The organism is Pseudonocardia acidicola, from assembly GCF_012911935.1.
Lineage (GTDB): Bacteria > Actinomycetota > Actinomycetes > Mycobacteriales > Pseudonocardiaceae > Pseudonocardia > Pseudonocardia acidicola.
In genome coordinates this window covers 1-57,139 of record NZ_JAAXLA010000035.1, presented here as the reverse complement: position 1 = coordinate 57,139, position 57,139 = coordinate 1, and the positions used below count along the sequence as shown (strand labels likewise).

Below are 57,139 nucleotides of genomic sequence, written 5' to 3'. Positions count from 1 at the left end.
CGGCCGCAGGAACGACAGGTACGGGTCGATGCGGCGCAGGATCGCGCGCCAGGTGTAGTAGTGCCGGAAGAAGGCGTGGAAACCGTGCTCGACGACCTGCTCGGTGCCGTCGGGGAGGGTGTGCGGCCAGGCCCCGAGCCGCCCGCCCAGGGTGGGCGCAGCCTCGAGCAGCGTCACCGCCACCCCGCGCTCGGCCAGCACCGCGGCCGCGCTCACGCCGGCCACCCCGGCGCCGACCACCACCGCCTCGGTGCCCGCCGGGGCCGCGTGCGGCAGGCCGGCGTCGGCGGCCACCAGCACCCGCGGGCGCATCCGCAGCGGCGCGGCCCGGCTGCTCAACTGGTGTCTCACGGGGTGAGCCTAAGTGGGTACACCGACAGCCCGCGCGGAATGCCCCGCGTGGCCGGCCGGTTGCCGTAGGGCGGCGCCGGCCGCAGCGCGCGACACGGAGGAGATCGACATGGTGGTGGACCTCGGCAGGTACGGGATCTGGCGGCACGCGAGCGCGCTCACCCCCGAGCTCGCGGTCGACGTCGAGAAGCTCGGCTACGGCGCGATCTGGATCGGCGGCTCGCCGCCCGGGGACCTCCGGCTGGCCGAGGACCTGCTCGAGGCGACCGACCGGATCGCGGTGGCCACCGGCATCATCAACATCTGGAGCGTTCCCGCCGCCGAGGCCGCCGCGTCCTACCGGCGGGTCGGCCAGGAGTACCCCGGGCGCTTCCTGCTCGGTATCGGGATCGGGCACCCGGAGTCGTCGGGGGAGAAGTACCGGCGCCCGTACGAGACGACCGTCGCCTACCTCGACGAGCTGGACGCGAACGGCGTGCCCGTCGAGGGCCGGGTTCTGGCCGCGCTGGGCCCGCGCATGCTGCGGCTGGCCGCCGCGCGCACCGCGGGCGCGCACCCGTACCTGACCACACCCCGGCACACCCGGGAGGCCCGGGAGATCCTCGGCACGGGCAAGCTGTTGGCCCCGGAGCAGAAGGTCGTGCTGAGCAGCGACCCGGACCGCGCGCGGTCGATCGCGCGCCCGGCCGTCGAGAACCCCTACCTGCACCTGGTGAACTACCGCCGGAACCTGCTGCGGTTGGGCTTCAGCGAGGCCGATCTGGACGCCGCGAGCGACGCGGTGATCGACGCGCTGGTGGCGCACGGCGAGCCCGCCACGGTGGCCGCCCGGATCAACGAGCACCTCGGGGCCGGCGCCGACCACGTCTGCGCGCAGGTGCTGGTCGAGGCCGGCGCCGACCCGCTGCCGGCCTACCGGGAACTGGCGAAGGCGCTCGGGCTGGGCTGAACCGGTCGCCGCCGGTGCGGGTCACTCCTCGTCGGCGGGGTACAGCTGGGGCCCGATGACCCCGCAGTGCGGGTACTCCTCCAGGTGCACCCGCTCGTGTTCGGCGGGGCGCGCCGCAGGCGCACCCCCCGCGGGGGCCTCCCCGAGCGGGCCGCGGATCAGCAGGAACGCCAGGATCGCGGCGAGCACCAGCAACCCCGCTCCGATCAGCATCGCGTTGCGGAACCCGGCGTCGAACGCCGCCGGGTCGGTGTAGTCGGCGTTGCCGATCCCGGCCAGCCCGGGGATGACGGCGATGGCCAGCAGCCCGGCGGCGCGGGCGACCGCGTTGTTCACCCCCGACGCGGCCCCGGCGTACCGGTCCGGCGCCGCATCGAGCACCGCGGCCGTGAGCGGGGCGACGGTGAGGGTCAACCCGGCCCCGAACACCAGCGCCGCGGGCAGCACGTCGGCGATCCAGGTCGCGCCCGGGCCGATCCGGCGCATCAGCAACAGCCCGCAGGCGCTGATCAGCGGCCCGAGCGTCAGGGGGAGCCGCGGGCCGATCCGCTGGGCCAGGGCCCCGGAGCGCGCGGAGAACAGCAGCATCATCGCCGTGACCGGCAGCAGCGCGGTGCCGGCGGCCAGCGGGCTGAACCCGGCCACGGTCTGCAGTTGCAGCACCAGCAGTACGAACACGACGCCGAGCGCGCCGTACATCAGCAGGGTGACCAGGTTGGCCGCCGTGAAGATCCGGCTGCGGAACAGCGTCGGCGGGACCAGCGGGTGCGGCGACCGGCGCTCGACGATCACGAAGCCGGTCAGCGCGACGATCCCGACCACGAGCGCGGCCACCAGCGCCGGGCTCGACCCGGTCGACGCGAGCCCGGTCAGGGACCAGGTCAGCGCGCCGAGGCCGATGACCGCGAGCACGGTGCCGGCGATGTCGAGGCCGGGTGCCGCGTGCGGGTCGCGGGTCTCCGGAACGTGCCGCAGCGCCACCACCACGACCACCGCGGCCAGCGGCAGGTTGATCAGGAAGACCGCGCGCCAGGTCCACTCCACGAGCCAGCCGCCGAGGAACGGCCCGATCGCGCCGGCGATCCCGCCCAGCCCGGACCAGGCGCCCACCGCGGCCGCCCGGTCCGGTCCGTGGAACGACGCCGAGATGATCGCCAGGCTGCCCGGGATGAGCAGCGCCCCGCCGACGCCCTGCAACGCCCGGGCGACGACGAGCACCTCGCTGCTCGGCGCGAGCCCGCAGACCAGCGAGGCGAGCGCGAACCACACCACGCCGATCAGGAACACCCGGCGGCGCCCGGAGCGGTCGCCCAGCGACCCGCCGAGCAGGATGAACGACGCCAGCGTGAGGGTGTACGCGTTCACCGTCCACTGCAGCTGGGTGAAGCTCGCGTGCAGATCGGCCCCGATCCGTCCCAGCGCCACGTTGACCACGGTCGCGTCGAGCAGCGCCATGCTCGACCCCAGGACGGTGGTCAGCAGCACCCATCGCCCGGCCGGGGTGCCCAGCCGCAGCTCTCCCGCCTCCGCCTCGGGCATGGACGTCTCCTCACCAGCGCGCCGGTGCGACCAGCCTAGGGCGGCACCGGCTGCCGGGTCCCCCGCAGCGCAGCGTCGAATCCGCGCCGACACCGCATCGGGCGGTGGGCATCAGGGTCGTCGGCTCCTCGTACTGTCACGCGCGTGCCGCATCCGGCGGCCCGGCGGAGGGAAACGGAATTGATCAACGTCTCGGCGAAGGACGACGTGGGCCTCATCGAGCTGGACCGCCCGGAACGGCGCAACGCCCTCGACGTCGCGCAGTGCCGCCGACTCGTCGACGCCATGGCGGACCTGCAGGCGCAGGGCGTCCGGGCCGTCGTGGTCACCGGTGCCGGCAGCAGCTTCTGCTCGGGCGCGGACTTCGGTGAGGTCTACACCGACGGGTTCCGCGACGCCCTCTACGCCGCGCTGCACGCGATCCACGACGCTGGGCTGCCGGTCGTCGCGGCGGTCAACGGGCCGGCCATCGGTGCGGGCACCCAGCTGGCCATCGCCTGCGACCTGCGGGTCGCCGCGCCGGGCGCCGTGTTCGGGGTGCCGACCGCGCGGATCGGGCTGGCCGTCGACCCGTGGACGGTGCGGCGGCTCGCGCAGCTGGGCGGCGGGGGCACCGCGCGGTCGCTGCTGCTGGCGTGCGACCAGATCGGCGCCGAGCTCGCGCACGCCCGTGGCCTGGCCGATCGGCTCGGCGACCGCGACGACGCCCTCGCGCTGGCCGCCGAGCTGGCCACGCTGGCCCCGCTGACGCTCGCCTACAACAAGCTGACGCTCGACCGGACCGAGCTGCCCGAGAACGACCCGGCGCTGCTGGCTGCGTTCGAGGGTTGCTGGAGCAGCGAGGACATCGAGGAGGGCCGGCGGGCCCGGGTGGAGAAGCGTTCGCCCCGGTTCAGCGGCCGCTGAGCATCGGCCGGCGCCGGCGTGCCATCGTCACGCTCCGCAGCGGAAGCGGCGCGGTGTCCGTGAGGGGGACCGCGTCGGGGATGACACGCCGGTCCGGTTGAACACGGCGTGACCGGTCCGTCACCTTTTCGACCCGTCGTCGTTGATCAGCCGAGAACTGCTGCGAAAGGACGGGGATGGGCGCACACAGGTGGCGGTCGGGCGGGCGCCGGTCGCTGGCCGGCCGGGTCGCGATCGTCGCGGGCCTTGCCGCCGTGGGCGGATCGGTGCTGGTCGGTATCGGTGTCGCCGACCCGGGTGGGCTGCTGCCGGGGCCCGCCGACGGTGGGCTGCCGGGCATCGAGGTCCTGGAGGCGCCCTCCCTGGTGGACCTGCCGGCCGTCGCCGACGCGGGTGCCCCGCACGCCGCGTTGCCGCTGGTCGGGACGCCACACGTCGCGCCGACGGCGCCGATCGGGGCACCCGCGGACGCCGACCGGCAGGCCGCGGCGGCCCCGGCTCCGGCGTCGGCCGCCGCGGAACCGCAGGCCCGCTCCGCGGTCCCCGTGCAGCGCTCCGGGCTGGTCGCGGGCACCCCGTGCACGCCGACGGCCCGCGCCTGCGTCGACGTGGTCGGGCGCTGGGCCTGGCTGCTCGACGGTGACAAGATCGTCCGCGGGCCGGTCCGGATCCAGACCGGCGACCGCGAGGACCCGACCCCGCGGGGCACGTTCTCGGTGCAGTGGAAGGCCGAGCAGTACACCAGCCGCGAGTACCTCACGCCGATGCCGTACTCGGTGTTCTTCGCCCCCGGTGGCATCGCCTTCCACCAAGGCCGGCAGGACACGCCCTCGGCCGGTTGCGTGAAGCTCGTCGAGCAGGACGCGAAGGCCTGGTTCAACTACCTCCAGGTCGGCGACGAGGTCCAGGTAAAGTAATTCGCTTCTACGCAGGGTAGAATGGTTCACGTGCCGAGCCTGGGTGAACTGGAGCGCGCCGTGATGGACGTGCTGTGGAGGGCGGACGGGGCGATGACCGCCCGCGAGGTGCAGGACGCCCTGGCCACCCGCGAACTCGCCACGACCACCGTGCTCACGGTCCTCGGCCGGCTCGAGCGCAAGAGCCTGGTCACCCGCACCCGCGACGGCCGGGCCCACCACTACCGCCCGGTCGCCAGCCGCGAGGACCACGTCGCGGAACTGATGCGCGACGCGCTGGACGACGCCCCCGACCGCGGTGCTGCGCTGGCCCGGTTCCTCGGTTCGATCGCGCCGGACGAGCGGGCCAGACTGCGCGACCTACTGGGCTGACCCCGGTTCCGGGTTCCCTACTGTGCCGGAAGCAATGGAGCTGACCGCGCTGGGCCTGATGGTGCTCGGGGCCGTGCTCGCCGGGCCGGCCAGCCGGGCCCTCGCAGGTGCCCGCTGGCCCGCCCGCGACCCCGTCGGCGCGTTGCTGGCCTGGCAGGCGATCGGCCTGGCCGGTGGGCTGTCCCTGGTCGGCGCCGGGGTCGTCTACGGGGTGGCGCCGCTCGGGGAGTCCCTGCCCGCGGCGCTGCACCGGTTGTTCGCCGAGCTCGGCTCCGGCCGGTTCCCGGCCGAGCTCGGTGCCGTGCACCTGATCGCGATCGCGGTCACCCTGGTGCTCGCCGCCCGGCTGCTCGGCGTGCTGGCCGCCACCACGCTGCGCACGCTGAAGGCCCGCCGCCGCCACCGGGACCTGCTCGATGTGCTCGCGACGCCGTGGCCGGCCGCGCCCGGCGCCCGGGTGCTCGACCACCCGGTGCCCGTCGCCTACTGCCTGCCCGGCCGCAGCTCGCGGCTGGTCGTCTCGGCCGGCGTGCTGGAGGTCCTCGAACCCGACGGCGTCCGCGCCGTGCTCGCCCACGAGCAGACCCACCTGCGGGAACGCCACGACCTGGTGGTGCTGCCGTTCGTGGCCTGGGGAGCGACCGCGCCGTTCGTGCGCGGCATGGTGTGCGCGCAGCTCGCGGTCGCGGCGCTGATCGAGATGCGCGCCGACGACGTGGCCGCGACGCGGGCATCGAGTGAGGAGCTCGCCGGCGCGCTGCGGGCGGTGGGCGGGTCGGCCCCGGCGGCGGCGCTGAGCTCGTTCACCGCCGCACTGGGCGCCCGCATCGAGCGCATCTCCGCGCCGCCGCCGCCGCTGCCGCAGCCGGTGCGGGCGCTGGTCCGGCTGGCCGCACTGGCCCTGGTCGCGATGCCGACCGCCGCGCTACTGCTGCCCTGACCGCGGTCGCGCCCGGCGGCACCGAGCCGGAGTCCCCCGGCCTACCGGCCCGCGCCGCGCCGACCGTCGGCGCAGGTCGGCGCAGGTCGGCGCCGCGCGCCGCGCCCATGTCCGGACGCGGGCGTAGCGTGTCGGTCGTGCCCGCCACACCTGCGAACGATCGTCCCCGAACGCTCGGCGCGCTGCGCGCGTCGGGCCACGAGCTCCGCGGAGTCAAGAACGAGATCCGCGACAACCTGATCGCCGCCCTGCGCGCCGGCCGCGACCCCTGGCCGGGCATCGTCGGTTTCGAGTCCACCGTGCTGCCCCAGCTCGAGCGCGCCCTCATCGCCGGTCACGACGTCGTGCTGCTCGGTGAGCGCGGCCAGGGCAAGACCCGGCTGCTCCGGTCGCTGGTCAACCTGCTCGACGAGTGGACCCCGGTGATCGAGGGCTCCGAGCTGAGCGAGCACCCCTACGAGCCGATCACCCCGCTCTCCCGGCGGCGCGCCGCCGAGCTGGGTGACGACCTGCCGGTGGCCTGGCGTCACCGCGACGAGCGCTACACCGAGAAGCTGGCCACCCCGGACACCGCGGTGGCCGACCTGATCGGCGACGTCGACCCGGTCAAGGTGGCCGAGGGCCGCAGCCTGGGCGACCCGGAGACCATCCACTACGGCCTGGTGCCCCGCGCGCACCGCGGCGTCGTGGCCATCAACGAGCTGCCCGACCTGGCCGAGCGGATCCAGGTCGCGCTGCTCAACGTGATGGAGGAGCGCGACATCCAGGTCCGCGGCTACACGCTGCGGCTCCCGCTGGACGTGCTGCTCGTCGCGAGCGCCAACCCGGAGGACTACACCAACCGCGGGCGGATCATCACCCCGCTCAAGGACCGCTTCGGCGCCGAGGTCCGCACGCACTACCCGCTCGAGCTGGCCGACGAGATCGCGCTGGTCGAGCAGGAGGCCGAGCTCGCCCGGATCGGCGCCGACGTGCCGCGCCACCTCATCGAGGTGATCGCCCGGTTCGCCCGGCACCTGCGCGACTCCAGCTCCATCGACCAGGGTTCGGGGGTGTCCGCCCGGTTCGCGGTGGCCGCAGCCGAGACCGTCGCCGCCGCCGCGCTGCGCCGGGCGGCGCTGACCGGCGAGGCCCACCCCACGGCTCGTCCGGTCGACCTGGAGTCGGTGCCGGCGGTGCTGCGCGGCAAGCTGGAGTTCGCCTCCGGTGAGGAGGGCCGCGAGGACGAGCTGCTGGAGCACCTGCTGCGCCGGGCCACCGCCGATACCGCCCGGTTCCGGCTGCGCGGGGTCGATCTCGCGCCGCTGGCCGACGCCGTCGCGGCGCACCCCGTGCGCACCGGCGAGCGGGTACCGGCGGCGGAGGTGGTGGCCGCGCTGCCCGCCGTCGACACCCTCACCGAGGTGGCTACCCGGCTCGACGCCGGTGGCACCGAGGACCCGGGCCCGATGGCCTCGGCCGCCGAGCTGGCGCTGGAGCTGCTGTTCCTGACCCGGCGGCTGGCCAAGGACGAGGCCGACGACGGCGACACGGTGCGCTATGGCTGATCCACGACGGCGCAGGCTGCGCTACTCCTATGGCGCTTACCACGACGGGCCCGACCCGCTCGCGCCGCCGTTCGACGTCCGCGCCGCGATGGACGAGATCGGCCGCGACGTCATGGAGGGCAGCTCGCCGCGGCAGGCGCTGCAAGAGCTGCTGCGCCGCGGGATGCGGGGGCGGCCCGGCCTGGACGACCTGACCCGCCAGGTGTGGCAGCGCCGGCGCGACCTGCAGCGCGACAACCGCCTGGACGGCACCTTGGCGCAGGTCAGGGAGCTGCTCGAGCGAGCCCTGGAGGCCGAGCGCGACACCCTCGGCCGTCAGGACACCGACGACGCGCGGTTCCGGGAGATGCAGCTCGACGCGCTGCCGTCGGACCCGGGTGGCGCCGTGCGCGAGCTCGACTCCTACGACTGGCAGAGCTCGGACGCCCGCGAGGCCTATGAGGAGATCCGCGACCTGCTCGGCCGGGAGATGCTCGACCAGCGCTTCGCCGGCATGAAGCAGGCGCTGGAGAACGCCACCCCGGAGGACGTCGAGGCGATCCGCGAGATGCTCGACGACCTCAACGAGCTGCTCGCCGCGCACGCGCAGGGCCAGGACACGTCCGAGCAGTTCCGCGAGTTCATGGACGAGCACGGGCAGTACTTCCCGGAGAACCCGCAGAGCACCGAGGAGCTGATCGACCTGCTCGCCGCCCGGGCCGCGGCCGCGCAGCGGATGCTCAACTCGATGAGCGCCGAGCAGCGCGCGGAGCTCGCCGAGCTCGCCCAGCAGGCGTTCGGCGACCCGCGGCTCGCGCAGTCGCTGGCCCAGCTCGACGCCCAGCTGCAGGGCCTGCGCCCGGGTGAGGACTGGCAGGGCTCGGGCCGGTTCCGCGGGGACAACCCGATGGGCATGGGCGAGGCCACCCGGGCCATGGAGGAGCTGGGGCGGCTCGACGCGCTGGCCGAGCAGCTCGCGCAGAGCTACCCCGGCGCCCGCCTCGAGGACATCGATCTCGAGGCGCTCGACGCCAGCCTCGGCGAGCAGGCCCGGGTCGACGCCCAGGCGCTGGCCGACCTGGAACGCGAGCTGCAGCGCCAGGGCCTGTTCGAGCGCGCGGCGGACGGGTCGCTGCGGCTGTCGCCGAAGGCGCTGCGCCGGCTCGGCGAGTCGGCGCTGCGCGATGTCGTCGACCGGATCGGCGGGCGGCGCGGGGAGCGGGAGACCCGGCGCTCCGGCGCAGCGGGGGAGGCGACCGGGGCGACCCGGCCGTGGGCGTTCGGCGACACCGAGGCCTGGAACGTGCCCCGGACCCTGCTCAACGCCCAGCTGCGCAAGGCCGGCGGGGATCCGCGGGACCTCGACGTCACCGACGTGGAGATCGTGGAGACCGAGCAGCGGAGCCGGGCCGCGGTGGCGCTGCTGGTCGACACGTCGTGGTCGATGGTGGCGGAGGGGCGCTGGGTGCCGATGAAGCGCACGGCGCTGGCGCTGCATCAGCTGATCTCCACCCGGTTCCGCGGCGACGACCTGCAGTTGATCACCTTCGGCCGGCACGCCCGGACCGTCGAGCTCGGCCAGCTCGTCGGCCTGGAGGGTGCCTACGCGCAGGGCACCAACCTGCACCACGCGCTGCTGTTGGCCGGCCGGCACCTGCGCCGGCATCCCGACGCGATGCCGGTGGTCCTCGTCGTCACCGACGGCGAGCCGACCGCGCACCTGGAACCCGACGGCGAGGCGTACTTCGACTACCCGCCGAGCCCGCACACGCTGCGGGCGACGATCGGGGAGGTCGACAAGCTGACCGGGATGCAGGCGGCGTTCACGTTCTTCGTCCTCGGCGACGACCCGCGGCTGGCCGCGTTCATGGACGACGTGGCCCGCCGCTGCGGTGGGCGGGTCGTGGCCCCGACGCTCGACGGGCTCGGCGCCGAGGTGGTGGCCGACTACCTGCGCACCCGCCGCTGACCCGCCCCCGCAGCCGCGGCGCGGCGCGGGCGGGGACGGAACGGCAACGAGGCCGCGGATGGGGGGATCCGAGGGATGCGTCGCGGGGCACGTCGTGGCTGAGGCGGCCCCGCCACGCCGGGCGCGGCTCGCGGTCTCCGTCATCTTCGCCGCCAACGGCGCGCTGTTCGGCTCGTGGACGCCGCGCATCCCCGAGGTCAAGGCCGGGCTGGGTCTCTCCGACGGCGTGCTCGGGCTGGCGTTGCTCGCCCCCGCGGTCGGCTCGCTCGTCACGCTGCCGCTGGCCGGCGGGATCGCGGCCCGGTTCGGCAGCGGCCGCAGCACCGTCGTCGCCGCCGTGGTGTTCTGGCTGTCCGCGCTGCCGATCGCCCTGGCCGGCGACGCGCTGACGCTGTGGCTGGCGCTGTTCGGCTTCGGCGCCGCGATGGGCGCGCTCGACGTGCTGATGAACGCCCAAGGCGTCACGGTCGAGCAGGCCTACGGCCGCTCGGTGCTCTCCTCGTTCCACGCCACCTTCAGCCTCGGCGCGCTGCTCGGCGCCGGGGCCGGCAGCCTGGCCGCCGAGCTCGCTGTCCCGCTGCTCGGGCAGTTCGCGATCCTCGGCGGGTTCTCCCTGGTGCTGTTCCTGCCGCTGTCGCGGTACTTCTTGCCCGACCCCCCGGCCCCCGACGACGCCGGCCCCGTCCCGCTGTTCGCGCTGCCCCGCGGCCCACTGGTGCCGCTCGCGCTGGCGGCGTTCGCGGTGCTGCTCGCCGAGGGCTCGACGGCGGACTGGTCGGCGGTGTTCCTGCGGCAGTCGCTGGATGCGGGGCCCGCGGCGGCCGGTGCCGCGTTCGCCGCGTTCGCCGCGACCATGACGACCGGGCGCCTGGTCGGCGACCGGGTACTCACCCGGCTCGGCCGCCGCCGGGCAGTGCGGCTGTTCACCGGGTTCGGCGCGAGCGGCCTCGCGGCCGGCCTCGCGCTGGCCGAGGTCGCCGGGCCCGGGCCGGCCGCGGTGGCCGCCGCCGTGGCCGGGTTCGCCCTGCTCGGCGTGGGGCTCTCGGTGACCTTCCCCGCGCTGCTGGCCGAGGCCGGTGTGACGGGCGTGCGCGCCGCCCCGGCGCTCGCCGCCGTCTCGACCGGCGGCTACCTCGGCTTCCTCGTCGGCCCCACCGTCATCGGCGGGCTCGCCGAACTGACCACCCTGCCGATCGCGATCTGGTTCGTCGTCGCGACGGCCGCCCTGCCCGTGGCGGCGCTGCGCGCCCGTGCGCGGTGAGTGGTGCCCTGGCACCACTCACCGCCCACGAGCACACTGGGCCGATGGAGCCGTCCCCGTCCTGTCAGCTCTGCGGCGGGACCCGGGACACGACGGACCCCGCGGCGCCGGCCTGGGCCCGCGAGCGCGACGAGCACGGTGCGACCCGGTGGCTGTGCCCGGAGTGTGCGCGCCGGCATGCCCGCGACATCGAGGCCCGGCTGCCCGTCGAGTGGTGGTGATCAGGCGGGTGGTCCACGGCCTGCGGGGCGCGCACGGACACGATCACAACCCGACTCCCCGGACGCACCGCGTAAGTTGTCCATCATGCAATCCTGGGCTCCGGTCGACGTTCCCCGGCTCGAGGGCAGTGGCCCGCCGCTGCGCCTGCACGACACCGCCACCGGCCGGATCCGGCCGACGGCGCCGGGCCCGACGGCGTCGATGTACGTCTGCGGGATCACCCCCTACGACGCGACGCACCTCGGCCACGCCGCCACCTACCTGGCCTTCGACCTGGTGAACCGGGTGTGGCGGGATCTGGGCCATGACGTGCACTACGTGCAGAACGTCACCGACATCGACGACCCGCTGCTGGAGCGCGCCGCCCGCGACCAGGACGACTGGATCGTTCTCGGGATGCGCGAGACCGCGCTGTTCCGCGAGGACATGGAGGCGCTGCGGGTGCTCCCGCCGCGGCACTTCATCGGCGCGGTCGAGGCGATGGGGGAGATCGCCGAACTGGTCGGCAAGCTGCTCGCGTCCGGTGCGGCCTATCGCGTCGACGACCCCGAGTACCCCGACGTGTACTTCGACAGCGCGGTCACCGGGCACTTCGGCTACGAGTCCCACTACGACGAGCCGACCATGATCCAGTTGTCCCGCGAGCGCGGCGGCGACCCGGACCGCCCCGGCAAGCGGCACCCGGCCGACGCGCTGCTGTGGCGGATGGCCCGTCCGGGCGAGCCCTCCTGGGAGTCGGACCTGGGCACCGGACGCCCGGGCTGGCACGTCGAGTGTGCGGCGATCGCGCTGAACCGGCTGGGTACCCAGATCGACCTCAACGGCGGCGGCTCGGATCTGATCTTCCCGCACCACGAGTTCGGGGCCGCGCACGCCGAGGCGTTCACCGGGGTGCACCCGTTCGCCCGGCACTACGCGCACACCGGGATGATCGGCCTGGACGGCGAGAAGATGTCGAAGTCACGGGGCAACCTGGTCTTCGTGTCCAAGCTGCGCGCCGAGGGTGTCGACCCCAACGCGATCCGGCTGGCCCTGCTGTCCGGGCACTACCGCAGCGACCGCCCGTGGACTCCCGAGCTGCTGGCCACGGCGGAGGCCCGGCTGGTGCGCTGGCGGGAGGCCACCGCGCTGGACGCCGGCCCGGACGCCACCGGACTCGTCGCCGCGTTGCGCACCCACCTCGCCGACGACCTCGACACCCCGCGCGCGCTCGCCGCGGTGGACGCCTGGGCCGACGAGGCCCTGACCCGCCACGGTCGCGACGCCACCGCGCCGGCCCTGGCCCGCACCGCCGTCGACGCCCTTCTCGGCGTCGCGCTCTGAGGTCTCCCGCCCCGCGGTCGACAGCCTCGGTGCCGTTCCGAGTCGCCGTTCCGAGTCGATCAGAACGGAACCGAGGCTGCGTTGTGGAGCGGGGTCTGCGGGTCAGTCCGGCGGTTCCGGGGTGCCCGCCTGCTCGATGACGTCCTCGTCGTCGGGCACCTTGCGCTCGGCCTCGCCGGGGATCTCGATATCGGGGGCCTGCACGTCGTCGGGCAGGCGGGAATCGGTGTCGATCGGTTCCGTCATACCCCCCGCCTACCCGTTTCTGGTTGCATGAGCACATGGCGCGCAATGTGCTGGGCGGGGAGCTCGAGATCTGCGGGACGGACCCGATGACCGGGTTCTACCGCACCGGTTGCTGCGACACCGGGGGCGAGGACTCGGGCGTGCACACCGTCTGCGCACAGGTGACTGCGGAGTTCCTGGAGTTCAGCGCCGAGCGCGGCAACGACCTGTCCACCCCGCGGCCGGAGTACGGCTTCGTGGGATTGCGGCCCGGCGACCGCTGGTGCCTGTGCGCCGACCGCTGGGTGGAGGCGCACCAGGCCGGGATGGCGCCGCCGGTGGTGCTGGCCGCGACGCACGCCCGCACCCTGGAGTGGATCGACCTCGCCGACCTGCGCAAACACGCCGCCGTCGACTAGCCCGCGCCGGACCGCTCCGCCGGCGACCGGTCACGGTTCGGGAGACCCGCCCCGGCGGGCCGGGACCATCGGCCCTACGTCCGGGCCGAGCGGCTCCCGACGATGGCATGGCCTCTGCGAAGAGGGGGGAGGTGATCCCCGACGGCCCGCCGGGTCGCAGGCCGTCCGTCCTGCGCGGTCGCCCGTCACGACCCGTTCGCCGCCGCGGGGATCTGTCACGACAGGAAGACAGCCATGAAGCCGATCACCCGCACCTGTCTCGGCACTCTGACGACGGCGGTCGCGCTGGCCGCGGTGACCGCCTGCGGCGCCCAGCCGGCCGCCCCCGCCGCGGCACCGCCCGTGCACCAGGCGCAGGCGCCGGCGGCCGTGCAGCCGGTCGCGGACGCCGCCGTGACGATCGCGAACTACGCGTTCTCCCCGGCGGCCCTCACCGTCCCGGTCGGGACCACGGTGACCTGGACGAACACCGACTCCGTCCCGCACGACGTCTCCGGTGGACCGCTGCACTCGCCCATCCTGAACCAGGGCCAGTCCTGGAGCTACACGTTCTCCACGGCCGGGACGTACAGCTACATCTGCTCGATCCACCCGTACATGAACGGATCGGTGACGGTCACCTGACAGCCGGCGTCAGGCCGCCGGCCGCGGCGAGGCGTTGAAGGCGAGGGTGGCGCAGGCGTGGCTCAGGGAGCGGTCGAGCTCCCCGGCGTGCTGCTCCGCCTGTTGCAGGTGTGCGCCGACCGTGGCCCAGGCGGCGAGCTGCCACCGGGCGCGGGCGGCCAGTTCCCCGATCAGCCCCGCGATGACGGCGAGGTCGGACATCGCGACGACCAGCTGGTCCGTGCCGAGACCCTGCGGCGGGTAGGCACTGGTGGCGGCGACGGCGTCGATCGCGTGGGCGATGTCGTTCAGCGGGCGCGGATCCATCGATCCCACCTCTCTAGCGGCTCAGGGATGGAGCAGGCCTGCTGGTCCGGCTCAGTAGCGGGGCGCCGAGCAGAGCCAGGACGGCGATCTCGGCGAGGACGCTGATCAGGGCGTAGGGCGCGGGCTGCGGCCCGTGTTCGACGAACCCGAACACCCCGACGGTGCGCGACAGGACGAAACCCGCCAACGCGCCGGCGGCGAGCGCGGCTGCGGCCAGCCGCAGCACCGCCGCGGAGGTGAACAGCAGCAGCACCGCCACCGCCGGCGCCGCGCTGGCCTGGAGGAGGAACGCCGGGCCGACCCCGGGGATGGTCCGGTAGCCCTGCAGGTACAGCTGGGCGTGGATGACACCGCTGACGGCCAGCAGGCAGGCCGCGCCGGTGCGCATCAGGTGGGCGGCGACCGGGTTCATGCCAGGCTCCGATCACGGATCGCCAGCGCGTGGCGGCCCTGCTGGTAGGTGACGTCGCGGATGCCGAGTGCGGAGCCCAGCTGCCCGGCGGGCAACGTGACCGGGACCGGGCCCGGACCCTGCCCGGGGCGGGGCAGCGGGTAGGCGGTGGTGGTGGCGCTGTAGAAGGTGACGTTGCCCTCGGTCTTGGTGAACAGCTGGTGGACGTGGCCGTTGAGGCAGGTCACCGAGGAGAACCGGCGCAGGTAGCTCAGCGCCTGGACGGCGTCGTCGGTGCCCCAGCCCCACGCCGGGTACATCGCGAACAGGGGGATGTGGCTGAACACCACGATGGGGGTGTCACCGGACAGCCCGGCGACGTCCTTGCGGACGAAGTCGAGCTGGTCCGTCCCGAGATGGCCCAGCTTCTCCAGGGCCAGGGTGTTGACCAGGGCGATGACGTGCACGCCCTTGACATCGAAGCTGTACCAACCGTCCCCGCGGGTGCCGGCGCCGAACACGGCCCGGTACTTCTCCCCGTGGTCGTCGACCGAGTCGTGCTCGCCGGGCACGGTGAACACCTGCCCGGTGCGCAGCCCGGACAGCATCTGCCGGACCTGGTCGAACTGGGGCGGCGTGGACAGGTGGGTCAGGTCCCCGGTGTGCATGGCGAAATCCGGCCGGAACCCCAACCCGTTGACCTGGCCGATGGCGCGTTCGAACGACCCGGTCACGTCCGTGTTCGGGGGGCCGGAGAACCCCAGGTGGCTGTCGCTGAGCTGGACGAACCGCAGCGCGTTGGGGTCGTCGGCCGCGGCCGAGGCCGGGGTGCCCCCGATGTGGCTGATCACCTCGCCACCGGCGACGGTGAGCGCCACCGCGGCGCCGAACCACGCCGTGTGCCGCAGCAGTTGGCGCCGGCTCATGCCTGTCGGCGGGACGCCCTCGCCGGCCCGCGGCTCCGGCCCGCCCGGCCGCTCCTCCGGGGCGCTCACGGGGTCACCACCACGGTGGCCGTCATGAACGGGTGGATGCTGCACAGGTAGTCGACGCGGCCCGGCGTGGTGAAGGTGTAGCCGAACGACTCGCCGGTGTTCAGCGTGGGGGAGTGGAACGACCCGGCCGTGGCCGTGACCGTGTGCGCATCCTGGTCGCGGTTGGTCCAGGTGACGGTGGTGCCGGTCTTGACAGTCACGGTCGCCGGGGAGAACGCGAAGTTCTGGATCGTCACCGCGTCGGTGGCCACCGGGGCGTCCTGGCCCGGCGCCGCGGCCGAGCCACCCGCCGGGGGCGTCGCCATGCCGGGCATCGGCTGGGCGGTCGCCCCCGGTGCCGGTGTGGCCGGCCCGCTTGCGGGCGCGGTGGCCGGGCTGCCGCAGCCGGCGAGCATCGTGATCCCCGCCGCCACCACGGATATCACCGACGTGGTCCTGAGCTGGTGCATCGTGGTCGGTCCTTCTCCGCCGGTGGGCCCGCGGGATGCGGGCCTCATCGACAGATAGGAACCGGGGTTACGCGACCGGGCCCGGCGGGGCGTAGACCTGGACCTCGCCGTTCAGCTCGCGGACCTCGAGCTGCGGCAGCGGCGGAGGTGCCATGGGCAGCTGATGCCGTACCAGCTGCCCGTCGATCGCGAAGGCCGTGCTGTGGCACGGGCAGTCCAGCTGCCGGGCCGCCGCTTCCAGGGCCAGCCGGCAACCCTGATGCGTGCACACCCCAGACACCGCCCGCAGCCGGCCGCCGGTGCGGGACACGAACCCGATCACCGTGCCCAGATCGAAGCCTTGCACCCCGCCCTCGGCGAGATCCGCGCTGGCGCTCACCGTGCGCCACCGACCGGTGTTCGGGGTGAGGGTCTGGTCCCCGCCGGCCGCACTCGGGGCCGGGCCCCGCCCGGTGACCGTGTGGTCCACCACGGCGCCGGCGGCCGCCGCGGCCGCCGCGATCGAGGTGGCCTGCACCAGGCGTCGCCGGGTGCTGTCCACCGCCGGTCGGGGCCGGGGCAGCGGCCGGTCGGTCTCCCCGGACGCCGGCATCGCGGCCAGCCGCCGGTGCAGGTCGCCGACGAACTCCTCGCGCGGCGCCGCGGCGCCCGGCCGTGCGGCCCGGAGCATGATCGCCGCGCGCAGCTCGGCGACGTCGGCATCGCCGGCATGGAACGGCCGCGGCCGTCGACCCCGGAGCAGATCTGCGACGAACCGGCGCGCGCCCCGTCCACTCACCTGTCCACCTCCATCAGCTGCGCGGCCCGACGCAACGCCCGATGCTGCAGCACCTTCGCGTAGGTGACGGTCACGCCGAGTGCGGCCGCGGCCTCGCGGATCGAGCACGATTCCAGGAACCGCAACTGCAGGATGCGCCGGTAGCGCTCAGGAAGCTCGGCCAGGATCAGCGCAGCCTGTCCCGGCGCGCCCGAGGGGGCCGAGGCCTCGGTCTCGGTCGGCACCGGTTCGTCGTTCTCGGCGAGGGTGGTGATCTCCCGGCCCAGCGTGTTCCGCCAGTAGCCGGCCAGCACCGTCCGCGCGGTCGCCAACAGGTAGGCCCGCACCTCGGGCGCGCTGGCCGAGACCCGGAGCGGCCGCAGCGCGGCCAGGAACACCTCGGCGGTCAGGTCCTCCGCGTCCGGCCGGTTACCGACCTTGCAGAACATCAACCGGTACACCCGATCGACGTTGTCCCGGTACACCGCCTCCCAGTCGGGGTAGGACTCGTGACCGACCACACGCAACTGTGGCGCGTCGGCGGCCCGCTCACCATCGCCCCGGTGGCCACCGAGGCGCGCCTGAACGGCAGCTGCCCGATCACGTCCGGTCCGCCCCATGACCTGGGCCACCCCCTGCCGCGAGCCCCGAGCCCGCTGACAGGGATAGGCGCCCGGGTTACACATCGCGGTGCGGCACGGGGTGGGCGGCCACCCCGTCGCACGACGGGAAGGCCGTCGCCGAAGGGCCGGGAGGGGCCCGGCGGGGAGCCCCGCTGCGCGGCGCAGGCCCCATCGGCGGAGCGGCGGCTCAGCCGCCCGAGCCCCCCGAGCCGCGGCGGCGCAGGTACCGCTCGAAGTCGGCGGCGATCGCGTCACCGCTGGCCTCGGGCATGTTCCCGGCGTCGACGGCGTCCTCTTCGGCCTGCTGCTCGAGCTGGCGCACGTACTCGCGCACCTCGTCGTCGGCCTCGGCCATCTCGCTGACCGTGCGCTCCCACTCCTCGGCCTGCTCGGGCAGCCCACCCAGCGGCACCTCGACGTCGAGGGCCTCCTCGATGCGGTGCAGCAGCGCCACCGCCGCCTTGGGCACCCGGGCCTGCGAGACGTAGTGCGGCACCGCCGCCCAGAACGACATGGCGGGGATCCCGGCCTGCACGGCGGCGTCCTGGAGCACCCCGACAATGCCGGTGGGGCCCTGGTAGCTCGACGGCTCGACGCGCATCTGGCCGGCCGAGGAGGTGTCGTAGGAGATCCCGCTGACCGGCGTCGGCCGGGTGTGCGGGGTGTCGGTGAGCAGCGCCCCGAGGGTGATGACCTCGGTCACGCCCAGCCGCTCGGCGTAGCCCAGCAACTCGGCGCAGAACGCGCGCCAGCGCAGGTTCGGCTCGATGCCGTTGACGAGCACGACGTGTCGTTCGGTACCAGGCAACTTGGCGACCGACAGCCGCGTGGTCTGCCATTCGATCCGCCGGGTCACCCCGTCGGACAGTCGCACGTGCGGGCGGTTGACCTGGAAGTCGTAGTACTCCTCCGGATCCAGCGAGGCCAGCGGCGTAGCGTCCCAGCTCAGCTCGAGATGTTCGAGCGCAGTGGTGGCCGCTTCGCCGGCGTCGTTCCACCCCTCGAAGGCGGCGATCATCACCGGGTCGACGAGGGCCGGCAGATCAGGACCCGCCCCGGGTCGCGGCTCGCGATCGGTCATCGCTCAAGCCTACGGCCGGCCGGCCCATCGCGAGGGTCCTGGTCCCGGGCGACGTCTACCCTTGTCGCCGTGCCAGCCGAGATACCGCCCCGATTCGACACCACCCTGCTCGACACGCTCGCCGGGCGTGTCGTCGTCGCGGACGGCGCGATGGGCACGATGCTGCAGGCCGTCGACCTCTCGCTCGACGACTTCGCCGGGCTCGAGGGCTGCAACGAGATCCTCAACGACACCCGGCCGGACGTGGTCCGGCACATCCACCGGGCCTATTTCGAGGCCGGTGCGGACGCCGTCGAGACGAACACCTTCGGGGCCAATCTGCCCAACCTCGCCGAGTACGACATCCCGGAGCGGATCCGCGAGCTCGCCGAGAAGGGCGCGCGGCTGGCCCGTGAGGTCGCCGACGACCTCGCGACCGCCGACCGCCCCCGCTACGTGCTCGGCTCCGTCGGGCCCGGCACGAAGCTGCCGACCCTGGGCCACGAGACGTTCGCCCGGCTGCGGGACGCCTACACCGAATGCGGCCGCGGTCTGCTCGCCGGCGGCGCCGACGCGTTCGTCGTCGAGACCTGCCAGGACCTGCTGCAGGTCAAGGCCGCGGTGCTGGGGATGCAGCGGGCGATGGCGCTGGAGGGCCGGCGGATCCCGCTGATCACCCAGGTGACGGTCGAGACCACCGGCACGATGTTGCTGGGCAGCGAGATCGGAGCTGCGCTGACGGCGCTGGAGCCGCTGGGCATCGACCTGATCGGGTTGAACTGCGCGACCGGCCCGGCCGAGATGAGCGAGCACCTGCGCACGCTGTCCAAGCAGGCCCGGATCCCGCTGTCGGTGATGCCCAACGCCGGCCTGCCGCAGCTGGGCCCGAACGGCGCGCAGTACCCGCTGACCCCCGAGGAGCTGGCGCAGGCGCTGGCCTCGTTCGTCCGGGAGTACGGGCTGCGGCTGGTCGGCGGCTGCTGCGGGACGACCCCGGCGCACGTGCGCGCCGTCGCCGAGGCCATTCCGCAGGTCACCCCGGCCGAACGGCACCCGCGCCCGGAGCCGGGCGTCAGCTCGCTGTACGCGGCGGTGCCGTTCCGCCAGGACACCTCCGTGCTGATGGTCGGCGAGCGGACCAACGCGAACGGTTCCAAGGCCTTCCGCGAGGCCATGCTCGCCGAGCGCTGGGAGGACTGTGTCGGGATCGCCCGCGAACAGACCCGCGACGGCGCGCACCTGATCGACCTGTGCGTCGACTACGTGGGCCGCGACGGTGCTGCCGACATGGCCGAACTGGCCGGCCGGCTGGCCACCGCGTCGACGCTGCCGGTGATGCTCGACTCCACCGAGCCCGAGGTGCTGCGCGCCGGGCTGGAGCGCCTGGGCGGGCGCTGCATCGTCAACTCGGTGAACTACGAGGACGGCGACGGCCCCGGCTCGCGCTTCCAGCGCACGATGGAACTCGTCCGCGAGCACGGTTGCGCCGTCGTCGCGCTGTGCATCGACGAGGAGGGCCAGGCGCGCACCGCGGAGTGGAAGGTCCGGGTGGCCGACCGGCTGATCCGGGACCTGACCACCAACCACGGCATGCGGGTCTCCGACATCGTCGTGGACACCCTCACCTTCCCGATCACCACCGGGCAGGAGGAGGTCCGCCGCGACGCGCTGGAGACCATCGGGGCGATCCGCGAGCTCAAGCGCCGCCACCCGGAGGTGCAGACCACGCTCGGGGTCTCCAACGTCTCCTTCGGGCTCAACGCCGCCGCCCGCCAGGTGCTGAACTCGGTGTTCCTGCACGAGTGCGTCAACGCCGGGCTGGACACCGCGATCGTGAGCGCGGCGAAGATCCTGCCGATGGCGAAGATCCCGGACGAGCAGCGGTCGGTGGCGCTGGACCTGGTCTACGACCGGCGCCGTGAGGGCTACGACCCACTGAACCGGTTCATGGAGCTCTTCGAGGGCGTCACGGCGTCCTCGGCGAAGGCGGGCCGGGCCGAGGAACTGGCCGCGCTGCCGCTGTTCGAGCGCCTGGAGCGGCGCATCGTCGACGGCGAGCGCCCCGGCCTGGAGGCCGACCTCGACGCCGCGCTCGAGGAGCGGCCCGCCCTGGAGATCATCAACGACACGCTGCTGGCCGGCATGAAGACCGTCGGCGAGCTGTTCGGGTCGGGGCAGATGCAGCTGCCGTTCGTGCTGCAGAGCGCCGAGGTGATGAAGACCGCGGTGGCGCATCTCGAGCCGCACATGGAGAAGACCGACTCCGACGGCAAGGGCACGATCGTGCTGGCCACGGTCAAGGGCGACGTGCACGACATCGGCAAGAACCTCGTCGACATCATCCTGACCAACAACGGCTACACCGTGGTCAACCTGGGCATCAAGCAGCCCATCTCGACGATCCTGTCGGCCGCCGAGGAGCACAAGGCCGACGCCGTCGGGATGTCCGGGCTGCTGGTCAAGTCCACGGTGATCATGAAGGAGAACCTCCAGGAGATGAACTCCCGGGGGGTCGCGGGCAGGCTTCCGGTGCTGCTCGGCGGGGCCGCGCTGACCCGCTCCTACGTGGAGAACGACCTGGCCGAGATCTACGAGGGCCGGGTCTCCTACGCCCGCGACGCGTTCGAGGGCCTGCGGCTGATGGACGCCACGATGGCCCGCGTCCGCGGTGACGCACCGGCCGTCGACGCCGAGGAGGAGGCCAAGCGGGCCGAGCGCAAGGCCCGCCACGAGCGCTCGCAGCGGGTCGCGGCCAAGCGCAGGGCGGCCGAGGCCGAGGTTGCGGGCCCGATCCCCGCGCGTTCCGACGTGACGCTGGACAACCCACTGCCCACCCCGCCGTTCTGGGGCACCCGGGTGGTCAAGGGCATCTCGCTGGCCGACTACTCGCACATGATCGACGAGCGCGCGCTGTTCCTCGGGCAGTGGGGTCTGCGCGGCGCCCGCGGCGGCTCCGGCCCGTCGTACGAGGAGCTGGTGGAGTCCGAGGGCCGGCCGCGGCTGCGGTACTGGCTCGAGCGGCTCTCCACCGAGGGCGTGCTCGCGCACGCGGCGGTGGTCTACGGCTACTTCCCGGCGGTGTCGGAGGGCGACTCGCTCGTCGTGCTCGAAGAGGCCCACGCGGACGCCGCCGACCGGTTCCGCTTCGAGTTCCCGCGCCAGCGCCGCGACCGGCACCTGTGCCTGGCCGACTTCTGGCGCCCGCGCGAGATCGCGGCCCACGCCGGCGAGGTCGACGTCCTGCCGCTGCACCTGGTGACCATGGGCCGGCCGATCGCCGACTACGCCAACGAGCTGTTCGCCAAGGACGCCTACCGGGACTACCTCGAGGTGCACGGGCTGGGCGTGCAGCTCACCGAGGCGCTCGCCGAGTACTGGCACCGGCGCATCCGCGAGGAGCTGACCTGGAGCTCCGGCGGGAGCGTCGCCGGGGAGGACCCCGACGACGTCGAGGAGTTCTTCAAGCTCGGCTACCGCGGCGCCCGCTACTCCCTCGGCTACGGCGCCTGCCCGAACCTCGAGGACCGCGCCAAGATCGTCGAGCTGCTGCAGCCAGGCCGGATCGGCGTCGAGCTGTCCGAGGAGCTGCAACTGCACCCCGAGCAATCCACTGACGCCCTGGTCGCCCACCACCCGGAGGCGAAGTACTTCAATGCCGGCTGACGCCGAGCCCGCCGCCCGCCACCCGCTCCCGCGTTCCCACGAACCGCACTCCCGTTCACACCTGGTGAACGAACGTGCCGTTCGTGAGGACGGGACGGGCAGGGGGCCCGTGGCGGTGCTCTGGGACATGGACGGCACGCTGGTCGACTCGGAGAAGGTGTGGGACCGCTCGCTGTCCGAGACGGCCCGGTGGCTGGGCGGTGAGCTCAGCGCCGCGGCCCGGGCCGAGACCATCGGCGGGAACATGGCGCGCAGCCTGGAGATCCTGTTCCGCGACGTCGGGGTGACGCCGACCCCGGGGCTGGCCCGCGAGGCGCGGGCCTGGCTGGTGGCCCGCACCGCCGAGCTGTTCGCCGAGGGGTTGCCGTGGCGCCCGGGCGCGGAGGAGGCGCTGCTGACCGTGCGGGAGGCGGGCTGGGCCACCGCGCTGGTCACCAACACCGGCCGCGAGCTCACCGAGATGGCGCTGGAGTGGATCGGCCGCGAACACTTCGCCACCACGGTGTGCGGTGACGAGGTCGCCCGCGGCAAGCCCGCGCCGGACCCGTACCTGCGGGCCGCCGAGTTGCTCGGGGTGCCGATGGGGGAGTGCGTCGCCGTCGAGGACTCGCCGACCGGGGCGCTGGCCGCCGAGCGGGCCGGCGCGGTCGTGCTGGTGGTGCCGTGCGAGGTGCCGGTGCCGGTCGGGCCGGGCCGGGTGCACCGCGAATCCCTGGTCGGGCTCCGCCCCACCGACGTCGTCGAGGCATATACCCGTGTCAGGTCCGACTACGCGCCGTGAGACCGTTGGGCCCGGCCCCGGGTCCGTTCGTCGGCATGCCGACCGGCCCGGGCCGCGCTCCGACCGGCGGGTTCACCGCCATCCGGCGCAGCCCGTGGCCCGTCAGCAGCACCACAGCTCTGCCGGATCGTGGGCGTGTCCGCGGCCTATGACACTGAGGTGGAAGGGAGATACTCGGGTGAAGACCTTCGACGGGCTGTTCGCCGAACTCACCGAGAAAGCGGCCAGCAGGCCGGCCGGATCGGGGACGGTGGCCGCGCTCGATGCCGGGGTCCACGCGCAGGGCAAGAAGCTGCTCGAGGAGGCCGGCGAGGTCTGGCTGGCCGCCGAGCACGAGGCCGACGCCGCTCTGGCCGAGGAGATCTCACAGCTCCTCTACCGGGTGCAGGTGATCATGCTCGGCCGTGGCCTGACGCTCGAAGACGTCTACAAGTTCCTGTAAACACACCGCGAACATCTGCATTACCGAGGAGAACTCATGCTCCGCGTCGCCCTCCCGAACAAGGGCACCCTCGCCGAGCCCGCAGCGACGATGATGCGGGAGGCGGGCTACCGGCAGCGCTCCGACTCCCGCGACCTCAGCATGATCGACGAGGAGAACGGCATCGAGTTCTTCTACCTGCGGCCGAAGGACATCGCGACCTACGTCGGCTCGGGCGACCTGCACCTGGGCGTGACCGGGCACGACCTCATGGAGGAGTCCGGCAGCCAGGTCCACGACGTCCTCCAACTCGGGTTCGGCGCGTCGAAGTTCCGCTTCGCCGCCCCCGAGGGCAGGGACTGGAAGCTCGAGGACCTCGACGGCAAGACGATCGCCACGTCCTACCCGCGGCTGGTCCGCTCGCACCTGAGCGGCAAGCGGATCGGCGCGAAGATCATCAAGCTGGACGGCGCGGTGGAGATCTCGGTGCAGCTCGGGCTGGCCGACGCGATCGCCGACGTCGTGTCCTCCGGCCGCACGCTGCGCCAGCACGGCCTCAAGGTGATCGGCGACCCGATCGCCGAGTCGCAGGCCACCCTGATCGAGCGCGAGCCGCGTCCCGACCGGGTGGACTCCGAGGAGATCAAGAAGGCCAAGACCATCTTCACCGAGCGGCTGCGCGGTGTCGTCTACGCCCGGCAGTACCTGATGCTGGACTACGACTGCCCCAAGTCGGTGCTCGACGACGCCAAGAAGATCACCCCGGGTCTGCAGGCCCCGACGATCTCGCCGCTGTCCGACGACAACTGGGTGGCGGTCCGGTCGATGGTCAAGCGCACCTGCGCGAACAGCGTGATGGACAAGCTGGCCGCGATCGGCGCCCGCGCGATCCTGACCTCGGAGATCCGCTCCTGCCGCGCCGTCGACGGCCGCAACGGCTGACCCGCCCCGCCCCCGGCCTCGTCGTCCACCGGTCCGGCGGACGACGAGGTCGCTGCGTGTGAGGCCCTGGTCAGCGCCGGCGGACCGTCAGGTTCTGCGCGGCCTGGCCGGTGTGGCCGTGCTCGTCGAACAACAGCGCCGACACCGTGCCCAGCCCGCTCGGACCGACCACGGTCGCCGCGTCCAGGCCGATCCACTCGCCGACCGGCGGCCGGTGCAGGTGCAGCGTCAGCTCGGTGTTGACGAACAGCCACTCGCGGATGTCGAGCCGGGCCGCCGCCCCGTTGGCCGAGTCGGCCACCACCGCGAGCCGCTGCAGCGGGCTCGGCTTCTCCCCGTCCACCAGCGGCACCCGCTGCCGCGCCCACGCCGTGCCCGGCCCCGGCTCGGCCAGCCAGCCGCGCAGCCAGCGCCACTCCAGGGTGTCCATGAAGCCGGGCAACCAGCCGTCCGGGCGCGCCGGGCGGGGCGTGCCCTCCGAGGGCGGCGGCAGCGGCGCGGCCTCGCCGACCGCGGCGGTCGCGGTGTCGGTGGCGGCCAGTCGCCACGCCCGGGCACGCAGCACGGCCCGGCCACCGGCGGTCATCTCGGCGCCGAGCATCTCGATGGTGCGGCCCGACCGCTCGACACCCGCCTGCACCTCGATCTCGCCGGCCGGGACCGGGCCGAGGACCTCCACGGTGATCCGGGACAGCTGCAGCTGCGGTCCGTCCGGCCGGCTCGGTGCGCACCGCTCCAAGGCCCGGACCAGCAACGCCGACGGCGGGCCGACGTGCTGCGCGTCGGCGAACCAGGGGCCGGTGGTGGAGAAGGTGGCGTGGAAGCGCCCGGTCCCGGAGCCGCCGCAGGCGTCGCCGAGGGGCAGGTAGTACGGCTCGAGCTCACTCACCGCCCGATCATGCCCCGCGGGTCACTCGGCGCGGTCGACCAGGGCCGCGAACGCGCCGGATCCGGCCACCGGTCCGTCGCCCGTCGCCACGGCGAGGCCGGCGGCGGGCATGTCGATGGGCTCGGGCCACCCGGGGTAGTCCGGCGGGGTCCCCTCCCAGGCCGGGCAGATGGGGCGGTGGCTGCACCACTCGCACAGCTTGCCCGGGTTGGGCCGGAAGTCGCCGGTGTGGCCGGCCAGCAGGATCGCCTGCCAGATCGCGTCGAGGGTGCGTTCGAAGCGGCGTAGCTCCGCCTCGTCGGGTTCGTAGGTGAGCGCCTCGGAGTCGGCCAGGTACATCAGGCGCAGCTGGGTGGGCACGACGCCGCGCAGGTGCAGCAGCACCAGCGCGTAGAACTTCATCTGGAACAGCGCCCGGGCCTCGGCCACCTCCCGGGGCGCGGCGCCGGTCTTGTAGTCGACCACCCGGATCTCCCCGGTCGGCGCGACGTCGATCCGGTCCACGTAGCCGCGCAGCAGCAGGCCCGACGCCAGCTCGGTCTCCACCAGCAGCTCGCGGGCCTCCGGTTCGAGCCGGCGCGGGTCCTCGAGCCGGAAATAGGAGTCCAGCAGCCCGCCCGCCGACTCCAGCCAGACCGGCAGCTCCGGGTCGTCCGGGCCGTCGAACAGCTCGGCGACCAGTTCCGGGGCCTGCGCCACCAGCTCGCTCCAGACCGGCCTCACGAGTGCCCTGGCGGCCGCGGGCAGCCGTTCGGCTGCGCGAAGCTCGTAGAGCCGCTCCAGGACCGCGTGGACCACCGTTCCGCGGACCTGGGCCCGGCTCGGCCGCTCCGGAAGCCGGTCGATGGCCCGGAACCGGTACAACAGCGGGCACTGCTTGAAGTCACCGGCCCGGGACGGCGACAGCGCCGGACGGCGCCGGGGGTGCCCGTCCGGCTCGGTGGTCCCGGCGATCTCGGTCACGGCGCCCACGGTAGGTGATGCCACCGACGATCCCGTCCGGGTGCAGCCGGCCCGGTCACGTCCCCGGCCGGCAGCCGCCGCGAGCACACCGGATAACGTGCCGCTCCGTGCCCGACACCCCTCCCGGCAACGCCGACCACGCCACGGACGTGACCACCCCCCGTGGCGGCCCGTTCCGTCCCGGCGACCGGGTGCAGCTGACCGACCCCAAGGGGCGCAAGTACACGCTCACGCTGGAGCCCGGCGGCCAGTACCACACCCACCGCGGCGGGCTGGCGCACGACGACCTGATCGGCAAGCCCGAGGGCAGCGTGATCACTTCGCCGGTCGGCACCCCGTACCTCGCACTGCGCCCGCTGCTGGCCGACTACGTGCTGTCGATGCCGCGCGGCGCGCAGGTGATCTACCCCAAGGACGCCGCGCAGATCCTCATGTGGGGCGACGTGTTCCCGGGAGCGCGGGTCCTGGAGGCGGGTGCCGGATCGGGCGCGCTGACCTGCTCGCTGCTGCAGGCCGTGGGGCCCGAGGGCAGCGTGATCTCCTACGAGATCCGCGAGGACCACGCCGAGCACGCCGATCGCAACGTGCGCCGGTTCTTCGGTGATGTGCCACCCAACTGGAGCTTGCGCATCGGTGATCTCAACACCCACGTCGGCGAGGTCGACCGGGTCGTCCTGGACATGCTGGCGCCGTGGGACGTGCTGGAGACGGTCGCGAAGGCGCTGATCCCGGGCGGCGTGCTCGTGGGTTACGTGGCGACCACCACGCAGCTGTCCCGGTTGATGGAGGCGCTGCGCGAACAGCAGTGCTGGACCGAGCCGCAGGCGTGGGAATCCCTGGTCAGGCCGTGGCACGTGGTCGGGCTGGCCGTCCGTCCGGAACACCGCATGATAGGTCACACCGCGTTCCTGGTGACCGCGCGCAGGCTCGCCGAGGGCGTCGTTCCGCCGCGACCGCAGCGCAGACCGACCAGTCGGTGACGGCAACCGGCCGAATCCGGGTGGCGGCCTGGTTACGGATTGCAGACAGGGGTAAGGCGTCAAGGTGCCGTCCGGCTGAGTGATGGATCACCGATTCGCCGCACCACCGCCGGTGGCGTTCGCAGGTACCGTATGGAAACGGAACACGGAGGGAGGATGCCGTGAACCCCTACGACGACGGTCCCGGCAGGCGTGACCCAGGTGAACACGGGGATCTCAGCCCAGCAGAGGCGACCGCTCAGATTCGCTTCCTCGAAGAAGAGGTCGCTCTGCTCCGGCGAAAGCTCACCGAGTCGCCCCGGCACGCACGTATTCTGGAGCAGCGGCTCGCCGAGTCGGCCAGCCGACTGTCCCAACTCAGTGCACGCAACGAGAAGCTGACCGAGACGCTGAAGGAAGCGCGCAGTCAGCTCATCGCCCTGCGCGAAGAGGTCGATCGACTCGCCCAGCCACCGAGCGGCTATGGCGTGTTCCTGGCCCGCTACCCCGACGAGACGGTGGACGTGTTCACGTCCGGCCGCCGGATGCGGGTTGCTGTCTCCCCGGCGGTGCAGACCGAGGATCTGCGCAGCGGGCAGACCGTGCGCCTCAACGAGGCGCTCACGGTCGTCGAGGCCGGCGACTACGAGCGCATCGGTGAGGTCTGCGGTCTGCGCGAGGTGCTCTCCGACCCCACCGCCGACGGTCTGGCCGGGCGGGCCCTCGTGGTCGGCCACGCCGATGAGGAGCGGGTGGTGTGGCTCGCCGCCCCGCTGATCCCCGGCCCGGACAACCCCGACGCGGTGCCGCTCAAGCCCGGCGACTCGCTGCTGGTGGACACCAAGGCCGGCTACGCCTACGAGCGCGTTCCGAAGGCCGAGGTCGAGGACCTCGTGCTGGAGGAGGTCCCCGACGTCGCCTACGAGGACATCGGCGGTCTGTTCCGCCAGATCGAGCAGATCCGCGACGCGGTCGAGCTCCCGTTCCTGCACGCGGAGCTCTTCCGCGAGTACGAGCTGCGCCCGCCCAAGGGCGTGCTGCTCTACGGCCCGCCCGGCTGCGGCAAGACGCTCATCGCCAAGGCGGTGGCGAACTCGCTGGCCAAGAAGGTGGCCGCGGTCCGCGGCGACGACCCGAACGAGGCCCGCTCGTTCTTCCTGAACATCAAGGGCCCCGAGCTGCTCAACAAGTTCGTCGGTGAGACCGAGCGGCACATCCGGCTGATCTTCCAGCGGGCGCGCGAGAAGGCCAGCGAGGGCACGCCGGTCATCGTGTTCTTCGACGAGATGGACTCGATCTTCCGGACCCGCGGGTCCGGGGTGTCCTCCGATGTCGAGACGACGATCGTGCCGCAGTTGCTGTCGGAGATCGACGGGGTCGAGGGTCTCGAGAACGTCATCGTCATCGGCGCCTCGAACCGCGAGGACATGATCGACCCCGCGATCCTGCGGCCCGGCCGGCTGGACGTGAAGATCAAGATCGAGCGGCCGGACGCCGAGGCGGCACAGGACATCTTCTCGAAGTACCTGACCGAGACGCTGCCGATCCACACCGACGATCTCGCCGAGTTCGCCGGCAACCGCAAGGCCTGCGTCGACGCGATGATCCAGCAGGTCGTCGAGCGGATGTACGCCGAGACCGAGGAGAACCGGTTCCTGGAGGTCACCTACGCCAACGGTGACAAGGAGACCTTGTACTTCAAGGACTTCAACTCCGGCGCCATGATCCAGAACATCGTCGACCGGTCGAAGAAGGCGGCGATCAAGTCGGTGCTCGAGACCGGCCAGCCCGGCCTGCGCGTGCAGCACCTGCTCGACGCGATCGTCGACGAGTTCGCCGAGAACGAGGACCTGCCCAACACGACCAACCCCGACGACTGGGCGCGGATCTCGGGCAAGAAGGGGGAGCGGATCGTCTACATCCGCACCCTGGTCACCGGCAAGAACGCCGAGTCCGGGCGGGCGATCGACACCGCCTCGAACACCGGCCAGTACCTGTAGCCACCGCATCACCCCGAAGGGGCCGACCGGACGATCCGGTCGGCCCCTTCGGCATCTACGCAGCCGCGTTGGGAGGCACGTAGGACCGGCGCGGGCCGCAGACAGCGACGGCGGTGCCGGGAGGACCGCGGTGACCGCGGACCCCGGCACCGCCGGAGCGCTGGGAGGGAAGAGATCAGGCCTGGCGCAGAACGCCCTGGATCTCGAGGGTGATCTGCACCTTCTCGCTGACGACCACGCCGCCGCCGTCGAGCGGCATCGCGATGTCGACGCCGAAGTCGTTGCGGTTGATGGTGGTGGTGGCGGTGAAGCCGGCGCGGGTGCCGCCCCAGGCGTCCGGGCCGAAGCCGTTGACCTCCAGGTTCAGCCTCACCGGCTTGGTGACGCCCTTGATGGTGAGTTCGCCGTCGAGCACGAAGTCCTCGCCGTCGGCGCGGATGCCGGTGGAGCGGAAGGTCCACTCCGGGTGGTTCTCCACGTCGAAGAAGTCGGCGGACTTGATGTGCCCGTCGCGCTGCTCGTTGTTCGTGTCGATCGAGGTGGCGTCGATGGTCGCGGTCACCGTGGAGTCGGCAAAGTTCTCACCGGTGACGATCTCACCGGTGAAGGAACCGAACCGGCCGCGTACCTTGCTCACCATCATGTGGCGAACAGTGAACGAGACATCGGAGTGAACCGCGTCGATGTCCCAGGTCCCGGCGACGTACCCGGGGATCTGCGTGCTGGCTGCTGCGGTCATCGTGATCCTGTCTCCCATGTAGTTGAGCGCTCATCTGTTGAGTGCGACAGTAGTGGGTAACGTGTTGAGAGCTCAATCATTCCGGGAGGTGACGTGAACCACACACGATGGCTGGACGACGACGAGCAGCGCACCTGGCGGGCCTTCCTGTCGGCCAATCGCCTGGTGTTCGACCGCATCGAACGCCAACTCCAGCAGGACGCGGGCATCCCGCTCGCGTACTACGAGATCCTGGTCCGGCTGTCCGAGGCGCCCGACCGGACACTGCGGATGAGCAAGTTGGCCAGCTCGTCGCTGTCCTCGCGCAGCCGACTCTCCCATGCCGTGGCCCGGCTGGAGGAGGCGGGCTGGGTGGTACGCCGGGCCTGCCCCACCGACCGCCGCGGCGCGTTCGCCGAGCTCACCCCGGCGGGCCTGGCGGCCCTCGAGGCCGCCGCTGCGGGGCACGTCGAGAACGTCCGGTCCACGCTGTTCGACAAGCTCACCCCGGAGCAGCAGGCGGCGCTGCAGGACATCGCGCAAACCCTCGTCGCCGGCCTCTCCGACGAGCCGGTGTGGCCGGTGGCGGGCGACGAGCCGGTGGCCGGCGAGGAGCGGCCTGCCGCGTCCGGGTAGCCACCACCGGGCCGACCCGGAAGCGCAGCGGCTCCCGCGCCGGGACCGCGCCGCGGGCCCGATGACGGCGTGATGTCCGCCTCATTCGGTTCCCTCCGCACGTCGCGGTCTGTGCCGCTGCGCACGGTCGTCCGGACGTCCTTCCCCGGAGATCTAGGCTGAGGCGCATGCCCACTCATTTCGACGTCGTTGTCCTCGGAGCCGGTCCCGGTGGGTACGTCGCGGCGATCCGCGCGGCCCAGCTCGGCCGGAAGGTCGCCGTGGTGGAGGAGAAGTACTGGGGCGGCGTATGCCTGAACGTCGGGTGCATCCCGTCGAAGGCTCTCCTGCGCAACGCGGAGCTCGCACACATCGTCACCAAGGAGGCCAGGACCTTCGGCATCTCCGGTGAGGTGTCGTTCGACTTCGGTGCCGCCTTCGACCGCAGCCGCTCGGTGGCCGACGGCCGCGTCAAGGGCGTGCACTTCCTGATGAAGAAGAACAAGATCACCGAGTTCGACGGCCGCGGCTCGTTCGTGGACGCGAACACGATCGAGGTGGCGCTGGGCGCAGGCGGCACCGAGACCCTGACCTTCGACGACGTCATCATCGCGACCGGCGCGACCACCAAGCTGCTGCCCGGCACCTCGCTGTCCGAGCGCGTGGTGACCTACGAGGAGCAGATCCTCACCAAGGAGCTCCCCGGCAGCGTCGTCATCGCCGGCGCCGGCGCGATCGGCGTCGAGTTCGCCTACGTGCTGAGCAACTACGGCGTGCAGGTCACCATCGTCGAGTTCCTCGACCGGATGCTGCCGCTCGAGGACGCCGACGTCTCCAAGGAACTGGCCAAGCGCTACAAGAAGTACGGCATCGACGTCCTGACCTCGACCAAGGTGGAGGCCATCGACGACTCGGGTGATGTCGTGACGGTGACCGTGTCCGGCAAGAACGGCGAGTCCCGCGAGCTGAAGGCCGACAAGGTCATCCAGGCGATCGGGTTCCAGCCCCGGGTCGAGGGCTACGGGCTGGAGAACACCGGCGTGAAGCTCACCGACCGCGGCGCGATCGCCGTCGACGACCGGATGCGGACCAACGTGCCGCACATCTACGCGATCGGTGACGTCACGGCCAAGCTCATGCTGGCCCATGTCGGCGAGGCACAGGGCGTCGTCGCGGCGGAGACGATCGCCGGGGCGCAGACCCAGGAACTCGACTACACGATGATGCCGCGTGCCACGTTCTGTCAGCCGCAGGTGGCGAGCTTCGGCTGGACCGAGCAGCAGGCCCGGGAGCTGGCCGACGAGAAGGGCTGGAAGGTCAGGGTCGCCACCTTCCCCTTCACGGCCAACGGCAAGGCCCAGGGCCTCGGCGAGCCGGCCGGCTTCGTCAAGCTGATCAGCGACGAGACCTACGGCGAGCTGCTCGGCGGGCACCTGATCGGGGCCGAGGTCACCGAGCTGCTGCCCGAGCTCACCCTGGCCCAGAAGTGGGACCTGACGGCCACCGAGCTGGCCCGCAACGTGCACGCGCACCCGACGCTGAGCGAGGCGCTGCAGGAGGCCATCCACGGCCTCGCCGGCCACATGATCAACTTCTGAGTCCGGGCGGAGTTCCGCCCGCCCCTGTCATGGCGCGCCCCTGCCCGCACGCTGGATCGATCGGCGATGCGGGCCGGGGGTGACCATGTACGTGCGGATCTCCGAGGGCGGGTTCGACCGCGCCGACCTGGCGCAGGCCGAGCCACTGCCGACCCTCAGCGAGAAGGCCCTGCGGACGGCCCTGGAGGCGCTCCCGGGTCCGCTCCACCACTTCGTCTCACCGACCACGACGTGCTGTGGACCATCACGCTGTGGCCGCCGGCTGCCCGCCGCGCTCGGCGAACCAGCGCTCGATGAGCAGCCGCCCGTCGGGCACGAAGGGCCAGTCGGGGTCGGCGAGCCGGGCGCGCAGCTCGCCGAGGCCCATCCAGCCGCCACACACGATCTCCGACGGCTGGTGCACCACCGGCCCGTCCCAGCGCGCCTCGAAGGCGAACAGGTGACAGCGCGGCCCACCCGGGACCTGCGCCGCCTCGTCCCAGTCGAGCGCGAACAGCGGCTGCAGCGGGACGCGGGACACGCCGAGCTCCTCGGCCAGCTCCCGCGCCGCCGTCCGCTCGGGCGTCTCACCGGGGCCGACGACCCCGCCCGCCCAGCAGTCGTGCAGGCCCGCCATCACGAGCTTCTCCGGCGAACGCCGGTGCACGTAGACCCGCTTCCCGTCGCCGCTGCGCAGCAGCACACCGGCACTGCCGTGCCACAGCGACCGGGCGTAGACCTCCCCGCGGGCCGCGACGCCGGTGACGGCGCCGGCGGCGTCGTAGACCGCCACGAGTTCGTCCGAGGGAGATCGAGCCTGCACATTCAGGATCATCCCACCGGTCGGCCGGGGGCCTGCGACGGATGTGGCAGCTAGGCTCGCCCCATGCGCTCTCCCGTTGAGGTCCGGCCTTGACCGCCCGCCGGATCATGGGCACCGAGGTCGAATACGGGATCTCCGTCCCGGGCGACCCGACGGCCAACCCAGTCATCACCTCCACCCAGGTCGTGCTCGCCTACGCCGCGGCCGCCGAGATCCCCCGTTCCCGGCGCGCCCGCTGGGACTACGAGGTCGAGTCGCCGCTGCGCGACGCCCGCGGCTTCGACCTGTCCGCACCGACGCTGTCCACGCCGGGCGACTCCGAGCTCGACGACCTGGGCGCGGCCAACGTCATCCTCACCAACGGCGCCCGGCTCTACGTCGACCACGCGCACCCGGAGTTCTCCACCCCCGAGGTCACCACGCCGCGCGACGTCGTGATCTGGGACAAGGCGGGGGAGCGGGTCATGGAGGAGGCCGCGATGCGCGCGGCCACCGTGCCCGCCGCGCCGCGGATCCAGCTCTACAAGAACAACGTCGACGGCAAGGGCGCCAGCTACGGCTCCCACGAGAACTACCTGATGGCCCGGTCGACGACGTTCCCGTCGATCGTCAGCGGGCTCACCGCGTTCTTCGCGTCCCGGCAGGTCGTGACCGGCGCCGGCCGGGTGGGCATCGGCCCGTCGGGCGACGAGGCCGGCTACCAGCTGTCGCAGCGCGCCGACTACATCGAGGTCGAGGTCGGCCTGGAGACCACGCTCAAGCGGGGCATCATCAACACCCGCGACGAGCCGCACGCCGACGCCGACAAGTACCGCCGGCTGCACGTGATCATCGGCGACGCGAACATGTCGGAGTACGCCACGCTGCTCAAGGTGGGCACCGCGGCGCTGGTCCTCGACATGATCGAGAACGGGGTCCGGTTCGACGAGCTGCGCATCGCCGAGCCCGTCCGTGCGGTGCACGCGATCAGCCACGACCCGTCGCTGAAGACCACCGTCGAGCTGACCGACGGCCGCAAGTTCACCGGCCTGGACATCCAGCGGGCCTACTTCGACAAGGCGCTCAAACACGTCGAGAACACCCAGGGCGGCGACGTCGACGAGGCCACCGCCGAGGTCCTGCAGCTGTGGGGCGAGATCCTCGACGACCTCGCGCGCGACCCGATGAGCACCGCGGACCGGCTGGACTGGCCGGCCAAGCTGCGGCTGCTCGAGGGCTACCGCGAGCGCGACGGGCTGGCCTGGAACTCCGGGCGGCTGCAGCTCGTCGACCTGCAGTACACCGACGTGCGGCTGGCCAAGGGGCTGTACAACCGGCTCGTCGCCCGCGGCTCGATGAAGCGGCTGGTCACCGAGGACCAGGTGACCGAGGCGATGCACAGCCCGCCGGAGGACACCCGCGCCTACTTCCGCGGCCGCTGCCTGGAGCGCTACCCGTCCGAGGTGGCCGCGGCGTCCTGGGACTCGGTGATCTTCGATCTCGGCCGCGAGTCGCTGGTCCGGATCCCCACCCTGGAACCACTGCGCGGCACCCGCCGTCACGTCGGCGAACTGCTGGAGAGCTCCCGCACCGCCGAGGAGCTCGTCGAGGCCCTCACCAAGGGCTGAACGGGCCGCGACGGGCGACGCGCCGAGTGACACACCCGGGACGGCGGGCGTGTCACGTTTCGGCTAGGTAGGGTTTCAGGTACCGGACCCCGGTCCGGCGTACCCGATCAGCACGTCGGCCGGGACCCAGGCGCGAGGAGGAGACGTCATGTCGCAGGAACAGACCAAGCGTCAGGGCGGTGGCGGCGGAGACGACGAGGACGGCAGCGGCGCGGAAGCGTCCGGCCAGGAGCGTCGTGAGAAGCTCGGCGAGGACGTCGACACGATCCTCGACGAGATCGACGACGTCCTCGAGGAGAACGCCGAGGACTTCGTCCGCGCCTACGTCCAGAAGGGCGGCGAGTAGCCACCCTCCGCGGACCCGGCCGGTGGGCGCACCGGCCGGGTCGCAGGAACCCTGCAGCACGCCCGCAGGACCCCGCAGTACCGTCACACCCGCTCGCGCTGTCACACCCGGCAGCGATGGCTCGCTCGAGGAGAGGCACCCACCTGACCATGGACCCCCGGCCGCCGGTCAACAACGGGATCTTCGCCGGCCACCTGGGCGCCTACTTCGCGCCCGGCTCGCCGTCGTTCACCGACTTCGTTGCCGCCACCGCACCGCACCTGCTGCCCGGCCGGGTCCCGGAGGGGCTCGTCCCGCGGGCCGGACACGCGGGCGGCGCGGTGTCGGCCGGTGGCCTCGACGTCCCGCACGGCACCACGATCGTCGCGCTCACCTTCGCCGACGGCGTCGTCCTCGCCGGTGACCGCCGGGCCACGTCGGGCAACGTCATCGCCCAGCGCGACATCGAGAAGGTGTTCATCACCGACTCCTACTCCTCGGTCGGCATCGCCGGCTCGGCGGGCATCGCCCTGGAGATGGTGCGGCTGTTCACCGTCGACCTCGAGCACTACGAGAAGATCGAAGGCGTGCCGCTGTCGTTCGACGGCAAGGCCAACAAGCTGGCCGGCATGCTGCGCCAGAACCTCGGCGCCGCGCTGCAGGGCTTCGTGGTCGTCCCGCTGTTCGTGGGCTACGACACCGAGGCCCCGGACCCGGAGAAGGCCGGCCGCATCGTCACCTACGACCCCACCGGCGGCCGCTACGACGAGTGGCTGGGCTACCACTCCGTCGGCTCGGGCTCGGTGTTCGCGAAGTCGTCGCTGAAGAAGCTGCACGACCCGAAGGCCGACAAGGCCAAGGCCGTGCGCACCGCCCTCGAGGCCCTGTACGACGCCGCCGACGACGACACCGCCACCGGCGGCCCGGACCTCATCCGCAAGATCTTCCCGGTGGTCGTCAGCATCACCGGCGTCGACGGCGCGGTCCGCCACACCGACGACGAGATCGCCGAGATCACCGAGCAGCTGCTCGCCGACCGCGCGGCGCGGCCAGGCGGCTGAGGTGCCGGCGCGGGGGTCTCGGGGCGCCCGTCCGCGTATCGTTCCCGCAGCGCCCCGGACCTGAACCGATCGACGCCTCGATGACGACCCAGGAGTCCTGCCCGTGACGATGCCGTTCTATTCCTCGGTCGACCAGCTCCTGCGCGACCGCTCGGAGCTGGCCCGCAAGGGGATCGCCCGCGGGCGCAGCGTCGTTGTGCTCACCTACGCAGGTGGGGTGCTGTTCGTCGCGGAGAACCACTCGACCGCCCTGCACAAGGTGTCCGAGATCTACGACCGGATCGGCTTCGCCGCGGTCGGCCGCTACAACGAGTTCGAGAACCTGCGCACCGGCGGCATCCGGCTCGCCGACGTGCGCGGCTACTCCTACGACCGCCGCGACGTGACCGGCCGCTGGCTGGCCAATGCCTACGCCCAGGCCCTGGGCAACTCCTTCGTCGAGCAGCAGAAGCCGTTCGAGGTGGAGCTGTGTGTCGCCGAGGTCGGTGAGACGTCCGACGGCGACCAGCTCTACCGGATCACCTACGACGGTTCGATCACCGACGAGCCGCGCTACGTGGTGATGGGCGGGCAGACCGAGCCGATCAGCGCGAAGCTGCACGACACCTACCAGCCGGGCCTCGAGCTCGCCGAGGCGATCGCCGTCGCCGTGCAGGGGCTGCAGGCGGTGTCCGCGCCCGGCTCGGGCGGCAACGGCGGGCAGACCTCCCGGGTCCTCGGCGTGAACGCGCTGGAGGTCGCGGTGCTCGACCGCTCCCGGCCGCGGCGGGCGTTCCGCCGGATCACCGGAAACGTGCTGCGGAGCCTGCTGCCCGTGGAGAACCGCGGTGCCGCGGAGGGCGAGCCCGAGGGCGGCGGCGACGAGGCACCGGCCGCGAGCGGGGCCGTGCCCGACGGTGGCGTGGGCGATGGCCGTGGATCCGAGGGAGCCGGCGGCATCACGGCGAACGGCGCGTAGCCGCCGATGGCCGCACCGGCCCGAGCACAGGCGGTCGCCCGGGTGCTCGGTGGCCTCGCAGCGCGCGAGGCCCGAGCGCTGGCGAACCGTCGCAACGGGCCCGCGGAGGCCGACCCGGGTCGCGAGCGGGCCCGCGCGATCCGGCACGCGCTCGAGGAACTGGGCCCGTTCTACGTGAAGTTCGGGCAGATGCTCGCCACCCGGCCCGACATGGTGCCCGACACGATGATCGCCGAATTCGAGCATCTGCAGGACCAGGTCTCGCCGCTGTCGTTCAGCGACCTGGAGCCGGTGCTGGAGGCCGAGCTGGGGGCGGGCTGGCGCAGCCGCTTCCGCAGCATCGACGTCGAGAAGCCGCTGGGTGCGGCGTCGGTGGCGCAGGTCTACCGGGTCGAGCTCGACGACGGCCGCCCCGGCGTGGTGAAGGTCCAGCGACCGGGGATCGCGGCGCTGATGCGCGACGACATGTGGTTGATGCGCCGCATCGCCCGGCTGGTCGGGAAGCGCACCCCGGACTTCACCGAGGTCATCGACATCGAAGCCATGCTCGACATGATCTTCGACATCATGGAGCCCGAACTCGACTTCACCCGCGAGGCCGAGAACATGGACGCGGCCCGGCAGGTCGCCGCGACGTTCGACCTGGTCGAGATACCCGATGTCGTCGCCGCGACGCCGCGGGTGCTCGTGCAGAGCATGGCGGCCGGCCGCCCGGTACGTGACGTGCAACCCCGCCCGGAGGACGCCGAGCGGCTGCTGGCCGCGGGCCACGACGTGTTCGGCTTCATGTGCCAGTCGTACTTCAGCGAGCGCGTGTTCCACGCCGACCCGCACCCGGGCAACATCTTCCTCTCCGACGACGGCTCCGGTGACTACACCGCGACGATCATCGACTGGGGCATGGTCGGGCGGATGGACCGGCGGATGAGCATGTCGCTGTTGCTGCTGCTCATCTCCATCCTGCGCAACGACGGTTCCGGTGCGGCCCGGGCGTGGATCGAGCTCGGCCGGGTCACCCCGCGCGGCGATGTCGCCGGGTTCGTCGGCGACATGAGCAGGCTGGTGCCCAAGCTGGCCGGCCGCTCGCTGGGCGACATCGACTTCGGCACCGTGCTCACCTCGGCGCTGGGGTTCGCGACCAAGCGCGGCATCTCGACCAACCCGATGGTCTCGGTGCTGGGCAAGTCCTACGCCAACCTGGAGGGCTCGGTCCGGCTGTTCGCGCCGCAGATCTCGCTGACCGACGTGATGGGCCAGAACCTGCGCCGCATCATGCAGCAGATGCTCTCCGAGGAGGTCAACGAGGAGCAGCTGGCCGCGGTGGCGCTGGAGACCCTGCTCGGCGGGGGGATCGTGCGGAACTGGCGCAGCGTCGCCGACGACGCCGTGAGCCGCGGGCTGACCGTGCAGACCGCGCAGATCGAGCACCGTCGCTCGCGCCGGGAGGACCGGGCCGACGCCCGGGCGGCCAAGCTGCGGCGCAGCCTGGTCGGGCTCGGCCTGGCCGCCCTCTGGCTGGACCATCGACGGCGTATCCGCTGAGGGGTTGACCTGTACCCGGCGTGAGGTTGCACTCTGGTCCGCGCGGGTCCTGGCCGACCCGCCGATCTAGGGGGAGCGATGACCGTCGAGTTCAACCACACCATCGTCTTCACGCACGACCAGGGCGCCGGCGCCCGGTTCCTGGCCGATGTGCTGGGCCTGCCGGAACCGACCCGGTTCGGGCCCTTCGACGTGGTCACCGTGGCGCACGGGGCGAGCCTGGACTTCATGACCACCAGCGACCGGATCACACCGCAGCACTACGCGTTCCTGATCAGCGAGGACGAGTTCGACGCGGTGGACCAGCGCCTGGCCGAGCGCAACGTCGCCACCTACGCCGACCCGCAGCGAACCACCAAGGGGATCAACACCCGCGACGGCGGCCGCGGAATGTACTTCGACTCGCCGGAGGGGCACATCCTCGAGGTGATCACCCGCCCGTACGGCAGCGGCGGCTGACGGCCGGCCACGGGCCCGTTCTGCTGAGGGGTCGGGACGGACCGGGCAGGCTCAGCCGTAACTGCGCAGCTCCACGCCGTTGCCGTCGGGGTCACGCAGGTAGATGCCCCGGCCCTGGCCGCGGGCACCGAACAGGTCCTTCGGGCCGGACACGCCGTGCTCGGCGGCGAGCGCATCGAGGTCCACGCCGTCGACGACGAGCGCGAGGTGCTCCATGTTGGCACCGGTCCGCTCGCCGGACAGCACGTCGATGATCGTCGAATCGGAGACCCGCAGCGACGCGAACGGCACCTCACCGCGGCGCCAGGCCTCCAGCCGCTGGGGCTGCAGCCCCAGCGTCTCCCGGTACCAGCCGATCAGCCGCTCGGGATCGGCCGTGACGAGCACGATGTGGTCCAGCGCAACGACCCGCATACCCGGTGCCTACCAGCGCCGCCCGCCGAGCGAAAGTGGCTCTCGCTGCGTCTGATGCGGCGAATGCCACTCTCACTCCGCCGGGGTGGCGCGGCCGTAGGGTGGGCGGGTGATCGATTCGTTGCGGGTGCGGAGCGCCGACGGGGTCGCGCTGGAGGGCGAGCTCGCGGTGCCCGACGGCGCGGTTCACGCCGGGATGGTGCTGTGCCACCCGCACCCGCAGTACGGCGGCAGCATGCGCACGATCGTCATCGAGGCGCTGTTCGCGGCGCTACCGGCCCGCGGGGTGGCCTGTCTGCGGTTCAACTTCCGCGGCGTGGAGGGCAGCGCCGGGACCTTCGACGGCGGGACGGGCGAGCGGCTCGACACCGAGGCGGCGGTGGCGGCGCTCGACGGGCGGCTCGCCCCGGCCGTTCCGCTGGTCCTCGCCGGCTGGTCGTTCGGCGCGGACATGGCACTGTCGGTGCGCCCGGCCCGGGTCGCCGGCTGGTATGCCATCGCGCCGCCGCTGCGGTTCGCCCACGACCTCGGCGGGACCGCCGCGGATCCGCGGCCCAAGCTGCTCGCGCTGGCCGAACGCGACGAGGTCCGCCCGCCCGCCGAGGTCGCCGCGATCGCCCGGGGCTGGGCGGACACCGAGATCGAGATCATCCCGGGTGCGTCGCACTTCTTCGCCGGCCGCACCGACCGGCTCGTCGAGCTGGCCTCGGCGTTCGTCGACCGGGTCAGTCCCGGCTGATCCGCTGCGGGTGCGTGTAGACGTTCATCGAGTCCCCGCGCAGGAACCCGACCAGCGTCACGCCCGCCTCGTCGGCCAGCTCCACCGCCAGCGACGACGGCGCCGACACCGCGGTCAGCATCGGCACCCCGGCCATCACGGCCTTCTGCACCAGCTCGAACGACGCCCGTCCGGACACCATCAGCACGGTTCCCGCCGCGGGCACCTGCCCGGCCAGCAGCGCCCAGCCGAGCACCTTGTCCACGGCGTTGTGCCGGCCCACGTCCTCGCGCGCGACCAGCAGCCGCCCGTCGCCGGTGAACAGGCCGGCGGCGTGCAGGCCGCCGGTGGAGTCGAAGACCCGCTGGGCCTCGCGCAGGCGGTCGGGCAGCGACACGAGCGTCGGGTAGGACACCGACACCTCGTCGGAGGCGGGGGAGAAGCGGGTCTTGAGGCGGACCGCGTCGAGCGACGCCTTCCCGCAGACCCCGCACGACGAGGTCGTGTAGAAGTTGCGCTCCACCGAGGTGTCCGGCGGTTCGACGCCGGGGGCCAGCGCGATGTCGAGCACGTTGTAGGTGTTGCGCCCGTTCTCGTCGAGCGAGTCGCAGTAGCGCGCGACGGCGATGTCCGCGGCCGAGCCCAGGACCCCCTCGGTGAGCAGGAAGCCGTGCGCGAGCTCCACGTCGTGGCCCGGCGTGCGCATGGTGACCGAGAGCGGCTTGCCGTCGACCCGGATCTCGAGCGGCTCCTCGGCGGCCAGGCTGTCGGGCCGGCGCTTGGACCCCTCCGGCCCCAGCCGCAGCACCGGCCGGCGCATGGTCAAGCGACCCATCGTCTCGTTCCTCCGCTCACCCCGTGATCGCCCTCCAGGGTAGGAGCGCCGGCGCAGCCCCGCCGACGCCACCGCGCAAGATCACGCCCTCCCCCGGCAGACTTCTCGTGCCATGAGGGTGGCTCTGCCGGCGTCCAGTGCCAGCTGAGCCACCCTGATGGCGACGCGGCGGGAGCAGCGCGGGCCGGGCCTAGGATGGGCGGGTGAGCGTCAGTGCGGGCATCGTGCTCGCGGGCGGCCGCTCCTCGCGGATGGGCACGCCCAAGGCCGCCCTGGAGTGGCACGGCTCGACGTTGCTGCACCGCACCGCGGCGATGCTGGGCCGGACGGTGAGCGGGCCCGTCGTGGTGGTCCGCGCACCCGGCCAGGAGCTGCCCACGCTGCCGGCCGGGGTGGAGGTCGTCGAGGACCCGGTCGAGGGGCTGGGCCCGATGCAGGGCATCGCGACCGGGCTGGCCGCGGTCGCGGACCGCGCCCCGGTCGCGTTCGTCTGCTCCACCGACATGCCGTTCCTGCACCCCGCGTTCGTCCGCCGGGTCCTGGGCGGGCTCGCCGGCGCCGACGTCGACGTCGTGCTGCCGGTCGCCCGCGGGTTCCCGCAGCCGCTGGCCGCGGGCTACCGGACCGCGCTGGCGGAACTGGCAGCCGAGCTCGTCGCCCACGGGCAGCTGCGTCCCGCGATGCTGTTCGCACAGTGCCGCGTGACTCGCCCGGACGACGCCGAACTGCTCGCCGACGACGGCCTGGCCCGGCTCGACCCGGAGCTGGACTCGGTGGTCAACGTCAACGCGCCGGAGGACTACGACACCGCCCGGCGGCGCCCTGCGCCGGAGATCACCGTGCAGTGCTACGGCGCGCTGGCGGGCGGAGGCCACCACGGTCCGCGGGTCGTCCGGGCCGGGACGCTCGGCGGCGCCGCCGCTGCCGCCGGGCTGGTCCTGGACCGGCACGTGGTGGCCGCGCTCAACGGCGACCAGATCAGCCGCGACGCGGACCTGCCGCTGGTCGCCGGCGACGTGGTGGCCTTCCTGTCCGCGGACGCGGGCGGTTAGCGGCCCAGCAGGCGCCGCTCGCCGACCCACAGATTTCCGGAACGACGCGGTGCCGGGACCGGCCTACAGTCGCGGTATGACGGCGGGCGGGTACTTCGGGCGTGCGCTGGTCGTCGACGTGACCGGGCGGGCGGCGACCGCGACCCCGCTGGAGCTCGACGAGCGGGTGCTGCGCGGCTACCTCGGCGGTGTCGGCCTCGGCACCTGGCTGCTGCACCGGCTCGCCCGCGCCGGCGTGGACCCGCTCGCGCCGGCGGCCCCGCTGGCGTTCGTGTTCTCCCCGCTGGTCGGGACGCCGCTGACCACCAGCGCGAAGTTCGCCGTGGTGGCCAAGTCCCCGCTGACCGGGCTGCTCACCGACGCGCTCGCGTCCAGCCAGTTCGCCATCTCCGGCAAGCTCACCGGACACGACGCGATCGTGATCCGGGGCCGGGCGGCCGAGTTGTCGGTGCTGCTCGTCGACGCCGCCGGGGTGCGTGTCGAACCGGCCCCGGAGCTGGCCGGGCTGCCGGCCGCCGAGGCCGAGACCGCGGTCCGCGAGCGGTTCGGCCGCGGCTGGCGCACCGCCGCGATCGGCCCCGCAGGTGAGCGGCAGGTCCGCTACGCGACGATCAGCCACGACGGCCGGCACGCCGGCCGCGGCGGGCTCGGCGCCGTGCTGGGCGCGAAGAACGTCAAGGCCGTCCTGGTGCGGGCCGGGACGAAGGTCGCCGTCGCCGACCAGGGCGCCGTCCTGGCCGCCGCCCGCGACCTGCGGGAACGCAGCTTCGGCCCGGCCACCGCCAAGTACCGGGAGCTCGGCACGCTGGCCAACCTGCTCGCGTTCAACGCGGTCAGCACGCTGCCCACCCGCAACTTCACCGCGGCCACCTTCGACGACGCGCCGAAGCTGGCCGCCGAGGAACTGCACGAGCTGCGCGGGGTGGCCCGTAACAGCTGCGCGTCCTGCTCCATCGGCTGCGAGCACATCTACTCCCGCAGGGGTGGTGGCAGCCAGCGGATGGAGTACGAGAACGTGTTCGCGCTCGGCCCGCTGTGTGGGGTCTCCGACCCCGATGACGTGTTCGCCGCGAGCGCCCGCTGCGACGAGCTGGGCATCGACACCATCTCCGCCGGCGGCACCATCGCGTGGGCGATGGAGTGCGTCGAGCGCGGCCTGCTCGACGCGCCGTGGCTGCGCTTCGGCGACGGCGCCGCGCTGCTGCGGGCGCTGGACGCGATCGGATCCCGCGAACCCGGCCTCGGTGAGCTGCTCGCGCAGGGGTCGCGGCGCGCCGCCGAGGTCGTCGGCCACGACTCGATCGACTTCGCGCCGCAGGTCAAAGGGCTGGAACTGCCCGGATACGAGCCGCGCAGCCTGCAGTCGATGGCGCTCGGGCTGGCCGTGAACGCCCGCGGGGCCGACCACAACCGGTCCGGGGCCTACGAGGCCGACCTGTCCGGTGAGCTGGACCGCCTCGACGGCGGGGCGGCGCACGTCGCCGCCGCGATCGGCACCGAGGACCGGGCCGCGGTGATGGACTCGATGATCCTGTGCAAGTTCCTGCGCGGCGTCTTCGAGCCGTCCGGTGTCTTCGCCGAGTGGGCGGCGCTGCTCACCTCGGTCACCGGGTGGGACGTCGACGCCGACGAACTGCGGGCCACCGCGCGGCGGATCGTGGCGGCCAAGCGGGGGTTCAACCTGCGGGAGGGCGCGACCGCGGCCGACGACCGGCTGCCGGCCCGGATGCTGACGACCCCGCTGGAGCTGGGTTCGGGCCGGGTCGCGGCGCTCACCGCCGAACGGCTCCAATCCATGATCGACGGCTATTACGCCGCACGCGGGTTGGACGCCGCGGGCCGCGTCCAACCGGCCGATCTGGCCGATCTGCTGCTCGACCTCTGAGATCCACGGCGCCGGCGGCGCCCGGGTCAACTAGGGTCGTCTACGTCACACTGCTCGAGCAACGGGGGTCGAGATGACGGCTGTGCAGGAGCCGGTCACGTCGGTCCGCACCATCACGGCCGAGATCGACGGCCGCACGGTGGCGGTGCCCGCGGGCACCACGATCTACGACGCCGCGAAGCAGGTCGGGGTGGACATCCCGGTGCTCTGCCACGACGAGCGCTACGACCCGGTCGGGGTCTGCCGGATGTGCGTGGTCGACACCGGGGGGCGGGTGTTCGCCGCGGCCTGCGTGCGCCCGTGCGAGGACGGCATGGTCGTCAGGACCTCCACGCCGGAACTGGAGCGCAACCGGGCCACGCTGACCGAGCTGCTGCTGACCGACCAGCCGCCGCGCGCCGAGGACCCCAAGCAGACCACCACCGGTGACAACCTGCTGCTCGCCCTCGCCGACCGGTTCGACGTCGCCCGCGAGACCACCGAGCTGCCCTGCGGCTCCGGGCGGGGCCACGACTCGTCGAACCCGGTGATCGACGTCGACCACGACGCCTGCATCCTGTGCGACCGCTGCGTGCGGGCCTGCGACGACATCCAGGGCAACGACGTCATCGGCCGCTCCGGCAAGGGTTACTCCACCCGGATCGCGTTCGACCTCGACGACCCCATGGGCGCGAGCTCGTGCGTGACCTGTGGCGAGTGCGTGCAGGCGTGCCCCACCGGGGCGCTGACCAACAAGCCGATCAACAACGTCCCGATCCGGCCCCGCTCCGAGCTCGACGCCGTGGACAGCGTCTGCCCGTACTGCGGCGTCGGCTGCGCGCTCACCTACTACGTGGACCGCTCGCGCGACGCGATCGTGTTCGCCGAGGGCCGCGACCAGCCCGGGTCGAAGAGCCGGCTGTGCGTCAAGGGCCGCTACGGCTGGGACTACGCCGCCTCACCGCAGCGGCTCACCGTGCCGCTGATCCGCCGCGAGTCGTCCTACCCGAAGGGTCCGCTCTCGGCCGACGTGCGCGGCGACGCGGCCGCCGGGAACGACCGTGGCCGGGTCGACGGCGGCGAGCGCTCCGGCGGCGGCCGGAAGGGCAAGGGCCGCAAGCCCGGCGGGCTCGTCGACTACGACGAGGTGCTGCCGCACTTCCGGGAGGCCACCTGGGAGGAGGCGCTCGACCTCGTCGCCACCCGGTTGAAGGAGATCCACGCGACGGGCGGGCCGGGCGCGATCGCCGGCTTCGGCTCGGCGAAGTGCTCCAACGAGGAGGCCTACCTGTTCCAGAAGCTGATCCGGGCCGGCTTCGGGACCAACAACGTCGACCACTGCACCCGGCTGTGCCACGCCTCGTCGGTGGCGGCGCTGTTCGAGGGCATCGGTTCGGGTGCGGTGTCCACCACCTACGGCGACGTGATGAACGCCGACGTCGCGATCATCACCGGCAGCAACGCCACGTCCAACCACCCGGTGGCGTCCTCGTTCTTCAAGCAGGCCCGCAGGCGGGGCACCACGATCGTCTACGTGGACCCGCGGGCCGGGACGGTGGCCGACCACGCCGACATCCACTGCCAGATCAAACCCGGCACCGACGTCGCGTTCTACAACGCGATCATGCACGAGATCATCCGGCTGGGGCTGATCGACCGCGAGTTCGTCGCCACCCGCACGTCGAACTACGAGGCGCTCGCGCGCACCGTCGCGGACTACCCGCCGGAGCGCTCCGCGACGATCTGCGGCATCGACGCCGACACCATCCGGCAGGTGGCCCGGATCTGGGGCGAGGCCAAGGCCGGGGTCATCTACTGGGGCATGGGGATCTCCCAGCACACCACCGGCACCGACAACGCCCGCTGCCTGATCGCGCTGTGCTCGATCACCGGCAACGTGGGCCGGCCGGGCACCGGGCTGCACCCGCTGCGCGGGCAGAACAACGTGCAGGGCGCCTCCGACGCCGGACTGATCCCGATGTTCTACCCCGACTATCAGGGCGTCGACAGGGATGCGGCGCGGCAGGTCTTCGAGGACGCCTGGGGCACCCGGCTCGACCCGAACCGCGGGCTGACCGTCACCGAGATCATCAAGTCGGCGCTGGAGCCCGGCGGCGTGCGCGGCATGTACATGCTGGGCGAGAACCCGTTCCTGTCCGACCCGAACATCAACAAGGTGCGCCGGGCGCTCGCCGCACTCGACTTCCTGGTCGTGCAGGACATCTTCCTCACCGAGACCGCCGAGTTCGCCGACGTGATCCTGCCGGCGTCGTCGTACCTGGAGAAGGACGGCAGCTACACCAACACCGACCGCCGGGTGCAGCTCGGGCGCAAGGTGATGGACCCGCCCGGGCAGGCGCGGGTCGACTGGGAGGTCGTGCAGGACATCGCCCGGCGGATCGGCCTGGACTGGGACTACTCCGGGCCGAGCGCGGTCTTCGACGAGATGGTCGCGCTGATGCCGTCGTATGCGAACCTGTCCTACGACAATCTCGGGCTGACCGGGAAGCTCTACCCCAACGCCGACCCGGCGCACTCCGACGGGCTCGTCGTGATGTTCGACGAGCGGTTCAACACCGACGACGGGCTCGCCCACCTGGTGCCCGCCGAGTGGCTGCCGGCCAAGGAGCTGCCCGACGCGGAGTACCCGCTGGTGCTCAACACCGGCCGGTTGCTCGAGCACTGGCACACCGGCTCGATGACCCGGCGTTCCTACGCGCTGGACACGATCTCGCCGGTGGCCGAGGTGTACATGCACCCGAAGGACGCCGCCGAGCGCGGGCTCGCGCACGGCGAGCGGGTCCGGGTGCGGTCCAGGCGCGGCACCATCGAGCTGCTGCTGCGGGTGTCGCACCGCGAGCAGCTGGGCAACTGCTTCATCCCGTTCCACTTCCGGGAGGCGGCGGCCAACCTGCTGACCATCGACGAGGTCGACCCCTTCGGGAAGATCCCCGAGTTCAAGTTCTGCGCGGTGCAGGTCGAGGCCCTCGGCGCGGCGGTAGAGGGAGGGCGAGTGTGACGGAGCTGTCGGACCGGGCCGCCGAGGTGCGGTCCCGGCGCGTCCCCGGGGTCGAGGCGCGGGCCGGGAAGTTCCCCGGGCCGTCGCTGATCCCGGCGCTCAACGCGATCCAGGCCCGGCTGGGGTGGCTGCCCCGCGAGGAGCTGGAGGAGCTGGCCCGCGACACCCGGCGCCCCCGCTACGAGATCGAGGGCCTGATCTCGTTCTATCCGCACTTCCGCACGACGCCGCCGGCGACGGTCGCGCTGAACGTCTGCCATGACCTGTCCTGCTGGCTGCGCTCCGGCGAGGACCGGATCGCCGAACTGCGCGAGCGGTACGGCGACGACGTCGACGTCGAACTGGTCGAGGTGTCGTGCCTGGGCCGGTGCGACGTCGCGCCCGCGGCGGCCGTCAACGAGTACCCGGCGCCGATGGCGGAGGTGGACGCACTCGTCGCGGCGGCCCGGGACACCGGGGTCGGCGAGGCCGAGCCGACGCGATCAGGGCGGACCGAGCCGTGGCCGAACGACCCCTACCCGGCGGGATCGGGGGTGGGCGAGCGCTACGCGACCCTGCGGGCGCTGCTCGGCGGCTCGCTGCACGCCGACGACGTGGTGGCGGTGCTGAAGGACTCCGGGCTGCGCGGCATGGGCGGCGCCGGGTTCCCCACCGGGCAGAAATGGGACCTGGTCCGGGCGACCGAGCCGGGCAGCGTCACGTACGCGATCTGCAACGCCGACGAGTCCGAGCCGGGCACGTTCAAGGACCGGCAGATCCTGGCCGACCAGCCGCACCTGGTGCTGGAGGGGCTGCTGCTCGGGATGGCCGTGGTCGGGGCCGAGCAGGGCTGGGTGTTCATCCGGCACGAGTACGGCCCCGAGGAGCGGGTGCTCCGCGCGGAGATCGCCGCGCTGCGCGAGGCCGGCGTGATCGGCCCGGACGCCTGCGGCAGCGGCCGCCGCCTGGAACTGGACGTCTTCGTCTCCCCGGGTGGCTACATCCTGGGTGAGGAGACCGCGCTGCTGGAATGCATGGAGGGCCACCGCGGCGAGCCGCGCAACAAGCCGCCGTTCCCCGGCACCTACGGGCTGCACGGCCGCCCGACCCTGATGAACTCCGTCGAGACCTTCGCCGACGTCCCGGTCATCCTGCAGCGCGGCGCGCAGTGGTGGGCGGACCAGGGCGCGGGCGAGTCCGTCGGCTGGAAGTTCTTCGCCGTCTCCGGGCACGTCGAGCACCCCGGGGTGTACTGCGTGCCGATGGGCACGACGGTCCGGGCGCTGATCGAGGCCGCGGGCGGGGTCCGCGACGGCGCCGCGCCCGCCGCGGTGCAGCCGGGCGGGGCGTCGTCGAACTTCATCGGCCCCGACCGGTTCGACCTGCCGCTGGACTTCGGCCCGCTCGCCGAGGCCGGCACGATGCTCGGCTCCGGTGCCCTGGTGGTGATCGCCGAAGGGACCGACCTGCTCGCCGCGTCGACGAACGTGCTGCGCTTCTTCCGCAACGAGTCGTGCGGCAAGTGCGTGCCCTGCCGGGTCGGGTCGACCAAGGCGCACGAGCTGCTGCGCGGCGTGCTGGAGTCGGGGACGTCGTCGCCGGACGAGGCCCAGCGCGGCCGGATCCTGCGGCTCGAGGAGGCCATGCGCAAGACCTCGATCTGCGGGCTCGGTCAGGTGGCGCTGGGCCCGGTGGTCAGCGTGCTCGGCCTCGAGAAGGGCGGCGCGGCGGCGCGCGAGCAGCCCAGACCGGACGGCGCGGCGGGGCAGCCCTCCCGGTGAGCGAGCGTGTGCGCGGGCGGGAGTTCTTCACCGCCCGCACCGTCTCCGAGACCCTCGCCGGGTTCCGGCCCGCCCGGCGCACCGCTGTGGAGTCCGTGCCGCTCGCGGCCGCCCTGCACCGGGTGCCCGCCGCCGAGGTGCGCGCGCCGGACCCGCTGCCCGGGTTCGTCCGGTCCACCGTCGACGGCTTCGCCGTCCGCGCCGCCGACACCTACGGCGCCTCCGAAGGGCTGCCCTCCTACCTCGACCTGGCCGGGGCGGTGCGAATGGGCGCCGCGCCGACGGTCGCGGTCCCGCCCGGCGGCTGTGTCGCGATGCCGACCGGTGGCGTGCTGCCCGACGGCGCGGACGCGGTGGTGATGGTCGAGTACACCGCCGAGACGATGCCCGGCACGATCGAGGTGACCCGGCCCGTCGCTCCGGGCGGTGGCCTGGTGCGGGCCGACGAGGACGTCGCCGCGGGCGCCGCGCTGGTCCCCGCCGGGCGCCCGCTGCGGGCCCCCGACCTGGGGCTGCTCGCCGCCGCCGGGGTGACCGCCGTGGCGGTGCACGCCCGCCCCCGGGTCACGATCGTCTCGACCGGGGACGAGGTGGTGCCGCCGTGCACCGCGGAGCTGGCGCCCGGCCAGGTGCGCGACGCCACCGCCTCGGCGCTGGCGGGGCTGGTCGCCGACGCCGGTGGGGAACCGGTGGTCGCCGGGATCGTGCCGGACGACCCGGGCGCCCTGGAGGCGACGTTGCGCGAGGTCCTCCCCACCGCCGACCTGGTGGTCGTCTCGGCGGGGTCCTCGGTCGGCGCTCGCGACGAGACCGCGGGTGCGGTGGCCGCGCTCGGCGACATCTGGTGCCACGGCCTCGCGATCAAGCCCGGTAAACCGACCCTGCTCGCCGAGTGCGCCGGGATCCCCGTCGTCGGGCTGCCCGGCAATCCGCTGTCCGCGCTGGTCGTGTTCCGGCTGGTCGGGGTGCCGCTGGTGTGGCGGCTGGCGGGCTGCGAGGTCCCGCCGCCGGAGCCGACCACCCGGGCTCGGCTGTCCCGTGACGTGCCCTCGGCCGGCGGCCGGCTCGACGTGGTGCAGGTGAGCGTCCGCGACGGGGTCGCGGCGCCGCTGTTCGGCCCGTCGGCGCTGCTGTCGGTGCTGACCCGGGCCGACGGCCACCTGATCGTCCCGGAACCGGCGACCGGCCTGGACGCCGGCTGCGAGGTCGAGGTGACGCTGTACCGCTGACCCCGGCCGCCGGCACACCGCCGCGGCCCCGCACGGTGTGCCGGCGCGACCGGTCGGGCGGATACGGTCGCGGTGTGAGCGCCGCGAGTCCCTTCGTCTCCGATGTCCCCGCCGCGGCGGCCCTCGATGCCTGGCGGCAGGCGCGGGCCGCAACGGGCTGCCCCGCCCGGGTGGAGGCGATGCGGGTCCCCGCCGCGGCCGCCGTCGGCCGGGTGACCGCCGAACCGGTGTGGGCACGGCGGTCCTCGCCCGCGTTCGACTCCGCGGGGATGGACGGCATCGCGGTCCGGGCGGCCGACACCGTCGGTGCGGCCGAGACCACCCCGGTGCTGCTCGCCGCGGGCGAGTTCGAGGTGGTCGACACCGGGGACCCGCTGCCGGCCGGCTACGACGCCGTCGTCATGCGCGAGCAGGTGCACCGGACCGCCGACGGGGCCGCCGAGCTGCGCGCCGCCGTGCCGCCTTACCAGCACGTCCGCTCGATCGGCGAGGACATCAGCGCCACCGAGCTGCTGCTGCCGGAGGGCCACCGGCTCCGGCCGGTCGACGTGGCCGCCTGCGCCGCGGCCGGGGCCACCGAGCTCACCGTGCGGCGCCCGCCGCGGGTGGTCATCGTGCCGACCGGCGACGAGATCCGTCCGATCGGCACCGAGCCCGCCGCCGGGGAGATCCTGGACACGAACTCGCTGATGCTCGCCGCCCAGGCCCGCGAGGCCGGCTGCGACCCGCGCGTCACCGACATCGTCGCCGACGACCCGGACGCCATCACCGCGGCCCTGCGCGCCGCCGCCGTCGACGCCGACCTGGTCATCCTCATCGCCGGGTCCAGCGCCGGCCGCGACGACTACACCGCCCGCGTCGTCGCCGGCGCCGGGACGCTCGCGGTGCACGGGGTCGCGGTGCGGCCCGGGCACCCGGTCGTGCTCGGCACCGTCGCCGGCCCGGCCGGGACCCCCGCGACCCCGGTGCTCGGCGCGCCGGGCTACCCGGTCTCGGCCGCGCTCACCTTCGACATCTTCGCCGCGCCGCTGCTCGCCGACCTCGAAGGCGCCGCGCCGCGGGAGCGGCCCTCGACCACCGCGCGACTGGCCCGCAAGCTGCCCTCCGCGATCGGGATGGACGACTGGGTGCGGGTCCGGCTGGGGCGGGTGCAGGGCGAGGTGGTCGCCACACCGCTGCCCCGTGGCGCCGGGGTGCTCACCTCGCTGGTGCGCGCCGACGGCCTGCTCGTGGTGCCCGCCGGGGTGGAGGGCCACCACGCCGGTGAGCAGGTCCGGGTGCAACTGCTGCGCGGGCTCGCCGAGATCGGGCACACGATCGTCGCGATCGGCTCGCACGACCTCGTGCTGGACCTGGCCGCCTCCGCGCTGCACGCGCAGGACCCGCTGGTCACGCTGGCCTCGTCCAACGTCGGGTCGCTCGGGGGCCTGGTGGCCCTGCGCGACGGCCTGTGCCACGTCGCCGGCTCGCACCTGCTGGACCCGGCGACGGGGGAGTACACGCTGCCCTACATCGACAGGCTGCTCGGCGCGGATGCCGACGTCGCCGTGGTCCGGCTGGTGCACCGCGACCAGGGGCTCATCGTCGCCCCGGGCAACCCGCTCGGGCTCTGCGGCGTCGACGACCTGACCAGGCCCGGCCTGCGGTACGTCAACCGGCAGCGTGGGGCCGGTACCCGCGCCCTGCTCGACCACGAGCTGGCCCGCCGCGGGACCGACCCCGCGACGGTGTCCGGCTACTCGCGCGAGGAACACACCCACCTCGCGGTGGCCGCCGCGGTGGCCGCCGGCCGGGCCGACACCGGGATGGGCATCCTGGCCGCCGCCCGGGCCTTCGGGCTGGACTTCGTCCCCGTCGCCCAGGAGCCCTACGACCTGGTGCTGCGCGCCTCCGCCCTGGACGACGAGCTGCTCGCGCCGCTGTGGGCACTGCTCGACCGCCCGGACTTCCGGGCCGAGGTGGAGGCCCTCGGCGGTTACTCCTGCGCCGAGACCGGCCGCCGGGTGCGCTGACGCACGATCAACCCACGTACGGGCGGTCGCGGCCGGTCCAGTTGTCCTCGTCGCGCCGGTAGACCGGGATCGGGTCCTTCGCGACCCGGAAGGTGTACCGCCCGGCCTCCTCGACGACCTCACCGTCGGTGGCCAGCATCCCCGGAACCCGGAGCTCGACGTCGAGCTCGCGGACCTCGCGCTGGGTGTAGACCCGGCTGTGCCCGAGCGCGCCGAGCGCCAGCGCGAGGAACGCGCGGGCCCGGGAGAAGTGCAGGTCGGCGCGCAGCCAGCGGACGTCGAGCAGGCCCGAGTCGAGGGTGGGCCGGTAGGCCGGGACCATCCCGCGCGGGTGGTAGGGCCCGTTGCCGACGAACAGGAACCACACCAGGCGCCACTCGCCGTCGATCTTGACCTCGACCCGTTCGGACTTGCGCAGCACCGACACCAGCGCGGCGGCGAAGGCCGGCCACTTGCCGTAACGCGGCTGCCACCGCTCCCGCAGCTGCACCAGCTCCGGGTAGGAGCCGATGCTCGCGGTGTTGAGGAAGTACCGGGTGCGGGTGACCTCGGCGGACTTCGGGTCCGCGCCCATCCCCGGGTGCGCCTCCACCAGACCGAGATCGACCGCCACCGCCTCCCCGGCGTTGGTGGCGTCGACGGCCTCCTGCAGGTCGTAGACGCCCACGTCGCGGGCGAAGTGGTTCAGCGTCCCGGCCGGGACGAGGACGAGCGGCAGCCCGTGCCGGTTGGCCACCGCGGCGACGGCCGCGACCGTGCCGTCACCGCCGGCCACACCCACCGCACGGACCCAGCCGCCCCGCCGGGCCAGCGCGGCCTCGAGCTGGTCGCCCAGGTCGAGGCCCTCCTCGGCGCGCAGCACCAGCGCGGCGGGCAGCGCCTCGGCGACCTCGTCGGCCGGATCGACGTTCGGGTCGCCGGAGTTGGCGTTGGCCACGATCACCAGGCCCTCGCCGTCGGGTAGCTCCGGCACCGCGTCCATCGGTCGTGCGCGTGCTTCATCGGTGCTCCGGACGGGCCACCACCGGCGGGTGGCCAGCGCGATGCCCGCACCCACCGCCGCCCCGGCGACCACGTCGGAGGTCCAATGCACGCCCACGCGGGTCCGCGAGTAGGCGACCGCGCCGGCGACCGGTGCGACGGCGAGACCCAGCTTCGGGCTCTCCAGCGCCACCGCGGTGGCGAACGCGGCCGCGGAGGCCGCGTGCCCGGACGGGAACGACGAGGACGTCGGCGGGTCGGCCAGCGTCTGGTAGGCCGGCAACTCCGCGGCCGCGGGGCGGCGCCGCGGCAGCAGCGGCTTCAGCACCGCGTTGGCGGTGGCGCTCGCCCCGGCGATGGCCAGCACCCCCCGCACGGCGGCCTTGCGGCTGGCCCCCTTGCGGGTCGCCAGCAGCGCGGCGATGCCGAACCAGAGCACGCTGTGGTCGGCTGCCGTCGACAGCCCCTTCATCGCCGTGTCCAGCGGACTGGGGGGCCGACGGGCGATTCGGCGCGCGATGCCCCGATCGGCCTCGTTCACCTCGTCGACAACCTGGCGGAACCACTCGATCACAGGCGTGACAGTACGGGCGGTGTTCCGCTTACGCTGGAGGGCATGCAGCGTCGGATCTACGGTGTCGAGACCGAGTTCGGGGTCACCTGCACCTTCCACGGCCAGCGTCGGCTGTCCCCGGACGAAGTGGCGCGATACCTGTTCCGCCGTGTGGTCTCGTGGGGCCGGTCATCGAACGTCTTCCTCCGCAACGGGGCACGACTCTATCTGGATGTCGGTTCCCATCCGGAGTACGCGACCGCCGAGTGCGACTCGCTGACCCAGCTCGTCGCCCATGACAAGGCGGGCGAGCGGATCCTCGAGGACCTGCTCGTCGACGCGGAGCGACGCCTCATCGACGAGGGCATCGGCGGCGACATCTATCTGTTCAAGAACAACACCGACTCGGCGGGCAACTCCTACGGCTGCCACGAGAACTACCTCGTGGCCCGCGCCGGCGAATTCGCCCGGATCGCGGACGTGCTGTTGCCCTTCCTGGTCACCCGTCAACTCATCTGCGGCGCCGGTAAGGTGCTGCAGACCCCGCGCGGGGCGGTCTACTGCCTCTCCCAGCGCGCCGAGCACATCTGGGAGGGCGTCTCCAGCGCCACCACCCGGTCCCGGCCGATCATCAACACCCGCGACGAACCGCACGCCGACGCCGAGCGCTACCGCCGGCTGCACGTCATCGTGGGCGACTCGAACATGTCCGAGGTGACCACCCTGCTCAAGGTGGGCTCGGCGACGCTGGTCCTCGAGATGATCGAGGCGGGCGTCCAGTTCCGGGACTTCACCCTGGACAACCCGATCCGGGCGATCCGGGAGATCAGCCACGACCTCACCGGCCGGCGCACCGTGCGCCTCGCCGGCGGGCGTGAGGCCAGCGCGCTGGACATCCAGCGGGAGTACTACGCCCGCGCCGTCGAGCACGTGCAGGCCCGGGGCAGCGCGGACAAGACCACCGAGCGGGTGCTCGAACTGTGGGGCCGTGCCCTCGACGCCGTGGAGACCCAGAACCTCTCGCTGATCGACCGCGAGATCGACTGGGCGATCAAGCACCGGCTGGTCGAACGCTATCGGGAGCGCAACGGCCTGGACCTCGCGAGCGCCCGCATCGCCCAGCTCGACCTCGCCTACCACGACATCCGGCGTGGCCGGGGCCTGTTCGACATGCTGCAGCGCAAAGGCATGGTCGACCGGGTCACCGACGACGGCGAGATCGAGGCGGCCAAGGACACCCCGCCGCAGACCACCCGGGCCAAGCTGCGCGGCGACTTCATCGCCGCCGCGCAGGCCGCCGGGCGGGACTTCACCGTCGACTGGGTGCACCTGAAGCTGAACGACCAGGCGCAGCGCACGGTGCTGTGCAAGGACCCGTTCCGCGCCGTCGACGAGCGGGTGGACCGCCTCATCGCCTCGCTGTGATGCCGTGGGCTGAGGGTCGTGCGCGGTTGCGCCCTACTCGACGCCCGGCAGCATCTGTCTGCGCAGGTCGGCCAGCGTCTCCTGGACCCCGGGCGCGGCCGGGCCGGCGGTGTCCGGGCCGGGGGCGATGCCGAGTGCTCGCAGGAGGTCGGAGGCCGCCTCCGCCGGATGCCCCGCCTCGCCCAGCACCGGGTGCAGACCCTGCTCGGCCAGGTGATGGAACACCAGGTTGACGACGCTCCACGGGTTGAAGGTCTCGGACGTACCCAGGTCAGTCATGAAATTCCTCCGTGTCCGGCGTCACGTCGAGCGTCGTAGTCCGGTCCGGGCCCGTCAAGGTGATCAGGCGTCACATCGTGAGACGGCCGCGGTTTTCCGAGTTGCCCGATACGCGCGACGCAGCGGTCGTACGATGCCCGGCGTGTCCTCCGCCCGCGCCGAGCGACTGGTGAACCTGGTCCTCTGCCTGCTCTCCACCCGGCAGTTCCTGTCGGCGGAGCGGATCCGCGCGACCGTGCCCGGCTACGCCGATGCGCCCAGCGACGAGGCCTTCTTCCGCATGTTCGAGCGGGACAAGAACGAGCTGCGGGAGCTGGGCATCCCGCTGGAGACAGGCCGGCGCTCGTCGTTCGACACCGCTGACGGCTACCGGATCGCCCGCCAGGACTACGAGCTCGGCGAGATCGACCTGGAGGCCGACGAGGCCGCCGCCGTCGCGCTGGCCGCGCGGTTGTGGGACACCCCGGGGCTGGCCGGGGCGGCACACGGGGCGCTGCTCAAGCTGCGCGCGGCCGGGGTGGAGGTCGACGAGACCCGCGTCGGCCCGGTGCAGCCGCGGGTCCGGGCCACCGAGCCGGCGTTCGAACCGCTGCTCGCGGCCGTGCAGGCCGGCCGCGCGGTGACCTTCGACCACCGCCGCGGCGGCCCGACCGGCGAGGTCGTGCGCCGCACCGTCGAGCCGTGGGGCGTGGTGTCCTGGCGCGGCCGCTGGTACCTGGTCGGCCACGACCGCGACCGCGACGACGTCCGCTCGTTCCGGCTGTCGCGGATCAGCGGGCCGGTCACCCCGGTCGGGCCGGCCGGGGCGGTGACCGTGCCGCCCGACGTCGACCTGACGGGCTACCTCGAACAGGGCTTCGCCCCGCCGCCGGTGATCGGCACCGCCCGGGTGTGGGTGCCCACCGGCCAGGCCTACGGGTTGCGCCGGATCAGCCGCGTGGTCGGGCCCCGGACCCACCGCGGCCGCCCGGGCGACGAGCTGGAGATGGACCTGCGCAGCGTCGGGATGGTGGCGCGGTGGCTGAGCGGGCACGGCCCCGACGTCGTCGTGCTGCACCCGCCGGAGCTGGCCGAGATGGTGCGGCGCAACTGGGCGGCCGCCGCCGCAGCCCATTCCGAGGCCCGTCCCGAGGCCGATCCCGGGGCCCGTGCCGACGACGGGGTGCGCACGTGAGCCCCGGCGTCGCCGACCGGTTGCCGCGGCTGCTGTCGCTGGTGCCCTACCTGCTGGCCCGCCCCGGCGTGCTCGTGGCGGAGGCCGCCGCCGACTTCGGCATCACCGAGAAGCAGCTGCGCCGCGACCTGGAGCTGCTGTGGATGTGCGGGCTGCCCGGGTACGGCCCCGGCGACCTGGTCGACCTGTCGTTCGCCGGCGACACCGTCACCGTCACCGAGGACGCCGGGATGCGCCGCCCGCTGCGGCTCACCACCGCCGAGGCGACCGCGCTGCTGGTCGCGCTGCGCACGCTCGGCGAGGTGCCCGGCATGGTCGACACCGCGTCGGTGCACCGGGCCACCGCCAAGATCGAGCGGGCGGTCGGTGACGCCGGGCTGGCCGGGGTGGCGGTCGACCTGACCCGCGAGGAGGAGGCCACCACGGCCGCCGTGCGGGCGGCGCTGGAGAACGGCCGGGCGCTGCGCATCCGCTACTACACCGCGGGCCGCGACGCCGTCTCCCGGCGCACCGTCGACCCGATGCGGCTGCTGCTCGTCGAAGGCCGCGGCTACCTGGAGGCGTGGTGCCGCCGCGCGGAAGGCGTGCGGCTGTTCCGGCTCGACCGGGTCGAGGCCGTCGAGCAGCTCGACGAGCCCGCCGCCCCACCGCCCGAGGCCGAGCCCACCGACGTCTCGGCCGGGCTGTTCCGGCCGACCGCCGAGCATCGCACCGCCGTGCTGGCGCTGGAGCCGCAGGCGCGGTGGATCGCCGAGTACTACCCCGTCGACGAGGTCGTGGAGCTCGCCGACGGCAGGGCCCGGGTCGCCCTGCGCTACGCCGATCCGGGCTGGCTGGTCCGGCTCGTGCTCGGGCTCGGCGGGGGCGCGCGGGTCCTGGAACCACCGGAACTGGCCGCCGCGGTCGCGCAACGCGCCCGCGAGGCCCTGGCGGCCTCGGCCGCCGACGAGGAAGGGTGAGACGTTGGGGGGATACCTGCCGGCCGTGATCACGGCCGCGGTCGGGCTGGTCGGACTGGTGGTGCTGCTGCTGGGCCTGCGCGGCCCGGTCCGCAGGCTCACCAGGGCCCGGGCACAGCTGGACGCCGACCTGGAATCGGGCATGGCGCCGCTCACGGCCGAACTGAACACCGTGCGGGGGAGAAGTGTGGAACCTCCCCGCTGACCGGACCGGCCCACCTGCGTAGTATCGCCACATCTGACCGCGTTGGAAGGACAGCTCATGCCGAACCTCGGCGGCTGGGAACTCGTCATCCTGATCGGTGTGCTGGTGCTGCTGTTCGGGGCGAAGAAGCTTCCCGACATGGCCCGCTCCATCGGGCAGTCCGCGCGCGTCTTCAAGGGCGAGATGAAGGGCCTGCGCGACGACGACGAGGCCACCCGGAAGGACGCCCCGGC

General features: G+C 73.2%; 56 protein-coding genes (1 of these 56 cut by a window edge). 38 read left to right on the top strand and 18 right to left on the bottom strand.

Annotated features, from left to right (window positions below):
- Positions 1-351 carry the beginning of an FAD-dependent oxidoreductase gene (locus HF526_RS19035; protein ID WP_169382872.1) on the bottom strand. The gene continues 1,254 nt to the left of window position 1, outside the view, so 351 of the gene's 1,605 nt are visible here — the first part of the coding sequence; its start codon is at positions 349-351; the stop codon falls past the left edge of the window.
- Between the two features lie 109 nt (positions 352-460).
- Here HF526_RS19035 and HF526_RS19030 point away from each other — a divergent pair, with 109 nt between their 5' ends.
- A complete protein-coding gene (locus HF526_RS19030) occupies positions 461-1,300 on the top strand; it encodes an LLM class F420-dependent oxidoreductase (RefSeq protein ID WP_169382871.1) in 840 nt (279 codons plus the stop codon).
- 21 nt (positions 1,301-1,321) lie between these two features.
- Here the strand turns inward: HF526_RS19030 and HF526_RS19025 are convergent, their stop codons facing one another.
- Complete coding sequence (locus tag HF526_RS19025; protein WP_169382870.1) at positions 1,322-2,839, bottom strand: MFS transporter; 1,518 nt, start codon at positions 2,837-2,839, stop codon at positions 1,322-1,324.
- Between the two features lie 144 nt (positions 2,840-2,983).
- On the opposite strand from HF526_RS19025, the gene HF526_RS19020 reads away from it, so the two are divergent.
- The 9 genes from HF526_RS19020 (at position 2,984) to mshC (ending at position 12,275) form a co-directional block, all read left to right on the top strand.
- The gene (locus HF526_RS19020) at positions 2,984-3,745 is read left to right on the top strand and encodes an enoyl-CoA hydratase (protein WP_338051584.1); all 762 of its coding nucleotides are present in this window, start codon (positions 2,984-2,986) and stop codon (positions 3,743-3,745) included.
- Positions 3,746-3,921: 176 nt separating this feature from the next.
- Positions 3,922-4,662 (top strand): L,D-transpeptidase, encoded by a 741-nt coding sequence (locus tag HF526_RS19015; RefSeq protein WP_169382869.1) that lies wholly within the window; start codon positions 3,922-3,924, stop codon positions 4,660-4,662.
- A 30-nt stretch (positions 4,663-4,692) separates the two neighbouring features.
- A complete protein-coding gene (locus HF526_RS19010; protein ID WP_169382868.1) occupies positions 4,693-5,034 on the top strand; it encodes a BlaI/MecI/CopY family transcriptional regulator in 342 nt (113 codons plus the stop codon).
- 34 nt (positions 5,035-5,068) lie between these two features.
- Positions 5,069-5,974, top strand: a complete 906-nt coding sequence (locus HF526_RS19005; RefSeq protein ID WP_169382867.1) for a M56 family metallopeptidase — start codon at positions 5,069-5,071, stop codon at positions 5,972-5,974.
- 137 nt (positions 5,975-6,111) lie between these two features.
- On the top strand, positions 6,112-7,521 hold the full coding sequence (locus HF526_RS19000) for an ATP-binding protein (protein WP_338051583.1): 1,410 nt from the start codon (positions 6,112-6,114) through the stop codon (positions 7,519-7,521).
- A complete protein-coding gene (locus tag HF526_RS18995) occupies positions 7,514-9,469 on the top strand; it encodes a vWA domain-containing protein (RefSeq protein ID WP_169382865.1) in 1,956 nt (651 codons plus the stop codon). The genes HF526_RS19000 and HF526_RS18995 overlap by 8 nt, the downstream gene beginning before the upstream one ends.
- A 94-nt stretch (positions 9,470-9,563) precedes the next feature.
- Complete coding sequence (locus HF526_RS18990) at positions 9,564-10,730, top strand: MFS transporter (RefSeq protein ID WP_169382864.1); 1,167 nt, start codon at positions 9,564-9,566, stop codon at positions 10,728-10,730.
- A gap of 44 nt (positions 10,731-10,774) precedes the next feature.
- Positions 10,775-10,951 (top strand): hypothetical protein, encoded by a 177-nt coding sequence (locus HF526_RS18985; protein ID WP_169382863.1) that lies wholly within the window; start codon positions 10,775-10,777, stop codon positions 10,949-10,951.
- 85 nt (positions 10,952-11,036) lie between these two features.
- Entirely contained in the window at positions 11,037-12,275 is a 1,239-nt protein-coding gene (mshC, locus tag HF526_RS18980) for a cysteine--1-D-myo-inosityl 2-amino-2-deoxy-alpha-D-glucopyranoside ligase (protein WP_169382862.1), read from the top strand.
- 102 nt (positions 12,276-12,377) lie between these two features.
- On the opposite strand, the gene HF526_RS18975 is transcribed toward mshC, so the two are convergent.
- Positions 12,378-12,521 (bottom strand): hypothetical protein, encoded by a 144-nt coding sequence (locus HF526_RS18975; RefSeq protein ID WP_169382861.1) that lies wholly within the window; start codon positions 12,519-12,521, stop codon positions 12,378-12,380.
- Positions 12,522-12,556: 35 nt separating this feature from the next.
- Here HF526_RS18975 and HF526_RS18970 point away from each other — a divergent pair, with 35 nt between their 5' ends.
- A complete protein-coding gene (locus HF526_RS18970) occupies positions 12,557-12,919 on the top strand; it encodes a DUF2237 family protein (RefSeq protein ID WP_169382860.1) in 363 nt (120 codons plus the stop codon).
- A gap of 234 nt (positions 12,920-13,153) precedes the next feature.
- Positions 13,154-13,543 (top strand): cupredoxin domain-containing protein, encoded by a 390-nt coding sequence (locus HF526_RS18965; protein ID WP_169382859.1) that lies wholly within the window; start codon positions 13,154-13,156, stop codon positions 13,541-13,543.
- A 9-nt stretch (positions 13,544-13,552) separates the two neighbouring features.
- On the opposite strand, the gene HF526_RS18960 is transcribed toward HF526_RS18965, so the two are convergent.
- The 7 genes from HF526_RS18960 to HF526_RS18930 all read right to left on the bottom strand — a co-directional run bounded on the left by HF526_RS18960 (position 13,553) and on the right by HF526_RS18930 (position 18,145).
- Positions 13,553-13,849, bottom strand: coding sequence for a hypothetical protein (locus tag HF526_RS18960; protein WP_169382858.1), 297 nt, complete (start codon positions 13,847-13,849; stop codon positions 13,553-13,555).
- A 13-nt stretch (positions 13,850-13,862) separates the two neighbouring features.
- Complete coding sequence (locus tag HF526_RS18955) at positions 13,863-14,261, bottom strand: hypothetical protein (RefSeq protein ID WP_169382857.1); 399 nt, start codon at positions 14,259-14,261, stop codon at positions 13,863-13,865.
- Entirely contained in the window at positions 14,258-15,235 is a 978-nt protein-coding gene (locus tag HF526_RS18950) for a metallophosphoesterase family protein (protein WP_338051582.1), read from the bottom strand. The genes HF526_RS18955 and HF526_RS18950 overlap by 4 nt, the downstream gene beginning before the upstream one ends.
- A complete protein-coding gene (locus HF526_RS18945) occupies positions 15,232-15,684 on the bottom strand; it encodes a plastocyanin/azurin family copper-binding protein (RefSeq protein WP_211177460.1) in 453 nt (150 codons plus the stop codon). The genes HF526_RS18950 and HF526_RS18945 overlap by 4 nt, the downstream gene beginning before the upstream one ends.
- A gap of 67 nt (positions 15,685-15,751) precedes the next feature.
- Complete coding sequence (locus HF526_RS18940) at positions 15,752-16,462, bottom strand: Rieske 2Fe-2S domain-containing protein (protein ID WP_169382856.1); 711 nt, start codon at positions 16,460-16,462, stop codon at positions 15,752-15,754.
- Positions 16,459-16,962, bottom strand: coding sequence for an RNA polymerase sigma factor (locus HF526_RS18935; RefSeq protein ID WP_338051581.1), 504 nt, complete (start codon positions 16,960-16,962; stop codon positions 16,459-16,461). Before HF526_RS18935 ends, HF526_RS18940 begins: the two co-directional genes overlap by 4 nt.
- Before the next feature lie 289 nt (positions 16,963-17,251).
- A complete protein-coding gene (locus HF526_RS18930; RefSeq protein WP_169382854.1) occupies positions 17,252-18,145 on the bottom strand; it encodes a PAC2 family protein in 894 nt (297 codons plus the stop codon).
- Positions 18,146-18,214: 69 nt separating this feature from the next.
- Between HF526_RS18930 and metH the strand changes: the two genes are divergently transcribed.
- The 4 genes from metH to hisG all read left to right on the top strand — a co-directional run bounded on the left by metH (position 18,215) and on the right by hisG (position 23,931).
- Positions 18,215-21,787 carry a methionine synthase gene (metH, locus tag HF526_RS18925; RefSeq protein WP_420821639.1) on the top strand — a complete coding sequence of 1,191 codons (3,573 nt, stop codon included), beginning with the start codon at positions 18,215-18,217 and terminating at the stop codon, positions 21,785-21,787.
- A 127-nt stretch (positions 21,788-21,914) separates the two neighbouring features.
- The gene (locus HF526_RS18920) at positions 21,915-22,568 is read left to right on the top strand and encodes an HAD family hydrolase (protein ID WP_239028864.1); all 654 of its coding nucleotides are present in this window, start codon (positions 21,915-21,917) and stop codon (positions 22,566-22,568) included.
- A gap of 178 nt (positions 22,569-22,746) precedes the next feature.
- A complete protein-coding gene (locus tag HF526_RS18915; protein ID WP_169382852.1) occupies positions 22,747-23,010 on the top strand; it encodes a phosphoribosyl-ATP diphosphatase in 264 nt (87 codons plus the stop codon).
- A gap of 36 nt (positions 23,011-23,046) precedes the next feature.
- Positions 23,047-23,931, top strand: coding sequence for an ATP phosphoribosyltransferase (hisG, locus tag HF526_RS18910; RefSeq protein WP_169382851.1), 885 nt, complete (start codon positions 23,047-23,049; stop codon positions 23,929-23,931).
- A 70-nt stretch (positions 23,932-24,001) separates the two neighbouring features.
- Here the strand turns inward: hisG and HF526_RS18905 are convergent, their stop codons facing one another.
- Both HF526_RS18905 and HF526_RS18900 read right to left on the bottom strand, forming a co-directional pair.
- A complete protein-coding gene (locus tag HF526_RS18905; protein ID WP_169382850.1) occupies positions 24,002-24,820 on the bottom strand; it encodes an acyl-CoA thioesterase domain-containing protein in 819 nt (272 codons plus the stop codon).
- A 21-nt stretch (positions 24,821-24,841) separates the two neighbouring features.
- Positions 24,842-25,783 (bottom strand): PD-(D/E)XK nuclease family protein, encoded by a 942-nt coding sequence (locus HF526_RS18900; RefSeq protein WP_169382849.1) that lies wholly within the window; start codon positions 25,781-25,783, stop codon positions 24,842-24,844.
- A 107-nt stretch (positions 25,784-25,890) separates the two neighbouring features.
- On the opposite strand from HF526_RS18900, the gene HF526_RS18895 reads away from it, so the two are divergent.
- Both HF526_RS18895 and arc read left to right on the top strand, forming a co-directional pair.
- Entirely contained in the window at positions 25,891-26,763 is an 873-nt protein-coding gene (locus tag HF526_RS18895) for a tRNA (adenine-N1)-methyltransferase (RefSeq protein WP_420821638.1), read from the top strand.
- A gap of 161 nt (positions 26,764-26,924) precedes the next feature.
- Positions 26,925-28,742 (top strand): proteasome ATPase, encoded by a 1,818-nt coding sequence (gene arc / locus HF526_RS18890; RefSeq protein WP_169382847.1) that lies wholly within the window; start codon positions 26,925-26,927, stop codon positions 28,740-28,742.
- Between the two features lie 175 nt (positions 28,743-28,917).
- Here the strand turns inward: arc and HF526_RS18885 are convergent, their stop codons facing one another.
- Complete coding sequence (locus tag HF526_RS18885; RefSeq protein WP_169382846.1) at positions 28,918-29,481, bottom strand: YceI family protein; 564 nt, start codon at positions 29,479-29,481, stop codon at positions 28,918-28,920.
- 93 nt (positions 29,482-29,574) lie between these two features.
- Here HF526_RS18885 and HF526_RS18880 point away from each other — a divergent pair, with 93 nt between their 5' ends.
- Both HF526_RS18880 and lpdA read left to right on the top strand, forming a co-directional pair.
- Complete coding sequence (locus HF526_RS18880; protein WP_169382845.1) at positions 29,575-30,096, top strand: MarR family transcriptional regulator; 522 nt, start codon at positions 29,575-29,577, stop codon at positions 30,094-30,096.
- A gap of 167 nt (positions 30,097-30,263) precedes the next feature.
- Positions 30,264-31,673, top strand: a complete 1,410-nt coding sequence (gene lpdA / locus HF526_RS18875) for a dihydrolipoyl dehydrogenase (protein ID WP_169382844.1) — start codon at positions 30,264-30,266, stop codon at positions 31,671-31,673.
- Positions 31,674-31,917: 244 nt separating this feature from the next.
- Here lpdA and HF526_RS18870 read toward each other — a convergent pair whose 3' ends face one another.
- On the bottom strand, positions 31,918-32,475 hold the full coding sequence (locus HF526_RS18870) for an NUDIX domain-containing protein (protein ID WP_338051579.1): 558 nt from the start codon (positions 32,473-32,475) through the stop codon (positions 31,918-31,920).
- A gap of 107 nt (positions 32,476-32,582) precedes the next feature.
- Here HF526_RS18870 and dop point away from each other — a divergent pair, with 107 nt between their 5' ends.
- The 6 genes from dop (at position 32,583) to HF526_RS18840 (ending at position 38,427) form a co-directional block, all read left to right on the top strand.
- A complete protein-coding gene (gene dop / locus HF526_RS18865; protein WP_169382883.1) occupies positions 32,583-34,082 on the top strand; it encodes a depupylase/deamidase Dop in 1,500 nt (499 codons plus the stop codon).
- A gap of 148 nt (positions 34,083-34,230) precedes the next feature.
- On the top strand, positions 34,231-34,428 hold the full coding sequence (locus HF526_RS18860; protein WP_169382842.1) for a ubiquitin-like protein Pup: 198 nt from the start codon (positions 34,231-34,233) through the stop codon (positions 34,426-34,428).
- A 149-nt stretch (positions 34,429-34,577) separates the two neighbouring features.
- Entirely contained in the window at positions 34,578-35,468 is an 891-nt protein-coding gene (prcB, locus tag HF526_RS18855; protein WP_169382841.1) for a proteasome subunit beta, read from the top strand.
- Between the two features lie 103 nt (positions 35,469-35,571).
- Entirely contained in the window at positions 35,572-36,426 is an 855-nt protein-coding gene (prcA, locus tag HF526_RS18850) for a proteasome subunit alpha (RefSeq protein WP_169382840.1), read from the top strand.
- Between the two features lie 6 nt (positions 36,427-36,432).
- Positions 36,433-37,968 carry an ABC1 kinase family protein gene (locus HF526_RS18845; RefSeq protein WP_169382839.1) on the top strand — a complete coding sequence of 512 codons (1,536 nt, stop codon included), beginning with the start codon at positions 36,433-36,435 and terminating at the stop codon, positions 37,966-37,968.
- Between the two features lie 78 nt (positions 37,969-38,046).
- On the top strand, positions 38,047-38,427 hold the full coding sequence (locus tag HF526_RS18840; protein WP_169382838.1) for a VOC family protein: 381 nt from the start codon (positions 38,047-38,049) through the stop codon (positions 38,425-38,427).
- A 51-nt stretch (positions 38,428-38,478) separates the two neighbouring features.
- Here the strand turns inward: HF526_RS18840 and HF526_RS18835 are convergent, their stop codons facing one another.
- Complete coding sequence (locus HF526_RS18835) at positions 38,479-38,841, bottom strand: VOC family protein (protein ID WP_169382837.1); 363 nt, start codon at positions 38,839-38,841, stop codon at positions 38,479-38,481.
- 109 nt (positions 38,842-38,950) lie between these two features.
- Between HF526_RS18835 and HF526_RS18830 the strand changes: the two genes are divergently transcribed.
- The gene (locus HF526_RS18830; protein ID WP_169382836.1) at positions 38,951-39,580 is read left to right on the top strand and encodes an alpha/beta hydrolase; all 630 of its coding nucleotides are present in this window, start codon (positions 38,951-38,953) and stop codon (positions 39,578-39,580) included.
- On the opposite strand, the gene fdhD is transcribed toward HF526_RS18830, so the two are convergent.
- Complete coding sequence (fdhD, locus tag HF526_RS18825; protein WP_169382835.1) at positions 39,567-40,394, bottom strand: formate dehydrogenase accessory sulfurtransferase FdhD; 828 nt, start codon at positions 40,392-40,394, stop codon at positions 39,567-39,569. The genes HF526_RS18830 and fdhD overlap by 14 nt on opposite strands.
- A 203-nt stretch (positions 40,395-40,597) precedes the next feature.
- Between fdhD and HF526_RS18820 the strand changes: the two genes are divergently transcribed.
- The 6 genes from HF526_RS18820 (at position 40,598) to HF526_RS18795 (ending at position 51,330) form a co-directional block, all read left to right on the top strand.
- Positions 40,598-41,446: an NTP transferase domain-containing protein gene (locus HF526_RS18820; protein WP_211177458.1), complete on the top strand. Its 849-nt coding sequence runs from the start codon at positions 40,598-40,600 to the stop codon at positions 41,444-41,446.
- Between the two features lie 76 nt (positions 41,447-41,522).
- Entirely contained in the window at positions 41,523-43,331 is a 1,809-nt protein-coding gene (locus HF526_RS18815; protein WP_169382834.1) for an aldehyde ferredoxin oxidoreductase family protein, read from the top strand.
- A gap of 73 nt (positions 43,332-43,404) precedes the next feature.
- Positions 43,405-46,329, top strand: a complete 2,925-nt coding sequence (fdhF, locus tag HF526_RS18810) for a formate dehydrogenase subunit alpha (protein ID WP_169382833.1) — start codon at positions 43,405-43,407, stop codon at positions 46,327-46,329.
- Positions 46,326-48,089: an NAD(P)H-dependent oxidoreductase subunit E gene (locus tag HF526_RS18805; protein WP_211177457.1), complete on the top strand. Its 1,764-nt coding sequence runs from the start codon at positions 46,326-46,328 to the stop codon at positions 48,087-48,089. Before fdhF ends, HF526_RS18805 begins: the two co-directional genes overlap by 4 nt.
- The gene (locus HF526_RS36970) at positions 48,086-49,318 is read left to right on the top strand and encodes a molybdenum cofactor synthesis domain-containing protein (RefSeq protein WP_211177456.1); all 1,233 of its coding nucleotides are present in this window, start codon (positions 48,086-48,088) and stop codon (positions 49,316-49,318) included. Before HF526_RS18805 ends, HF526_RS36970 begins: the two co-directional genes overlap by 4 nt.
- 74 nt (positions 49,319-49,392) lie before the next feature.
- Positions 49,393-51,330 (top strand): molybdopterin biosynthesis protein, encoded by a 1,938-nt coding sequence (locus tag HF526_RS18795; RefSeq protein WP_169382832.1) that lies wholly within the window; start codon positions 49,393-49,395, stop codon positions 51,328-51,330.
- Between the two features lie 7 nt (positions 51,331-51,337).
- On the opposite strand, the gene HF526_RS18790 is transcribed toward HF526_RS18795, so the two are convergent.
- Positions 51,338-52,783: a bifunctional phosphatase PAP2/diacylglycerol kinase family protein gene (locus HF526_RS18790; protein ID WP_169382879.1), complete on the bottom strand. Its 1,446-nt coding sequence runs from the start codon at positions 52,781-52,783 to the stop codon at positions 51,338-51,340.
- A 144-nt stretch (positions 52,784-52,927) separates the two neighbouring features.
- Here HF526_RS18790 and pafA point away from each other — a divergent pair, with 144 nt between their 5' ends.
- Positions 52,928-54,289: a Pup--protein ligase gene (gene pafA, locus HF526_RS18785; RefSeq protein ID WP_169382831.1), complete on the top strand. Its 1,362-nt coding sequence runs from the start codon at positions 52,928-52,930 to the stop codon at positions 54,287-54,289.
- A 33-nt stretch (positions 54,290-54,322) separates the two neighbouring features.
- Here the strand turns inward: pafA and HF526_RS18780 are convergent, their stop codons facing one another.
- Positions 54,323-54,568 carry a hypothetical protein gene (locus tag HF526_RS18780; protein WP_169382830.1) on the bottom strand — a complete coding sequence of 82 codons (246 nt, stop codon included), beginning with the start codon at positions 54,566-54,568 and terminating at the stop codon, positions 54,323-54,325.
- Between the two features lie 142 nt (positions 54,569-54,710).
- Between HF526_RS18780 and HF526_RS18775 the strand changes: the two genes are divergently transcribed.
- From HF526_RS18775 to tatA, 4 genes are all read left to right on the top strand, one after another.
- Positions 54,711-55,742: a helix-turn-helix transcriptional regulator gene (locus tag HF526_RS18775; protein ID WP_338051576.1), complete on the top strand. Its 1,032-nt coding sequence runs from the start codon at positions 54,711-54,713 to the stop codon at positions 55,740-55,742.
- Positions 55,739-56,701, top strand: coding sequence for a WYL domain-containing protein (locus HF526_RS18770; protein WP_169382828.1), 963 nt, complete (start codon positions 55,739-55,741; stop codon positions 56,699-56,701). Before HF526_RS18775 ends, HF526_RS18770 begins: the two co-directional genes overlap by 4 nt.
- A gap of 4 nt (positions 56,702-56,705) precedes the next feature.
- Positions 56,706-56,906 carry a hypothetical protein gene (locus HF526_RS18765; RefSeq protein WP_169382827.1) on the top strand — a complete coding sequence of 67 codons (201 nt, stop codon included), beginning with the start codon at positions 56,706-56,708 and terminating at the stop codon, positions 56,904-56,906.
- Positions 56,907-56,963: 57 nt separating this feature from the next.
- Positions 56,964-57,139, top strand: a 176-nt coding sequence (gene tatA, locus HF526_RS18760) for a Sec-independent protein translocase subunit TatA (protein ID WP_169382826.1), incomplete at its 3' end; no start/stop codon positions are given.

Coding starts and splice junctions, on each gene's coding strand:
- HF526_RS19030 (WP_169382871.1), top strand. CDS start 461: ATGGTGGTGGACCTCGGCAGGTACGGGATCTGGCGGCACGCGAGCGCG.
- HF526_RS19025 (WP_169382870.1), bottom strand. CDS start 2,839: ATGCCCGAGGCGGAGGCGGGAGAGCTGCGGCTGGGCACCCCGGCCGGG.
- HF526_RS19015 (WP_169382869.1), top strand. CDS start 3,922: ATGGGCGCACACAGGTGGCGGTCGGGCGGGCGCCGGTCGCTGGCCGGC.
- HF526_RS19005 (WP_169382867.1), top strand. CDS start 5,069: ATGGAGCTGACCGCGCTGGGCCTGATGGTGCTCGGGGCCGTGCTCGCC.
- HF526_RS18995 (WP_169382865.1), top strand. CDS start 7,514: ATGGCTGATCCACGACGGCGCAGGCTGCGCTACTCCTATGGCGCTTAC.
- HF526_RS18985 (WP_169382863.1), top strand. CDS start 10,775: ATGGAGCCGTCCCCGTCCTGTCAGCTCTGCGGCGGGACCCGGGACACG.
- mshC (WP_169382862.1), top strand. CDS start 11,037: ATGCAATCCTGGGCTCCGGTCGACGTTCCCCGGCTCGAGGGCAGTGGC.
- HF526_RS18975 (WP_169382861.1), bottom strand. CDS start 12,521: ATGACGGAACCGATCGACACCGATTCCCGCCTGCCCGACGACGTGCAG.
- HF526_RS18970 (WP_169382860.1), top strand. CDS start 12,557: ATGGCGCGCAATGTGCTGGGCGGGGAGCTCGAGATCTGCGGGACGGAC.
- HF526_RS18965 (WP_169382859.1), top strand. CDS start 13,154: ATGAAGCCGATCACCCGCACCTGTCTCGGCACTCTGACGACGGCGGTC.
- HF526_RS18960 (WP_169382858.1), bottom strand. CDS start 13,849: ATGGATCCGCGCCCGCTGAACGACATCGCCCACGCGATCGACGCCGTC.
- HF526_RS18955 (WP_169382857.1), bottom strand. CDS start 14,261: ATGAACCCGGTCGCCGCCCACCTGATGCGCACCGGCGCGGCCTGCCTG.
- HF526_RS18945 (WP_211177460.1), bottom strand. CDS start 15,684: ATGCACCAGCTCAGGACCACGTCGGTGATATCCGTGGTGGCGGCGGGG.
- HF526_RS18930 (WP_169382854.1), bottom strand. CDS start 18,145: ATGACCGATCGCGAGCCGCGACCCGGGGCGGGTCCTGATCTGCCGGCC.
- HF526_RS18920 (WP_239028864.1), top strand. CDS start 21,915: ATGGACGGCACGCTGGTCGACTCGGAGAAGGTGTGGGACCGCTCGCTG.
- hisG (WP_169382851.1), top strand. CDS start 23,047: ATGCTCCGCGTCGCCCTCCCGAACAAGGGCACCCTCGCCGAGCCCGCA.
- HF526_RS18885 (WP_169382846.1), bottom strand. CDS start 29,481: ATGACCGCAGCAGCCAGCACGCAGATCCCCGGGTACGTCGCCGGGACC.
- lpdA (WP_169382844.1), top strand. CDS start 30,264: ATGCCCACTCATTTCGACGTCGTTGTCCTCGGAGCCGGTCCCGGTGGG.
- dop (WP_169382883.1), top strand. CDS start 32,583: ATGGGCACCGAGGTCGAATACGGGATCTCCGTCCCGGGCGACCCGACG.
- HF526_RS18860 (WP_169382842.1), top strand. CDS start 34,231: ATGTCGCAGGAACAGACCAAGCGTCAGGGCGGTGGCGGCGGAGACGAC.
- prcB (WP_169382841.1), top strand. CDS start 34,578: ATGGACCCCCGGCCGCCGGTCAACAACGGGATCTTCGCCGGCCACCTG.
- HF526_RS18845 (WP_169382839.1), top strand. CDS start 36,433: ATGGCCGCACCGGCCCGAGCACAGGCGGTCGCCCGGGTGCTCGGTGGC.
- HF526_RS18840 (WP_169382838.1), top strand. CDS start 38,047: ATGACCGTCGAGTTCAACCACACCATCGTCTTCACGCACGACCAGGGC.
- HF526_RS18835 (WP_169382837.1), bottom strand. CDS start 38,841: ATGCGGGTCGTTGCGCTGGACCACATCGTGCTCGTCACGGCCGATCCC.
- fdhD (WP_169382835.1), bottom strand. CDS start 40,394: ATGGGTCGCTTGACCATGCGCCGGCCGGTGCTGCGGCTGGGGCCGGAG.
- HF526_RS18815 (WP_169382834.1), top strand. CDS start 41,523: ATGACGGCGGGCGGGTACTTCGGGCGTGCGCTGGTCGTCGACGTGACC.
- fdhF (WP_169382833.1), top strand. CDS start 43,405: ATGACGGCTGTGCAGGAGCCGGTCACGTCGGTCCGCACCATCACGGCC.
- HF526_RS18790 (WP_169382879.1), bottom strand. CDS start 52,783: ATGAAGGGGCTGTCGACGGCAGCCGACCACAGCGTGCTCTGGTTCGGC.
- pafA (WP_169382831.1), top strand. CDS start 52,928: ATGCAGCGTCGGATCTACGGTGTCGAGACCGAGTTCGGGGTCACCTGC.
- HF526_RS18780 (WP_169382830.1), bottom strand. CDS start 54,568: ATGACTGACCTGGGTACGTCCGAGACCTTCAACCCGTGGAGCGTCGTC.